Raw genomic sequence first — 57,671 nt, forward strand, 5'->3', positions numbered from 1 at the left:
CGGGGCAGCACGTTAAACGAGTACCAGTCATAAGGAGCCTGCAAAGGCTTGGCCACGCGGGAAAACTCCAGCACCAGCAACTTGCCGCCCGGACGCAGCACGCGTTTCATTTCGGCCAGCGCACGGTCTTTGTGGGTCATATTGCGCAAACCGAAGGCTACCGAGACGCGGTCAAAATAGCCGTCGGGAAAAGGCAGATGTTCAGCATCGCAAACCGCAACCGGGGTAATGATGCCCTTGTCCTGCAAACGATCACGCCCCACGCGCAGCATGGAACTGTTGATATCCGTGTGCCAGACCTCGCCATCGGCACCGGCCTGACGCGCAAAGGTCTTGGTCAGATCCCCTGTTCCCGCCGCAATATCCAGCACCTTCATTCCCGGTCGAACGGCTGCGCGTCCAATGGTGAAGGCTTTCCAGATACGGTGCAGGCCGCCCGACATCAGATCGTTCATAATGTCGTAGTTGTTAGCCACCGAATGAAAAACCTGGGCGACTTTGCCCGCTTTTTCGCTTTCGGCCACGGTTTGAAAGCCGAAGTGCGTATCGGCATTCTGGGCGGAGGGGTGAGAAGGACGCTGTTTTTCCATAATGGCATAATCGTAACGCAGATTTCCCGGTACAGAAACGAAAATCCCGCCCGCTGACAGCCACCCTTTCGCGCACATTCACAAACCTGAAACATTAACGCCATATGATGGCCGTATTACGTGCAGTCAGGAATTGAAGTGCCTCCCGTATTGCCCTTGAGCGGCCTGAGCCCTGCGGCAGGTTCCCGTGCTCAAGCCCGATACAGACAGGCCGCCGACCTGACCCCTCTTTTATTTTTTATCGGACCAGTCTGAAGCTAACAATGAGTACAAGCATATTAGTCGTGGAAGATGAGCCTGCGATCCAGGAGCTGATCTCTGTCAACCTGTCTTTTGCCGGCCATAAAGTGCTGCGCGCCTTTGATGCTGAGCAAGCCCAGATCCTCATCCGTGCCGAGCTGCCAGACTTGATCCTGGTGGACTGGATGTTGCCCGGCTCTTCGGGCATCAATCTGGCCCGCAAATTGCGTTCGGACGAACGCACGCGACACATTCCCGTCATCATGCTGACCGCCAAAGGCTCGGAGCAGGACAAGGTGGACGGCCTGGAGGCCGGTGCAGACGATTACATCACCAAGCCCTTCTCGCCCAAAGAGCTGATTGCCCGCATCAAGGCCGTGTTGCGCCGCCGCGCGCCTCAGTTGACCGACGATGTGATCTCCATTGGCAACCTGCAGTTGGACCCCAGCACACACCGCCTGTCCAGCCAAGGCATGGCCCTGACCATCGGACCGACTGAGTTTCGCCTGCTGCACTTTTTCATGACGCACACCGAGCGCGTTTTCACCCGCTCCCAGTTGCTGGATCAGGTGTGGGGCGACCATGTGTTTGTTGAGGAACGCACGGTAGACGTGCATATCCGCCGCCTGCGCAAGGCGCTCGAACCGAGCGGACACGACAAACATATTGAAACGATCCGTGGCTCAGGCTATCGTTTTGCCCTTTCCCCACTGGAAAAGGCGCCGACCGCCTGATCCCATGTTCAGCATATTTACGTCTATTGTTATCTGGGCCCTGTTGGGCAGCCTGATCGCCTGGTGGCTCGGTCCATTGATCGGTCTTGCCCTGTTTTGTGGAGGACTGCTCCTACTGCTGGTCATCAGCACCTTGCAGTTATCCCGCGTTGAACGCTGGACTCGCAACCTGAACGACCCGCCCCCTCCCGCAGTCGGCCCGTGGGATGCCATTCTGGCCCCCATTTACCGCCAGTTGCGCCGCGACCGCCAGGAAATTCAGGACCTGAATCGTTACGTAGACGGCATCATGATGGCAGCCGAGGCGCTGCCCGACGGCGCCATTACCCTGAACGGGGATATGGAACTGCAATGGTGCAACCAAACCGCCTGTGAGCACATCGGCCTGAATCTGGCCACAGACCGTCACCACAGCATCTTCAACATCCTGCGCGAGCCCGAGTTTTCCCGCTACGCCCGCCAACCCCAGTGGGATGGCCCCCTGATGCTGCATCTGAACAAAGATGGGCGGGAGCGCTCTTTGCTATTGCAATTGACGCCTTACGGTTTGGGCCAGTTCCTGATTGTGACTCGCGATGTCACCCAGGTTGAAATGCTTGAGACGACCCGCAAAGACTTTGTGGCCAATGTGTCCCATGAGCTGCGCACCCCCCTGACGGTATTGCTGGGTTTTCTGGAAACGCTGCAGGATATGCCGGCCGACAGCCTGCCTTTGGAACAGCGTCAGCGCTACGAGCAAATGATGCTGGAGCAAACGCGCCACATGCAGTCGATTGTGTCCGACCTGCTGACCTTGTCCACCCTGGAATCTTCCCCCACCGTCGAAGGTGACGTCGTACAGGTCAGCCAGTTGATTGAAAGCGCCTTGAAACAGGGCGAGGCCATTTCGGGCGGGCAGCACAGCTTTGTCACGGACATAGATGCCCGCATTGCCATTCAGGGCATGGAAACCGAGCTGAGCTCGGCCGTCTCCAATTTGATTACCAACGCGGTGCGCTATACCCCCAAGGATGGCACCATCACCGTACGCTGGTATTTGAATGACAATGGGGAAGCCTGCTACAGCGTTCAGGATACCGGTATCGGCATCGCCGCCCAGGATATTCCCCGCCTGACTGAACGTTTCTACCGTGTGGACAAGGGCCGCTCCCGTTCCACAGGCGGCACCGGGCTGGGCCTGGCGATCACCAAACACATTATCGTGCGACATAATGCCGATCTGCAGATTCAAAGCCGTCTGGGCGTAGGCAGCGTGTTTATGTTGCGTTTCCCCAAGAGCCGGGTCCGACTCCAGGACAGCTAGAACATACGGGGCCATATTGGCCCTACAATAAATGGCTCTGAAGACCACGTTGCCGGCCTTATGCCGCACAGGAGCCAAGCATGTCCCATACCAACGAGCTGCGCCCTTTCCACCTGGCTTTTCCGGTCCATGACCTGGCCGTTGCACGCCAGTTCTACGGACAGACCCTGGGCTGTCCCGAAGGCCGGTCCTCTGACCAGTGGATCGACTTCAATTTCTACGGCCACCAGATCGTGGCACACCTGGCCCCGTCGGAATGTGGCAGCAACGCCACCAGCGCGGTGGACGCTCATAATGTGCCCGTTCGACACTTTGGCGTCGTCCTGGACATGCCCACCTGGCAGGCCCTGGCAGACAAACTGGTCGCCGCCGGCACCCAGTTTGTCATCGAACCGTATATCCGCTTTAAAGGTGAACCCGGTGAACAGGCCACCATGTTCTTCATGGACCCATCGGGCAATGCCCTTGAGTTCAAAGCCTTCAACAATCTGGATTCGCTTTTCGCCAAATAAAGATGCATACCTCCTGGCAACTTAGCGAACAGGGCGACCGCTGTCTGCGCGTGCAGTTCAGCGGCGAGCTATCGTTGGACACGGGCCTGCGCTGTACCCGGGCTGCGCGTCTGCTGCGTGAGCAGGCACCGGCCTGCGTCCGTGATCTGGTCCCCAGCTTTACGGCGGTGGCCATCCACTTCTATCCCGATGGCAGCACGGACCAGCTCGCCCGTTTGCGCGACTATGTCCATCACGCACTGGTCGACCTGGATGCCGTGAGCGATCAGGTCGCCCCCGGCGCATTGGTGGATATTCCTGTTTGCTACGGCGGCCCCTTCGGCCCCGACCTGCCAATCCTTGCCGAGCAGTTGGGGCTGAGCCAGGAACACCTCATTGAGCTGCACGGCAGTCAGCCCCAACTGGTATTTATGGTGGGCTTCGCACCGGGGGCTCCCTATATGGGCATCTTGCCTGAACCGCTGAATGTACCGCGCCGTGCTACGCCGCGCACCGTGCTGCCCAAGGGCTCGGTGGCAATTGCCAACCGGCAGACCATTATTTACCCCAACGAGTCTCCCGGAGGCTGGCATTTGATCGGCCGCTCGCCGGTCAGCTTGTTCGATGCCCGGCGCTCTCCCGCGGCCTTGCTTGCCCCCGGCGACCAGGTGCGCTTTGTGCCATTGCCTCACGAACAATTTGATCTCTGGACTCCCGCATGACGGTACATATCCTCAAGCCGGGCATGCTAAGCAGCCTGCAGGACCGAGGCCGGTATGGACACCAGCATCTGGGCGTATCGCCCAGCGGCGCGATGGACGAGCGTGCTCACCGCCTGGCCCATTTGCTGGCAGGCAATACCCCCGAACAGGATCTGGCCAGTCTGGAAATGACGGTACAAGGCCCCAGCCTGCGCTTTGATGAACCCGCCTTGTTTGTCCTGACGGGCGCAGACCTGGATGCCACCCTGGATGGCCAGCCCGTCGCTGCGCTACGCCCGACGCTGGCGCGCGCCGGACAAACGCTAAGCCTGCCAGCCGCTAAACCCGGCCACGGTGCGCGTGCGTACCTGGCGGTGCATGGCGGATTTCAGGTCGAACCCATACTGGGCAGCCAAAGCACCCATATGCGCGTAGGCCTGGGTGGATTTGAGGGCCGCGCTTTGAAAAAAGGCGACCAGATTGCGCTGGCCCGGCCACTCCCCAAGGACGAAACGGTGCTCAGTCGTCTTCAAGCCGAGCTGGATGAATTGCGCATCTACCTGCCCGCCGCCCTGGCCCTGAGCCCACGGGAGCGCCTGCGCGTCATTCTGGATCAAGCGGATCTGTTTACCGACGAGTCGCTGGCCTTGTTTCAAAGCCAGCACTATCGCATCAGCCCCGCTTCAGAACGCATGGGCTACCGTCTGGAAGGTCAGCCCTTACGTCGTACGTCATCTGAAGAACTGCTGTCCGCCCCCACGTGTTTTGGCACCATTCAAGTGCCTAACGATGGACAGCCCATTGTGCTGATGGCCGACCGGCAAACTACAGGCGGCTATGCCCGCATCGCTCAAGTCGCCAGCGTAGACCTGGCCCAGATCGCCCAACGCGTACCCGGTCAGAGCCTGGGTTTCGAAGTGGTGACCGTGGAGCAGGCGCAGGCACTGGCGGCTCGTCAGGAGCAGGCCTTCACGCGCCTCAATGAAAGTCTGGAGTCGTTGCGGCAGGCCCTGAAACGCTGTCTGGCCTAGTTTCGCAAGAGGCCAACAACAAAGCCTCTGTCGCGGCTTGCTCTCCTTCGTTCTGCCCTCGGGACGCAAGACTATCCGGCAACCTGAGCCATTCTTTGCTGATGAGCCCTCAGGCAACAACATAAGGCGCCTTGCTGGATCGCGGCTCGGCCTGCCGCTATCGAACTCAAGCACAAAAAAACACCTCACTTGATAAAGTGAGGTGTTTTTATGCGGATGCTGCTGACCGCAAGCCCTAAGGCCTTCAAGTCCTCGCCCGTGTTACAGGAACAACTTGTAAGCGGGGTTGCCGGTCTCATCCCAATACGGGTAGCCAAGATTGCCCAAAAAGGCCTTGAACTCTTTCTTGTCCGAAGCAGGAACCTGGATACCGATCAAAATACGACCGTAATCGTCACCCTGGTTACGGTAATGAAACAGACTGATATTCCAGTCCTGATTCATGCTGGAGAGAAATTTACGCAACGCGCCGGGGCGCTCCGGAAACTCGAAACGCAACAAGACCTCGTCGGTCGCCTGACTGGATACACCACCTACCATATGTCGCAGATGGGTTTTAGCCAGTTCGTTACCGGTCAGGTTCAAGGTACCAAAGCCTTTTTTTACAAATCGCTCTTCCAGCTTCTCGATTTCTGCTTCCGAAGAAATCGACATCCCCACAAAAACGTGTGCCTTTTCAGGATCGGACATGCGGTAGTTGAACTCGGTGACCGAACGGGTCCCCAAGGCGTCGCACAGGCGGCGAAAGCTGCCTTTGGCCTCGGGAATCGTCAAGGCAAACAGTGCTTCACGAGCCTGACCTACGTCGGCGCGGTCGGCAACCATGCGCATGCGGTCAAAGTTCATGTTCGCGCCCGAGGTCACCGCAATCAGGGTCTTGTTTTTAAGCTTGTGCTGGGCTGCGTAACGCTTGGCACCGGCCAAGGCCAGGGCACCGGCAGGCTCAAGCACACTGCGGGAGTCCTGAAATACATCTTTGATCGCCGCACAAATCGCGTCCGTATCCACGACGACAAAATCATCCACGTACTGACGCACCAGACGGAACGTTTCCGAACCGACCTGTTTGACCGCAGTACCATCCGAAAACAGGCCCACATCGGCCAGGTTCACGCGGCGACCCGCCTTGATGCTGCGCACCATGGCACAAGAATCTTCGGTCTGAACGCCAATGACCTTGATTTCAGGGCGCAAGGCCTTGATGTAGGTAGCAACACCAGCCGCCAGCCCACCCCCGCCAATCGCCACAAACACCGCCTCAATCGGGCCTGAATGCTGCTGCAGTATTTCCATGGCCACCGTGCCCTGCCCGGCGATCACATCGGGATCGTCGAACGGGTGTACAAAGGTCAAACCTTCGCTTTTTTGCAGCTCCAGAGCATGCTGATAGGAGTCGGAATAGCTCTCGCCCTCCAGCACCACTTCTCCACCCAGGTTGCGCACGCCATCAATCTTTACTTGCGGGGTGGTGGTGGGCATCACGATGACGGCACGGCAGCCGAGCTTGCGCGCTGCCATGGCCACCCCTTGGGCATGGTTGCCTGCCGACGCGGCCAATACGCCCCGCTTCAATTCTGCGGCCGACAAATTGGCCATCTTGTTATAGGCACCGCGCAGCTTGAAGCTAAAAACAGGCTGATAGTCTTCGCGCTTGAGCAGCACCGTGTTACTAATTCGTGCCGATACCTGAGGAGCGGGTTCAAGTGGTGTTTCGATGGCTACATCGTACACTTTCGAGGTCAGAATGCGCTTTAGGTAATCGTTCGACATGACTCAGCTTTACTTAACAACCGGTTTTGCCACCAAGGCCAGCCGCAGGCCCCTGCCTGAGACCGCTCACCGGGAAAGAAAAACAGAATACCATAGGCGCAAGCCCTCACTGGCGTCCATTATTTCCTCTCTTACCCACCCACTTTACTTATGCAAGCCTGGACTTCTGATCTCATTGCTTGGCTCTTGAACACCTTGTCTTTACCGGAAGTGGGCCTCAGTGCCATTTTCATCGTCAGTCTGGTCTCGGCGACCCTGCTTCCCCTGGGTTCCGAACCGGCTGTCTTCGCGTATATCAATCTGGCTCCCGATATGTTCTGGCCCGCGGTGCTGGTGGCAACAGTCGGCAATACGGCGGGGGGCGCCATCAGCTATGCCACGGGCCTGGCGGCCGAAAAAGCCTATGAGGCCTGGCGCGAGAAACATCCCCAAAGCACGGATGAGGACGAGACCAAGCCCAGAAACAAGGCCGCTGGCCGCTGGCATGAGCTGGGGCAGCGCTGGCTGATCCGCATGGGCCCGCCCGCCCTGCTGTTGTCCTGGCTACCCGTCGTGGGCGATCCCTTGTGCGCGGTAGCCGGCTGGCTGCGTCTGCCTTTTTGGCCCAGCGTGTTTTACATGGCGGTGGGCAAACTGGGGCGCTATATCACCATGACTGCCGGTTTGCTGTGGATTTTCCCCAAGCTGGGTTGGTAAATTGCTGCAAACTCGCCGCAAACCTCTCATTAACCCTGTTTCCCGCCGGTAGTAAGGGGGCAGCCCGGCGACGATTCGTATACACTTGTCTTTTGCCTATCTGCTCCTCGTTGAGCCGCCCTTTGACGGGCCTTGCCAATTATCGCCATGAACGCCCCCATTGCAAGCAAGCACCTGGCTGCCCAGGCACGCAACAACGACACGCCGCGCCTGCGTGAAATCCCCTACAACTACACCTCGTACTCAGACCGGGAAATTGTCCTGCGACTGCTGGGTGAGGAAGCCTGGGAAAAGCTGTCCGAGCTTCGCTCCGAACGCCGCACCGGCCGCTCCGCCCGCATGCTGTTTGAAGTCCTGGGTGATATCTGGGTCGTCAAGCGCAACCCCTATTTGCAGGACGATCTGCTGGACAATCCCAAGCGCCAGCATCAACTGATCGAAGCCCTGAATCATCGTCTGAACGAGATCGATCAGCGTCGTGACAGTGCCGTGCCCGATCGCGATGCAAAGGTTTTGCGCCTGTTGCACGCCGCCCGGGGTGCCGTCGCTGCGTTCGAGCAGGAATTTACCGATACCCGCGAACTGCGCCAGAAGATCGTGCGTTCACTCTCGCGTCTGACCGCCAAGGACAACATCAAGTTTGATGGCCTGTCGCGTGTCTCGCACGTCACTGACGCGACCGACTGGCGTGTGGAGTACCCGTTTGTCGTGCTCACGCCCGATCACGAAAACGAAATGGCCGCCCTGGTTCGCGCCTGTATTGAACTGAAGCTGACCATCATCCCGCGCGGAGGTGGTACCGGGTATACCGGTGGCGCCATTCCACTGAGCTGGCGCTCGGTTGTGATCAACACCGAAAAGCTGGACACCATTGGCAAGCCTGAACAAATCACGCTGCCTGGCATGTCCGAACCGGTCACCACGATTCTGACCGGCGCCGGCGTGGTTACCCGCCGTGTCGCCGATGCGGCCGAAGCCGCAGGTACCGTCTTCGCGGTCGATCCCACCTCTGCCGATGCCTCCTGTGTCGGCGGCAATATCGCCATGAACGCGGGTGGTAAAAAAGCCGTACTGTGGGGCACCGCGCTGGACAACCTGGCCTGGTGGCGCATGGTCGATGCCCAGGGCAACTGGCTGGAAGTGACCCGTCTTGAGCACAATATGGGCAAGATCCACGACGTGGAAATGGCCCACTTTGAAGTCAAATGGTTTGATGGCCGTTACGCCCCCGGCGCCCAACTGCTGCGCAGCGAAACCTTGCACATTGAAGGCCGCCGTTTCCGCAAGGAAGGCCTGGGCAAGGACGTAACCGACAAATTCCTGGCCGGTTTGCCAGGTATCCAGAAAGAAGGCTGTGATGGCCTGATCACACAGGCGCGCTGGGTACTGCACCGCATGCCGGCGCATACTCGCACCGTCTGTATGGAGTTTTTCGGCCAGGCGAAACAGGCCGTGCCCTCCATTGTGGAAGTCATTGACTACCTGAATGGCGAAGGCAAGCGTATCGGCGCCATTCTGGCCGGTCTGGAGCACTTGGACGAACGCTATCTGCGCGCTGTGGGCTATGCCACCAAGAGCAAGCGCGATGGCCTGCCCAAGATGGTTCTGATTGGCGACATCGTGGGCGATGACCCCGATGCTGTGGCAACGGCCGCCTCGGAAGTCGTGCGTCTGGCCAATGGCCGCTCCGGTGAGGGTTTTGTGGCGGTCAGTGCCGAAGCACGCAAGAAGTTCTGGGCCGACCGTGCCCGTACTGCTGCCATTGCCCGCCACACCAACGCCTTCAAAATCAACGAAGACGTGGTGATCCCCCTACGCCGCATGGGCGAGTACACCGAAGAAATTGAACGCATCAATATCGAGCTGTCCACGGACAACAAGCTGCGTCTTACCCGTGAGCTGGAAGATTTCCTGCAAGGCGATCTGCCCGTTGGCAAGATCGAGGACCACAACGATGCCGAGCACACCCGCGAAGAAATTCTGAACGAGCGTCGTCACGACGCCCTTCAGGTGGTACGCAGCGTGCGCCAGCGCTGGCAGTGGTTGCAGGACAACCTGGACAAGCCCCTGAAAGACGCGCGGGCCGAGCTGGCCGAGATTGGCGTGCCGCTGGACAGCGCCGCCATCGACGCCCGTTTGCAGGCCGACCCGGACACCTCGATCTTCCAGCTATTACAAGACCACACCATCCGCACATCCTGGAAGAGCGAGATTCGCGAGAATCTGGAACACATTTTCCCAGGCGCCGACTGTGCTGCGGTGCTGGCCGAACTGCAGGCCATTCACGACCGCGTGCTCAAAAGCCGTGTATTTGTCGCCCTGCACATGCACGCTGGCGACGGAAACGTACACACCAACATCCCCGTGAACTCAGATGACTACGGCATGCTGCAGCAAGCCAATGTCACCGTCGCCCGCATCATGCAAATTGCACGCGGTCTGGACGGCGTGATTTCCGGTGAGCACGGTATTGGCCTGACCAAGTACGAGTTCCTGACTCAAGAAGAGCTGGAACCTTTCCAGAACTACAAGCGCGAAGTGGACCCGAACAACCACTTCAACGCTGGCAAGCTGATGCCCGGTGCGGACTTGAGCCGCGCCTGGACCCCCAGCTTCAACCTGCTGGGCCACGAATCGCTGATCATGCAACGCAGCGAGATTGGCTCCATCTCCCACGCCATCAAGGATTGCTTGCGTTGCGGCAAGTGCAAACCGGTCTGTGCCACCCATGTGCCACGCGCCAACCTGCTGTACTCGCCCCGCAACAAGATTCTGGCCACCTCTTTGTTGATCGAAGCCTTCCTGTACGAAGAGCAGACACGCCGCGGGATCAGCCTGAAGCACTGGGAAGAGTTTGAAGACGTGGGCGACCACTGCACCTTGTGCCACAAGTGCTACAACCCCTGTCCGGTCGATATCGACTTTGGCGATGTGTCCATGGAAATGCGTTCCTTGCTGAACCGCATGGGCAAGAAGTCTTTTAATCCGGGCTCGGCCGCGGCCATGTTCTTTCTGAACGCCAAAGATCCGCGCGTCATCAAAGCGACGCGTACCGCCATGATCGAGGTGGGCTACAAGGCGCAGCGTGCTGCTCACAATCTGCTGGCGGCGCCGGCACGCAAACAGGTCAGTGCGCCGCCTGCCACGATTGGCAAGGCACCGATTCGCGAGCAGATCATTCACTTTGTCAACCGCAAGATGCCCGGTGGCCTGCCCAAACAGACTGCCCGTAAACTGCTGGACATCGAGAACTCGGACTATATCCCTATCATTCGCAATCCCGAAGCCACCTCGGTAGATTCGGAAGCCGTGTTCTATTTCCCCGGCTGTGGTTCGGAGCGCTTGTTCTCGCAAGTGGGTCTGGCAACCCAGGCCATGCTCTGGCATGTTGGCGTGCAGACTGTGCTGCCCCCAGGCTATCTGTGCTGTGGCTACCCGCAGCGTGGCAGCGGCCAAAGCGACAAAGCCGAGAAGATGATCACCGACAACCGTGTGTTGTTCCATCGCATGGCCACCACCCTGAACTACCTGGACATCAAAACCGTGGTGGTGAGCTGTGGGACCTGTTACGACCAGTTGGCAGGCTACGAGTTCGACAAGATTTTCCCCGGTTGCCGTCTGATCGATATTCACGAGTTTCTGCTGGAAAAAGGACTGAAACTGGAAGATGTGCAAGGCGTACGCTATATGTACCATGACCCTTGTCACAGTCCCATGAAGCTGCAGGACCCCATGAAAACGGTCAAATCCCTGGTGGGCGATAGCACCATCAAGGCAGACCGCTGCTGTGGCGAGTCCGGCACGCTGGCGGTGTCACGCCCAGACATCTCCACGCAGATCCGTTTCCGCAAACACGAAGAGCTGCAGAAGAACCAGGATGCTGTTCGCGCCGATGGTTTCCAGGGCGAAGTCAAAGTGCTGACTTCCTGTCCTTCCTGTCTGCAAGGCTTGTCCCGTTACGAGGACGAAACCAAGATGGATGCGGATTACATCGTGGTGGAAATGGCCAAGCACATGCTGGGTGAGAACTGGATGGCGGACTACGTCCGCCGTGCCAACGACGGTGGTATCGAGCGCGTGCTGGTGTAAGCCTCGCGCCTCACATTCCGCAAACAGGCCGGCTTTATGTCGGCCTGTTTTGTAAATGCCATATCGGTATTGTTTAGCACTGGGCAGCCCCCCAGGTAAAAGCGTTCCTCGGTGGGCAGCTACACGAAGAAGCGGCATGGGGCTTTCTTGATCGCTGAGCCATTAGCAAGATAAAGGTGCCCGGCAACGGATAACGCGACAACGGTGCCATGAGGAGGCTTTTCTGTCGAGCCACTCAAGCTAATATCCCCTTCGCAGCACCTCCCGCACAAGACGCTGTATGGACGCTTTTTCAGAATAGGTGTTTTTATGTCTATGGATGATCCATTGTTGCTCAGCCTCCAACGCCTACTGCGCAGCGAACGGACTGCTTCGCTGGGCACGCTCAGCAACCAGGGTTTGCCGGTGGTTTCCCGCGTTCCCTTTGCGATCTGCCCCGAGCAAGCCAACATCATCATTCACATCAGTGAAATGGCGGCCCACACCCGTTATCTCATGCAACGTCCCGACGCCAGTCTGATGGTCAGCCAAAGCGAACATGGACAGGATGCCGTCCATGACCTGCCACGCGTCACCTTTCAGGTGCTGGCCCGCCAACTCGAACGAGGTCAGGCCGATTTTGATCAGGCCCGGAAAGCCTATATAAGACGCTTCCCCGATATGGAGTTTCTCTGTCATTTCACGGACTTTCACTTCTTTGCTTTGGATCTGGTACGCGTGCGCCATATTGCAGGCTTTGCTGCCGCACGTACGTTGAAGCCTGAACCGGTACGTGCCCTGTTGGCAGAATCATCAACAGGTTAGGACTGACGCCTCCTTGAATCAATACGCACTACCGCTCTACTCCATTGCCTGTGCCTTGACCGCTTACTGCGGTTTTCCACCGCAAATTCAGTCTAGTGGGTTTCGGGTAAAAGGCCGATTTGTTGTCACTTTGCTGCCGCTACCGCAATAAAATCCGGAGCCGCTGTTTCTCCCGGCAGTTGAGTAGTCTCTCGATTAAACGCCTCTCCTCCTACGGAAAGCCCCTGCGCACCCGTCTGCCCAAAAGAAAAAGTTGTCACGTTTTTGTCGCTCTCAAACGCTAGGCATGACAAAACGTAAATTCAGTCGCTATAAGATTCAACGGCCATGACGTTAAATGTACTGCAGGAAACCGATCGGTACCGATGCACGACGACTTGCCGCCCCGTCTAAGACCCCCTGGAGAGAAAGAGATGTCGAACAAGACACGCAGCACCTATGTTCTGGTGCAGATGGCGATGCTGACCCTGGCTTTGCCCGGCATTGCGTATGCTGAGCCTGACAGCACACTGGAACAATGGCGCAGCAAAGAATATAAGCGCCAGCCTGGTCTAGATATGGTCAATGCCGCCAAAGCCTACTCACTGGGTTTTACCGGCAAAGGCGTCACAGTCGGCTATCTGGACTCTGGCATTGAGGCCAAGCACCCTGAGTTTGCAGGGGCCATTGCAGGCGGCTTTGACTTCAACACGAATACCGCCTACGCCAACGGCCAAGGCATAGACTCCGACCCACCGTCAGGTCACGGCAGCCACGTTGCAGGCATTATCGGCGCACGTCGTGACGGCGTTGGCATGCATGGTGTCGCGTTCAACAGTCAGCTTTTTGCCGTCGCTTACGACGGCACGGATGAGGACGACGACATGCTTGGCAATGATCCATATGAACCCGACCCGCGTGAAGCGGCCGCCGCCTTTGATCGCGTCGCCTCGCAAGGCTGGAACTATTTGGCACAGTTCAAGCTGCCTATCATCAACAGCAGCTTGGGAGTCAATGGCTGCAATGATGTCAGTTCCCCACCCCCCTGCAATGTCGTGGATTATGGCTCCCCCGAAGGTGTACTGGATTGGCAGCCGCTGGCGATCAACGCATTTCACAACAGCGTAGCAGCAGGCTCTCTCATGGTATTTGCTACCGGTAACGAATCTCAGGACCACCCTGACCTGCTGGCTGGCTCCCCCTATTGGTTCCCCGAGCTGAAAGACAACTGGCTGGCTGTAACGGCCCTGGCTGAGGATGGCTCCCTGGCTTCCTACGCCAATAAATGCGGAGTTGCTGCCGAGTGGTGTCTGGCCGCCCCGGGGGGTGACGATAAGCCCGGCATCAATTCGGTCAATTCCTCGGGTGGCTATATCGCTTTTAGCGGCACCTCCATGGCCGCCCCGCATGTCGCGGGTGGAGCGGCTTTGGTCAAGGAGGCCTTCCCCTATTTCACCGCTTATCATTTGCAGCAAACCCTGCTGACTACCGCCACCGACATGGGCGACCCCAGCACGTACGGCTGGGGCCTGATGAATGTAGGCAAGGCCGTGCAAGGGCCCGCGCAATTTACCCGCCTGTTTGACGTCGATACGCTGGGCTATCACTCCACCTTCGCCAATGACATCAGCGGCACGGGTGGACTGCACAAGCGCGGCGCCGGCTCACTGGAGCTGAGCGGCAACAACAGCTACACCGGCGATACCACCGTCAGCGGTGGTCGTCTGGCCGTCAATGGCACGCTGGCTTCTGCTGTGATCGTTGAGCGTGAGGGAACGCTGGGGGGGGCCGGTACGGTCGCACAGGTCGATAACTACGGCACCTTGGCCCCCGGTAATTCTGTAGGCACCTTGACCGTCAGCGGCGACTATACCGCCCATGCCGGTTCGGTGCATGAACTGGAAGTCGGCACCGCAGGCGCAACAGATCGTCTGGTGGTTGGCGGTGCTGCCCATATCGACGGCACCCTGAAGCTGGCCGGCGGCCCTTTCCGTCAAAACGTCGCCTATTCTTTCATGGAGGCAGCCCAGGGCGTGACCGGGAAATACAGCCACATTACATACGACATGGCATTCCTGTCACCCACGCTGCTCTACGGCCCCGGCCTGTCCTTGATGATCCAGCGCAATGACACCCCCTTTGCAGCATTTGCCCATACCCGCAACCAGAAAGCCGTGGCCAACGCTCTGGATACCGGCTCGGACCAGCCACCAGCCGCGATGGCTGAACTGTATGACACGGTGCTCAATGCCCAGTCCAGCCAGGTCGCAGGCTATATGGAACAACTGCAAGGCCAGATCCATGCGGGCACCACCTCGGCACTGCTCAGCAATGGCGATCTATTGCCCCGTACCTTGGGCAAACAAGCCTCGGGCGCCCGTCATGCCACAGGACAAGACACCGTGCTGTGGGCGGACGTGATCCATCAACAACGCGATCTGGACGGCAACGAGGACAGCCAGGATGTACGCCACAAAGTCGGCGGCCTGTTCCTGGGTGGCGATACCTCCATCGGCGAACAAGGCTGGCGCATGGGTGCGTCTTTGGGCTATCTGGAAAACCGCATCAAACTGGATGATCGCCGTCAGAGCTCGCGCAGCAACAGCTACAGCGCCGCCCTGTACGGGACGCAGGCGTGGGAAATGGGCTCAGGCAGCTTGAACCTGCTGGCCGGCGCTGCCTACACCCGTCACCGTCTGGACAGCGAACGCTCGATCTTCGTTCATCAGAACGAGACGCTGAAAGCCGACTACAAGGCCCACAGCGTCCAGGCCTTTGCCCAATTGGCTTACCGCATGCCGGTGAGCCCCCGCTCCAGCGTGGAGCCTTATGCCAGCGTCAATTGGCACCAACTGCGTCACGGCTCCTTTAGCGAATCAGGCGGCCAGGCCGCATTGCGAGGTGACTCCCAACGTCAGAGCCTGAGCACGGTCACGCTGGGGCTGCGAGGCACCACGGAGCTGGACCTGTCCAAAACCACGGTGGCTCTGAGCGCCGGTTTGGGCTGGCGTCACGCCCTGGGTGATACCACCCCTGAACCTGAACTGGCCTTTGCGGCCCTGCCCGGCAGCAACTTTCGCGTAAGCGGTGCGCCTATCGCCAAGAACGCCGCCGTTGCCGAATTGGGTGCCGAACTGAAAGCCGGCAAAAACACCTCTTTTGGCTTGAACTATCAGGGGCAGTTTGGCCGCAACCAGGATCATGCCGGTTCACTGTTCATGAAACTGCGCTTCTGATTGAAACCCTCAAGGCGGGCTTGGCATTTAGCCAAACCCGCTGCGAGCTTACAGGCGACCAACAAAAATCCCTGCGATACGCATGCATGGCATGGGTCCCCACAAGAACACGATCTCGACAATACTGCAGTCCCTAACAGCCGGATTAAACGGCTATGCCGTTAAATGAAAGATGCCTTGAGGACCTCCACGGCAGGTTTTCACAACGAGTGGCCACCCTCCTTAGCAAATCCAAGTAGATAAGACATGTCGAACAAGAAACGCAACACCTCTATGCTGGTGCAGTTGGCTTTGTTAAGCCTGACTTTACCTGGTATCGTCCACGCCGATTCTGAGAGCTCGCTGGAGCAATGGCGCACCAAAGAATATAAGCGTCAACCCGGCCTGGACATGATCAATGCCGCCAAAGCCTATTCGCTCGGCTTTACGGGCCAGGGCGTCACGATCGGTTATCTGGACTCGGGCATTCAGGCAGATCACCCGGAGTTTGCCGGCGCTATTGCAGGAGGCTTTGACTTTACCAGCAACAGCCTCTACGCCAATGGCCAAGGAGTCGATACTCAGCCTCCTGCCGGGCACGGGAGCCATGTTGCCGGAATCATGGGTGCGAGACGTGATGGAGCAGGCATGCACGGGGTCGCTTTCAATAGCCAGCTTTTTGTCGCTGCTTACGGCATGGTTGCTGACGATGATGATGATGATGGTGATGATGATGATGATGACAATGACGGCACTGCACCGACTCCAGACGATATAAGGGCCTTTCAAGATCGAATGCTCTCTAATGGCTGGAACTATCTCGCCCAATTCAAGCTACCCATTATCAATAGCAGTCTAGGGCTCAATGACTGCTCAAGGTCCTATAACCCGCCCTGCCATATTGTGGACTATGGCTCAGCGCAAAGCGCCCTAGAGGCCCACCCTCTGATCATTGAGTCCTTCAAGAACAGTGCGCAGGCCGGCTCCCTGATGGTGTTTGCTACCGGCAATGAATCTCAAGACCACCCCGATTTTCTGGCCGGTTCTCCCTATTGGTTCCCCGAGCTGAAAGACAACTGGCTGGCCGTGACGGCAGTAGGGGAGGACGGTTCATTGGCCGTCTACGCCAATAAATGTGGGGTTGCCGCCGAGTGGTGTTTGACCGCGCCAGGGGGGCAGTGGGATCCTGGCATCAACGCCGTCAACTCGGACGGCGGCTATACCTATAAAAGCGGCACCTCCATGGCATCACCACATGTGGCCGGAGCAGCAGCATTAGTCAAGGAGGCCTTCCCCTATTTCACCGCTTATCATCTGCAGCAAACCCTGCTGACTACCGCCACCGATATGGGCGACCCCAGCACGTACGGCTGGGGCCTGATGAATGTAGGCAAGGCCGTGCAAGGGCCCGCGCAATTTACCCGCCTGTTTGACGTCGATACGCTGGGCTATCACTCCACCTTCGCCAATGACATCAAGGGCACAGGCGGCTTGCACAAGCGCGGCGCCGGCTCTTTGGAGCTGACGGGCAATAACAGCTATACCGGCGACACCACCGTCAGCGGTGGTCGTCTGGCCGTCAATGGCACGCTGGCTTCTGCTGTGATCGTTGAGCGTGAGGGAACGCTGGGGGGGGCCGGTACGGTCGCACAAGTCGATAACTACGGCACCTTGGCCCCCGGTAATTCTGTAGGCACCTTGACCGTCAGCGGCGACTATACCGCCCATGCCGGTTCGGTGCATGAACTGGAGGTTGGCCCTGCTGGTGCAAACGATCGTCTGGTCGTCGGGGGGGCCGCCCATATCGACGGCACCCTGAAGCTGGCCGGCGGCCCTTTCCGTCAAAACGTCGCCTATTCCTTCGTGGAGGCAGCCCAGGGCGTGACCGGGAAATACAGCCACATTACGTACGACATGGCATTCCTGTCACCCACGCTGCTCTACGGCCCCGGCCTGTCCTTGATGATCCAGCGCAATGACACCCCCTTTGCAGCATTTGCCCATACCCGCAACCAGAAAGCCGTGGCCAACGCTCTGGATACCGGCTCGGACCAGCCACCAGCCGCGATGGCTGAACTGTATGACACGGTGCTCAATGCCCAGTCCAGCCAGGTCGCAGGCTATATGGAACAACTGCAAGGCCAGATCCATGCGGGCACCACCTCGGCACTGCTCAGCAATGGCGATCTATTGCCCCGTACCTTGGGCAAACAAGCCTCGGGCGCCCGTCATGCCACAGGACAAGACACCGTGCTGTGGGCGGACGTGATCCATCAACAACGCGATCTGGACGGCAACGAGGACAGCCAGGATGTACGCCACAAAGTCGGCGGCCTGTTCCTGGGTGGCGATACCTCCATCGGCGAACAAGGCTGGCGCATGGGTGCGTCTTTGGGCTATCTGGAAAACCGCATCAAACTGGATGATCGCCGTCAGAGCTCGCGCAGCAACAGCTACAGCGCCGCCCTGTACGGTACGCAGGCCTGGGAAATGGGCTCAGGCAGCTTGAACTTGCTGGCCGGTGCCGCCTACACCCGTCACCGCCTGGACAGCGAACGCTCGATCTTCGTTCATCAGAACGAGACGCTGAAAGCCGACTACAAGGCCCACAGCGTCCAGGCCTTTGCCCAATTGGCTTACCGCATGCCGGTGAGCCCCCGCTCCAGCGTGGAGCCTTATGCCAGCGTCAATTGGCACCAATTGCGTCACGGCTCCTTTAGCGAATCAGGCGGTCAGGCCGCATTGCGAGGTGACTCCCAACGTCAGAGCCTGAGCACGGTCACACTGGGGCTGCGGGGCACCACGGAGCTGGACCTGTCCAAAACCACGGTGGCCCTGAGCGCCGGTTTGGGCTGGCGTCACGCCCTGGGTGACACTAACCCCGAACGTGAACTGGCCTTTGCGGCCCTGCCCGGCAGCAACTTTCGCGTAAGCGGTGCACCCATCGCCAAGAACGCCGCCGTTGCCGAATTGGGTGCCGAACTGAAAGCCGGCAAAAACACCTCTTTTGGCTTGAACTATCAGGGGCAGTTTGGCCGCAACCAGGATCACGCCGGTTCGCTGTTCATGAAGCTGCGCTTCTGATTTACAACCCCAGGGCGGACTTGGCGTTTTGCCAAACCCGCTGCAAACCTGACAGGCGGCCAACAAAAATCCCTGCGATGCGCGTGCATGGCAGGGATTTTTCTGGACCACATAAGCGGTGATCGATCGGCCTATAAGGATCAGCGATCCGATTCCTTAAAGCTGCAGACGGTATACACCGACAGGCCGGAGTCTGTTACCGCTTTGGAGCCGCCCAGCTCGGGCAGATCAATAATAGCCGCGGCTTCCACCACATTGGCCCCCAAACGCTGCAACAAACGTGCAGCCGCCAGCAAGGTCCCGCCGGTCGCAATCAAATCATCAATCAGCAGTACGCGCTGACCAGGACGCACGGAGTCAGTGTGCATCTCCACACTGGCATTGCCATACTCCAGGGAATATTCTTCCGCCACCGTATTGAAAGGCAGTTTGCCTTTCTTGCGTACCGGTACAAAACCCAGATTCAGCTCATACGCCAGCACCGAGCCGACGATAAAACCGCGAGCATCCACACCCGCCACCAGATCCAGTTTTTGTCCCATGTAACGGTAGACAAACAGGTCAATCAGTACCCGAAAAGAGCGCGGGTCTTGCAACACCGGGGTGATATCGCGGAACGTCACCCCTGGCTTGGGCCAATCCGGCACATTGCGAATGATTTGACGGATGTACTGGGTGGGATCTATTTGCATGTCAAAGCTTCTACAACAAAAAATCCGGGCGCAAAGGGCGCACTTGGATACGTTGCAAGTGTACACAATTGGGCAGCAGCAACAAGGGCTCATCCCGCTTGTGCCCGCACGTTGTACTAATACGACGCGATTGAGTGGAAACTCCCGCAGACTTGACCGGGAAGGTCTTTTAGTTTGGCTCCGCAGCAGTTGCACAGGAGCCCGCGACGCGCTGCAAGCGCCCTGCCTCGAACTGATAAACACAATCAACCAACGGCAGCAAACGCGTGTCGTGAGTCGCCATAATCACGGTTTTGCCCCGAGCGGCCGTCAGGATATCTTGCATCAGGGCCTGACTGGTCGGGCCGTCCAGACTCGCCGTGGGCTCATCCAGGAACCAGATATGGGCCGGCGACAACAAAACACGGGCCAGACATAAACGGCGCTGCTGCCCCAACGACAGTTGCTGCCCCCCCTCACCCAGCCAAGTGTCCAAGCCTTGTGGCAAGTCACGCACGACTGAATCCAGCTGGGCATCGTGCAGTACCTGCCACAGGCGCTGCTCGCAGGCCCCCGGATCGGCCAGCAGCAGATTATCGCGTACAGAACCCAGAAACAGCGGCGAGTCCTGCGCCAGCAAGGCGCAATGATCAAACCAACTGGCACGGCTCCAGTGTGGAGCCGGCTCGGCCTGAATAAGGTATTGCGGACCAGGCACCGGCAACAAGCGCATCAATACGCTTAGCAAGGTTGATTTGCCCGAACCGCTAGGGCCAAAAATCGCAATATGCTCGCCGGGCGGAACGTGCAGCGACAAGTGCTCCAGTACCGGCTGCGAACCATAAGCGAAACTCAGATCGGAAACGTCCAAGGAAGCGGGCCCATCCAGAACAATGGCCTGACCTTGCTCCTGCTGTGCTTCAAGCGGTTCATCTAAAATTCCCAACAAGCGTGTACTGGCCGCCTGAACTTCACCCAAGCGTGACGCTCCTCGCATCATGGGAGCCATAATCTCGAACAAACCCAACAAAGCAAGAACCAAACCGACCCATAAGGGCCCGCTCATGGCTTGTACATTCACCTGCTGCGCACCCACCAGCAAGCAGATCAACAGGGCTACGCCCATAAGAAGCTGTTGGAAAAACTGACCGGCAATGCCCCAGCCGTTGCTGCGCAACCGGGCTTGACTGAGCGCTTGGGCCAGCTTATCCACTTGTTTCTGAACAGCATCAGCAGCCGCAAACACCTGAATGTCGGCGTAAGCTCGTATCGCTTGATGCACCAGAACACGCTGGCGATTTTCCAGCTGATGGACCTGCTCGGCAGCACGGCTGGCACCCCGGGCGCAAAGGTAGGGAATCAGGCAGGCTGCCACCAGCAGGCAGGCCAGAATCAGCCAGGCCCACCAGGACAACCAGGTTTGCAAAACGGCACTGAACACCAGTCCGGCAAACACGGCAGTGGTCAAAGGCACCAGAATCAACAAGAGCACTAGATCAAGAACGGCGACATCCGAGGTCAGACTGGACGCCAGCTCGCCATCACGAAACTGCGCCAGACGGGACTGACTAAAGCGACTCAAACGCCCAAAAACCAGAGTCCGGATGCGAACCTGCAAATCCAAGGTCAAAGCATGGCCGACCACACGCTCCAGATAACGGGAAGCGATACGCCAAAATGACAAACCACGGATCATGGCGGAGGGGCCGAACAGATTAAAGACGATCCCCAAGGTCGCCAGAAAGGCGCTGCTCAGGAACCAGCCTGCGACCCCGAGCAGGCTGACGCCGGCTGCCACCGTACTGATCGCCAGAAGTACCGTGAACATAACCGCTCCACGGCGTGCGCGCAAACTGGCACCTAAAAGGCGAAACCACGCTTTCATGCCGTCAACACTCCTTGGGCAATCTGCAAGCGGTTGGAACACATAGCCGCCAATTCCTGATCATGCGTGGCCACAACCAGACAGCGGCCCTGACAAAAGCGCAGAACATTGCGCATAACGCGATCTCGTGTGGCTGCATCCAGGCGGGAACTGGGCTCATCCAGCAACACAACATGCGGGTCCGTCAAGAACAGACGCGCCAAGGCCAGACGCTGTATCTGACCGCCGGAAAGCCCAAACCCCCCTTCACCCAGCTCAGTCTGCAGGCCGGCTGGCAGGGCTCGCACGAAATCGGCTGCACAGGCTTGTTCCAGGGCTTGCCACAGTTGCTCCTCATTGGCCTGCGGTGCTGCCAGACGCAAGCCGTCGGCAATCGTGCCCATCGCTAAAAAAGCCTGCTGTGAAATCAGTACCACCCCGTCATGACGAGTCAGCAAGCGTCCGGCAGTATCGCTGTTGCGCAGCAAAATCTCGCCCTGAGACAGGGGACGCAATCCAATCAGACTCTCCAGCAAGCTGGTCTTGCCCGAACCACTGGCTCCCAGAACCGCGTAAGACTGGTCTATGTACAGCTGCAGTCCGGGCACCTCAAGCAAGGTTCCACACCCACCCAACTGAGGCAAATGGACCTGACGCAGGACAAGAACCGGTAAATTGGGAAATACCGTTTGCACGTCCAGGCTGGAAGGCGCGGGAGGGATCAGATCCTGACCCAGGCTGGCCCATAATCGATCGATTTCCACAGCGGCCGCACGAGCCGCCGCGCGGTCATGGTAATTGGCCGCCAACTGGCGCAGGGGTTGATACGCCTCAGGTGCCAGGAGCAAACAGAACAAGCCTTGTTGCAAGCTGATGCCCGAGAAGGATTCCCCCAAGTAACCCAGATACCCCAGGCCAATATAGACAGCAATACCTGCTACGCCCAGGGCCGCAAAAAACTCCAGCACAGCCGACGATAAAAACGCGATGCGCAGCACTTTCATGGTGCGTGTGCGCAACTCCTGACTGGCCAATTCCACACGCTGCAACTCGTCCTGCCCCCGGCCCATCAGACTCAGGGTAAAAATGCCACGCAGACGATCGGCAAAAAACCCCGACAGACGCAGCGTTGTTTGTTGTTGTTCACGGCTGGCCGCTTCCGCCCCCCAGCCCACCAAGGCCATGAACAGAGGAATCAGAGGCGTGCTCAACAAAAGAATCAAGGAGACAACGCCATCCACCGGCAAGACCGCCAGCACCAGCGCCAAGGGCACCAGGGCCGCCGCAGCCATGCAAGGGATGTAGCGCGTCACAAAGCCATCCAGCGCTTCAATTTGTGTAATCAGGCTGCTGGAAAGCTCGCCGCTACTGCTGGCTCGTAAGCGCGGCACGGTACTGCGAAACAGTCGGGCAAACAAGTCTGAACGCACGCCCTGCTTGAGCTGTTCGGAGACCTTCTGCGCACGACGCTCGCCAATAGCGGCAATGGCGGCTCGCAGCAGCAAGAGCGCGGCCACCATAAGGATAGAGAACAACTGCTCTGTCCAGGGCAGCCCGTCGACCACAATGGCCTGCACAATCTGTGCCAGCAACCAGGCCTGGGGGATCAGCAAGGCGCCGGCCAGCACCGGCGCCAACATGGAAACCCGCAAAGCCGTGCGGGCGCGGCTGGAAAACTGCCCCAGCCACTGCTGCGCGTTTGGACTTTGCGGGGTCAATCAGGCCTCGATATCTGCATTGGCCTGGGAGGCGGCTGCATTTTGCAACGCAGTGTTCTCACGCAGTTCGAACCACATCGCATTCAAGATGGAGAATGCGCAGGCCAGACCCAAACCTAGAACCCAAGAGAAGTACCACATAGGTGTTGGCCTCCTTAGTAAGAATGAGAAGAATCTTTCATGCTGGCAACCGATACCTTGCCACGCATGACGCTGTACACCCACGAGGTATAGAGCACGATGATGGGCAGAAACACCAGCGTGACCAGCAGCATGATCCACAGGGTCAGGTGACTGGCCGAGGCATCAAACAAGGTCAAACTGGAGCCGGGATTCAAGGACGATGGCAGCAGGAAAGGGAACACGGCAAAACCAAAGGTCAGAATGATGCCGGCCAGTGCCAGGGACGAGAACAGCAGGGCCAGCAAGCCACGACCACGTCCCGCCAGCAAAGCCCCGAGCAACAGGCCTGCAAAACCGATAATCGGTGCCGCCCACAAAGCGGGCCAGGTTCGGTAGTTGGCTAACCATCCGCCTTCGACCATCTCGACTGTCTTGCCAATCGGGTTGGACATGGCATGGGCCACTTCCGGCCAAGGCATGCTGTAGCCATTCATGGCAGTGATCCACCAGCCACCGGCAGCAAACGCCACGATGGCCAGCAATCCCAACGGCATGGCCCAGGCACGAGCACGTCGAGCGACCTGATCGCTGCCTTTCCAGGCCACCACGACCGCGCCCTGAAAGGCCAGCATCAGGATGCTGAGCAATCCACACAGGATGGCAAAGGGCTGGAACAGACCAAAAAAGTTACCTTGATACAGGGGACGCAGCGTGGTTTCGTCAAAGCCAAACGGCACACCCAGCATGACATTGCCAATCGCGACTCCGAACACCAGGGCACAAACCACACCGGAGGCGGTCCAGATCGCATCCCAGTTACGACGCCAGCGCGTAGAACTGAGCTTGCTGCGGTACTTGATGGCAACCGGGCGCACTATCAGGGCCACCAGCAGCAGCATCATGGCCAGATAAAAACCCGAGAATGCCATCGCATACAGCAAAGGCCAGGCGGCAAAAGCCACCCCGCCGGCCACAATCAGCCAGACCTGGTTACCTTCCCAGACCGGGCCAATCACGTTGTAGAGCGTACGCCGCTCGTCATCACTGCGCGCCACCAGCGGCAGCACCATGGCCACCCCCAGATCAGCCCCGTCCATGATGGCGAAAGCAGCCAACAAAACGCCCAGCAACAACCACCAGATGATGCGCAAGGTGTCGTAATCGAGAAGAATCAGGCTATCCATAATGGTTTCCCCTCCTTAACCGCGCAGCAACGGCGCGTTGCGCGAACCATAAGACAAGGCGGACGGTGCAGCGGTCTCGCCCCCCTCGTCCGGGCCTTTGCGTATTGAGTGCAGCATGACCTTGATGCCAATCACCGCCAGGGTGGAGTAGAGCAGCAAAAAGATGCTCATACTGATCATCAGGTCTACAAAGGACAGGCCCGAAGCTGCATAGTAGGTAGGCAGAACGCCTTCAATCGCCCAGGGCTGTCGTCCAAACTCGGCCACAAACCATCCACACTCGATGGCAATCCAAGGCAGAGGGATACTCCAGACAGCCGCCTTGAGCAGGCGTGGGTGGCGTTGCAGGCGGTCACGCGATGCCAGCACAAAGGCCACAATGAAGAACAGGATGAAGTACAGCCCCAGACCCACCATCACACGGAAGCTCCAGAACAAGGGAGCGACCTGTGGCACCGTATCCCAGGCAGCCTGAGCAATCGTGTCGGTGTCTGCCTTGGTGATGTCATCCGTGTAGCGCTTGAGCAGCAGCGCATAGCCCAGATCCTTCCAGTTATTATCAAAGACCCGGCGGGCTTCAATATTGCTGGCATCGGCGCGAACCAGCTGAAGGGCCTCGTAAGCGCGCAAGCCATTGGCAATACGGATCTTGGCATGCTCTACCAGCTCATTGATGCCCAGCATGGGCGTACTGACCGAGCGTGTCCCGATCAGGCCCATCACCCAGGGAATTTCCACGGCGAAGCGGTTTTCACGGGCCTCCTGATCGGGCCAGGCAATCAGATTGAAACTGGCAGGCGCTTCCTCGGTCTCCCACATGGATTCCATGGCTGCAATTTTCATTTGCTGATGTTCGGTCGTCAGATAACCGCTTTCGTCACCCAGGACCACGACAGACAAGGAAGCGGCCAAGCCAAAACTGGCGGCTACGGTCATCGAACGCTTGGCCAGGTCGATATGACGCCCGCGCAGCAAGTACCAGGCACTGATGCCCATCACGAACATGGCCCCCAGCACATAACCGGCACTGACGGTATGCACGACTTTGGCCTGCGCGACAGGGTTGAGAATGACCTGGGCAAAGTCAGTCATTTCCATACGCATGGTATGGGGATTGAAGATGGCGCCTACCGGATTCTGCATCCAGCCGTTGGCGACCAGAATCCATAGGGCCGACAGGTTGGTGCCAATGGCGACCAACCAGGTGACGATCAAATGCCCCAGCTTGGAGAGACGATCCCAACCAAAAAAGAACAGGCCGACAAAAGTGGCTTCCAGGAAAAAAGCCATCAAACCTTCAATGGCAAGCGGAGCGCCAAAAATATCGCCCACATAATGACTGTAATAAGCCCAGTTCATGCCGAACTGAAACTCCATCACAATCCCGGTGGCCACACCCAAGGCAAAGTTAATGCCAAAGAGCACTCCCCAGAACTTGGTCATGCGGCGCCAGATGGCCTTGCCCGTCATGACATACACGCTTTCCATGATGGCCAGCAAAAAAGACAGGCCTAGCGTCAAGGGCACAAATAAAAAGTGAAACATCGCGGTGGAAGCAAATTGCAACCGCGACAAGGTAACGACATCCAGATCAATCATGACGACCCCCAGTTTGATCAGCTTTGCGAATCCTTCCGGCGAAACCCAGCACCTTCTGAACTTTGCTACCTAAGCGCATCAGATTTTGCAGGGTTTCGGGCGGCAAGTGATGAACTTCGTCAAACCACCCACAAGCCAACTCAATCAACTCCAGCATTTCGTTAATGCGCTGCTGCCCGTATGCTTCTTCATCATTGACGGGCGCTTCCATAAGGATACTGCGCAACAAGGTTAATGTGGGGTCAATCTCGCGCTTGCGCTTTTCCTCCACCAAGGTACGAAAAATATCCCAGACATCCTTGGGGGATTCGAAATATTCGCGTCGCTCGCCGATCTTGTGCGTCATATTGACCAGACGCCAAGACTGCAGCTCGCGCAAGCTCATGCTGACATTGGAACGGGAGATGCCCAGCGTTTCGGCAATCTCGTCGGCGTGGAGGGGTTCGGGTGTAATGAACAAGAGCGCATAAATCTGGCCTACCGTTCGGTTGACCCCCCAGCGCCCGCCCATTTCCCCAAAGTGCAGAATAAAACGTTCTGCCTGTGGTCCTAGATTCATGGCTTCCTGAATTTTCAGTAATTACTGAAATTACAAAACAAGACGTATCTTAACCCTAAACTATTACGCCCGCCACTGGTCCAAACGCTTCTGATCGTACAATGTGCCTCCTGCGAATCAGCATGCCAAGCGCACACTTCACGTTTACAATTCCGCCATGAATACACCGGCACATTTCGATCCCGAACACATTCTGTCCTCGGCACGACGCACCTTCGCCATTGAAGTAGAGGCGTTGCAGGCGCTGGGTCAGCGCCTGGACCAGAACTTTGTCCAAGCCACCCAGTTGCTCGTGCACTGTCAGGGCCGGGTAGTGGTGACCGGCATCGGCAAGTCTGGCCACGTTGCGCGCAAAATCGCCGCGACACTGGCGTCGACTGGCACGCCGGCTTTTTTCATGCACGCCGCCGAGGCCCTGCATGGCGATCTGGGCATGATTACCAAGCAGGATGTGGTCATTGCCATTTCCTATTCGGGTCAGGCCCAGGAGCTGGTCACGGTGCTGACCGTCCTGCGGCGCATGGGTGCCAAGCTGATTGCCATCACAGGGCACGCCCAGTCCGAACTGGCTCAGAACGCCGATTTGCACCTGGATGCCCATGTCGAGCATGAGGCTTGCCCCCTCAACCTGGCCCCTACGGCCAGCACCACCGCCGCCCTGGTCCTGGGTGATGCGCTGGCCGTCGCCTGTCTGGAGGCCCGAGGCTTTAGCCGTGAGGATTTTGCCCGCTCTCACCCAGGTGGAGCGCTGGGCCGACAACTCCTGACGTTTGTGCGCGACATCATGCGCAGCGGCGAGCAGTTACCCGTCGTTTCCCCCGACACCCTGGTCCCTGATGCCCTGATCGAAATGTCCAGCAAGGGAATGGGCATGACGATCGTCACCGATCCCCAGGGCCGGCCGGTGGGCCTGTTCACCGACGGGGACCTGCGCCGCCTGATTGCGCGCGCAGGCGACATACGAAATCTGCCCGTGTCCGAAGGCATGTCGCGTGAACCGCGCAGCATTGCCGCCGAGGCGTTGGCCATTGAAGCGGCCGAGCAAATGGATGCCCTGCGCATCAGCCAAATGCTGGTATTGGACGCAAACGGGCTACTATTGGGAGCTCTGCACATGCACGACCTGTTGGCTGCAAAGGTAATCTGATCATGATGAACACGCCCACTGCCCCGCTTCACCCCGCTGAAGCCCAAATTCTGGCCAAGCTGCCCGAACTCGTTCGAAACCAGTTGCGCCAGTTGCGCATGATGGTCTTTGACGTGGATGGCGTATTGACCGACGGACGCCTGTGGTACAGCGCGAACGGCGAGGAATTCAAAAGCTTTCACGCGCTCGATGGCCATGGTTTGCGCATGCTCGGCGAGAGTGGCATCGGCGTGGCTCTGATTACGGGGCGTGAAAGCGGTATCGTGTCACGTCGTGCTGCCGAACTGGGCATTCCCTTCGTCCACCAGGGCGTACGCGACAAAATTGCCGTGCTGACGCAGCTGGCACAGGAAAATGGTCTGTCCCTGAGCGAGCTGGGATATATGGGCGACGATCTGATCGATTTGCCTGCCATGCAGCGCGTGGGGTTCTCCGCCAGCGTTCCTGAAGCGCCCTTCTATATCAGCCAGATCGCCAGCTGGGTGGCCACACAGCCTGCCGGCCACGGCGCAGTACGTGAGTGCTGTGATGCCATCCTGGCCTCCCAGGGACGCCTTGCCGCTTTTATCACCGGGGGCCCCTTGAAGACCACGGGAGTCATTCAGTAATCATGCGCGACCGTCTACCTACCTTCATTTCCCTGTTGCTGCTGGCTTTGCTGGTACTGGCAACGCTGTGGGCGGTCGATTACACGCAACGCTCGGTCGCGATTGATCCCCCTCGCCGTGTTACCCACGAGCCCGACTCCTGGGCGCGCAATTTCACCATGATCAGCTCCGATGAAACGGGCATGGCAATCAGCCGCCTGGACGGAGAAATTGCCTATCACTACCCCGATGACGACTCACACGACATCACCTCCCCGCGGGCCGTCAGCAACCGGCCCGACTCGCCCCTGACGATTGCCACCTCGGACACCGCCCATATGAATGCAGGCGGTGACGTCATCACCATGAAGGGCAATGCCCATATCCACCGACAGGCCACGCCCGAGGAAGAGGCAATGGACGTGCGCAGCGAAGTGCTGATCATCCTGCCCGAGGAAGACGTGGTGTACACCAACGAACCGGCATTGGTCGTGAACGGCCAGTCCACCATGCGCGGCACCGGAATGCGTTACGACAATCGCGTTCGCCAATTGAACGTCATGTCGGAATCCGACGTTAAAATCTCGGGCCAGCAAACACAAAAAGCGCGTTCCTCCAATAGCTCTAAGGATTCCCCTCCATGACTACGCCTGACAGCGCCCGCCTGGGCCACAAGCCCATGCTCTCCTTTGGCCTCGTGCGCGGTGCCCTGGCCCTGTGCCTGAGCACAAGCGCTCTGGCCATGCTGCCTGCGGCCCCCGCCCTGGCCCAGGCAGCGGCCTCGGCGGCTGCCGAACCGGACACCTCTGTATTGTCCGATACCTTGACCTACGACGATATTGCCAAGCAAACGGTTTACAAAGGCAACATCATCCTGACGCGCGGCGCCATGACCTTGATGGCCGACCAGCTCGCAATCGAACAGGATGCGGAAGGCTTCCAGCATGGAACGGCCACCGTCAGTGAACGCCCCCGTGTCACGATTCGACAAGAAGACCCGGCCAAATTTGAGCTGATCACGGCCGAAGGCGTTCGGGCCATCTACAACGGCAAGACCGAAGAGGTCGAGCTCATTGGCAAGGCGGTGGTCAATCGTTATATTTGCGGCAAACTGCAAGACTCCATTCAGGGGCAACGCGTGATCTACCGGCAAAAAGACGGCACGTACCAAGCGTTCGGGGGAGCCGACTCCGCCACACGAGACGGTCGCGTACGCTCTGTGGCGCGCCCCCGCGCCAATGCCGATGCAGCCCTGGCCGAATGCCAACGCAAGTCTTCCTCCCGCAAATAGACCGGACACCCCTGAACCATGGTTGCTCCTAACAACCCGTCTACCCCCACCCGCGCCAGCCACTCGACCAAAGGCAGCCTGATTGCACAAGGCCTGCGCAAAACCTACGGCAAACGCACCGTTGTGCAGGACGTTTCCCTGAATGTGGAAAGCGGTGAGGTGGTAGGCCTGCTCGGCCCGAACGGAGCTGGCAAAACCACCAGCTTCTATATGATCGTAGGCATTGTGCCTGCCGATGCTGGCCGCATCGAAATTGACGGCACGCCCATTACCGCCATGCCCATGCACAAGCGCGCACGGCTGGGCCTGTCGTATCTGCCGCAGGATGCGTCTGTCTTTCGACGTCTGACCGTAGAGGAAAACATCCGCGCCGTACTCGAACTGCAACTGGACGAGAACGGCCGCCACATCAGCAAGCAAGACATCAACGAGCGCCTGGAAACCCTGATTAACGAGCTGCAGATCGGGCATATCCGGCAAAACACCGCCCTTTCCCTGTCAGGCGGCGAGCGGCGACGCGTGGAAATTGCCCGTGCGCTGGCCAGCAACCCGCGATTTATTCTGCTGGACGAGCCCTTTGCCGGGGTGGACCCGATTGCCGTGATCGAGATTCAACGCATTGTGCAATTTCTCAAGGGGCGCAACATCGGCGTGCTGATTACCGACCATAACGTGCGCGAGACACTGGGCATTTGCGACCGGGCCTACATCATCAGTGAGGGCACCGTTCTGACCAGCGGGCATCCGTCCGAAATCATCGACAATGAAGCTGTGCGCAAGGTTTATCTGGGATCGAACTTCCGGATGTAAGCCAATTTCAAGCCTGGTAACCGGACCGGGCGGGGCCAAGGGTTTTCCTGCACATCACAGATTGATTCAGGTCATGTTATCTGACCCACATATAGGTATACTGGGATATCCAAGATCAGTAGTAAGGAGGCTAAAGACGACGATATCCCCCCTCTAGAACAAGTTGTTTGACTACTACGGAGAGCCTATATGAGCCTTAACATCACTGGCCGTAATCTTGACATAACTCCTGCCATTCGCGACTACGTCAAAAGCAAAATTGGTCGAATTGAAAAGCACTTCGACAATGTGGTTGACTCGCAGGTTATGCTTTCCATTGAACGTCTGAAGCACACTGCCGAAGTGACCGTCCGTGTCCCCGGCAAAGATATTCATTGCGCATCTTCAGACGAGAACTTGTATGCCGCGATTGATCTGCTGGCCGATAAGATTGACCGACAGATCCTGAAATACAAGGAAAAGGCAAACAGCCATGCGCATGAGCCCGCCAAGCGGCTCGAAGTTCCGGCTGCCTGATCACGCCGAACTGGTACAGCAGGCATAGCCCTGCCAACAAACCCCGTACTTTTCATAAGTTCGGGGTTTTGTGTTTCAGGGCGTATCTGTCCGCCTGTTGTTAGCCATCCAAAAAATGTTTAGCTAAAAAACATTCCCCCCTATAATGGCCGTCATGAATCTCTTGTCGCGTATATTGCCTTTGTCCAACGTGGTTCTAGATCTTGCTGTCACCAGCAAGAAGCGCGCTTTTGAACAAGCCGGACTAATATTCGAGAACCATCACGGCATTGCCCGGACAGCCGTTTTCCATAGCCTGATCGCTCGCGAGCGCCTGGGCTCCACCGCTCTTGGTCACGACGTTGCTGTGCCGCACGGTCGGATCAAGGACCTCAAGGAGCCTTGTGCCGTTTTCATGCGTCTGGCCGAGCCGGTGCGTTTCGATCCCAGCGATGGCCGTACCGCCAGCCTGCTGTTCTTTCTGCTGGTTCCCGAGACGGCCACTCAAATCCACCTGGACTTGCTGGCCGAGATCGCCCGCCTGATGGCCGATCAGGATATCCGTCAGGCACTGGCACAGGAAACGGACCCGGTTCAAATACACCAGCTCCTGACCCAGACCCCCGATCTCAACGCGGAACATTCCGATGCTGACAGTTCAAGAACTGGTCAATGATAATCACGACAAGCTCGAGGTAAGCTGGGCAGCCGGAAAACATGCTGCCCTGCGCCCCATCCCCGACCTTGGTGCTTCTGCCGCGGATCTGGTCGGCCATCTGAACCTGATCCATCCGGGCCGCATTCAGGTTTTCGGCCCCGAAGAGCTCTCTTTCTACAGTCGCTTTGACGTCAAGCGTCGCCTGCATCACCTGGATGATCTCAGGCAAGGCGGAGTTCCCGCCCTGTTCATCGCCAATGACGCCGTCGCTCCCGACGACCTGATCCAGTTTTGCGAAGAACAAGGCGTACCCCTGCTCTACACGCCTATTGATGCCGCCCAGCTCATTGATCTGCTGCGCATTTATCTGGGCAGACGTCTGGCCCCGAAAACCACCATGCACGGTGTCTTTATGGATGTGCTGGGTTTGGGGGTACTGATTACCGGCGAGTCGGGACTGGGAAAAAGCGAACTGGCGCTGGAATTGATCTCGCGTGGTCACGGTCTGGTGGCAGACGATGCGGTCGAACTGTCCCGCACCGCCCCCAACATGATTGACGGTCAGTGCCCACCCCTACTGCAAAATCTGCTTGAGGTACGGGGCCTGGGTCTGCTGGACATACGCACCATTTTCGGCGAAACCTCCGTTCGTCGTAGAATGAAGCTTAAACTAATCGTGCACCTGGTCCGTTCCAACCCCGACAGTTTCGAGCGTCTGCCCACCCAGGACCAGACGCAGGAAGTGCTGGGGGTCGACATCAAACGTGTCATGCTCCAGGTGGCCGCAGGCCGAAACCTTGCGGTGCTGGTGGAAGCGGCGGTGCGCAATACCATCCTCGCTTTCCGCGGCATTGACACCATGGGCGATTTCATCGAACGCCAGGCACTGGCTATCATGAATAGCCGCGAAGACTAGGCACCCCAGGGCCATTCGCACTCAGCGTGCCCTGAGGGCTTTGTCCTGTTTCACCTAACCGCCGCCCGCCTGCCGGGCAGCGACTCGGAGCCTTTTGCCACAATGCTGAAAGTTGTATTGATTACCGGCATATCCGGTTCGGGAAAATCAGTTGCCTTGCGTCTGCTGGAAGATACCGGCTATCTCTGCATAGACAACCTGCCTCCCCGATTTCTGGCCGAATTTGTTCAGCGTTCTGCTGAACAGGGGCTGGAGCGACTGGCCGTCGCCATTGACGTGCGCGGCGCCGGTGATCTGGACATCCTGCCTGGAGTCATCAGCAAGCTGAACGAAGAAGGCTATGCCCTGCGCGTACTGTTTCTCAATGCCAGCGATCACACTCTGATGCAGCGTTACTCGGAATCGCGTCGCCGTCACCCGCTGACAGACCGCCTCCGTCAGGACGGCCGCTCCCCCTCGCTGCAGGAATGCATCGAAGCAGAGCGGGAAATGACCGCTCCTTTGCGCGAACTGGGCCACATTATCGACACCACGGACCTGACACCCGGCCAGCTGCGCGCCTGGATTCGCGATCTGGTGCAGGCCGATCGGGCCAGCGTGGTGCTGACCTTTGAGTCCTTTGCCTACAAACGTGGCGTGCCCGGCGATGCCGATCTGGTATTTGACGTGCGCTGTCTACCCAACCCGCACTACGACCCCGAACTGCGTCCCATGACAGGCCGGGACGAGCCAGTGGCCAAATGGCTGGCCCAGTTCGGCTCCGTGGAAACCATGATCGATGACATCGCGGGTTTCGTGCGGCGCTGGCTACCTTTATATATGCAGGACACTCGCAATTATCTGACTGTAGCCATTGGTTGCACGGGCGGTCAGCATCGCTCTGTCTATGTAGCGGAACAACTGGCACTGCGTTTTGCCGATTATGCGCCCTTGCTGGTACGCCATCGCAACCAACCGCCTATCAATCCCGTCCCATGAGTCATTCCCTTTTTTACAAATTAGGCGCCGTGCTGAGCATACTGGTCTTGCTGGCCGGGTGCTCATCCAGCCCCAAGCGCGCCAAACCCAAAGCCAAACCGGGGGCCACCGTTTCAGCGCCGCGAGGCGGAGGTTATTACAAAGACGATGGCCCCCACTCTCGCATACCGGCCAATCTGCACGCCACTCCCAACGCCACCCCTCGCATAGAACCGATCGCCCGCAGCAATACCCGTCCCTATACCGTGCTCGGCAAAAGCTTTGTTCCTCATACTTCCCACAAAGTCTTTACCCAGACCGGCACCGCTTCCTGGTATGGACGCAAGTTTCACGGCAAGAAAACCGCTAATGGCGAAACCTACGATATGTATGCCATGACGGCGGCCCATCCCACCTTGCCTATTCCGAGCTATGCGCGTGTGACCCGGCCCAAGACAGGCAAATCTGTCATTGTGCGCATCAACGATCGCGGCCCCTTTCACAGCTCACGCATCATCGATTTATCCTACGTCGCGGCAGCCAAGCTGGACTTGATTGCGCCCGGCAGCGGCACTGTCCTGGTGGAAGCGATTACCGAGGAAGAAATACGTAATGGCAGCTTTGAGCAGGGCGACATTGAGCTGGCCCAGGCCGAGGCTGAAACACCCCTCGACACACTGGCCATCGCCGAACCCCAATCCAGCCTGACCATCACGGAAACGCTGGAGCCTACGCCCGATGCCTTGTCTGCCCTGCCGCAAGAAGAGCTGACGATAGAGCTGGATGATTCCCCCAGCTGGAGCAGCGATGCCAACGATCAGCAGTTGATTGTGCAGGCGACGACAACAAACACCAGCAAGCCGCAGGCTCCTTCGGGTCAAAGCCGGGTTTACCTCCAGTTCGGCGCATTCTCTGCAAGAGAGAATGCCGCCGCCCTGGCGCAACAGCTCAATCGCCAGATAGCGCAGGTGGAATACCGCGATGCCCAGGTTCAGACCCACAACGATCTGTACCGCGTACAGATCGGGCCCTACCCCAATCGCACCGAAGCGATTAACGCGGCCTACCGCATCAAGCAAAAAACCGGTCTGAGCCCCTCTGTCGCTGTGCGCTAAGGTATTGGGAGAAGCAATCCGACCGGCTCCAGCTCACTAGCCTTGGGGCGCGTTTGCCAAGCCCCAGGCATAGAGTACATCGCGGGAAATCCCGGTTGCCTGACTGGCAATGCGGGCGGCGTCCCGCAATGAAACCTGCTCCAGCAGGGCCTTCATCCACCGCTGCGTAGTTGCATCCAGAACGGGCGCATCCTCATCAGGCTCTCGCGGGGCCTCATGCAAAATCAGCACAAACTCCCCTTGCTCCCGGTGACTGTCCTCATCCAGCCAGGCCAGAGCCTGCCCCAGGGGCACGGTGTGAATCTGCTCGAAACGTTTACTCAGTTCACGCGCAAAAGTCAGCTCCCGCATTGGGCCGCATACCTCTTGCATATCGCGCACGGCGGCACGCAGGCGGTGGGGCGACTCGAACATCAACACCGGCATGCCCAGGCTGGACCAATGCTGCAGCCACTTGCGACGCGCCACCGTCTTGGGCGGCATAAAGCCGGCAAACGCAAATGCAGGGTTCTCGTCGCTCGTGGCGCCACTACCCATCAAGGCGGCAATAACGGCCGAGGCTCCGGGCAAAGGCACGACCTGAAACCCGGCTTGCCGCACTGAGCGCACCACACGCGCACCCGGGTCACTGACAGCAGGTGCCCCCGCATCCGACACCAAGGCCACTCGCTGCCCTTGCTCCAGACGCTGAATAATGGCCTGAGCCGCCTGCGCCTCGTTGTGACGATGAGCCGCCATCAGCGGCGTTTGTATGCCCCAGGCCTGTAAAAAAGGGCGCGTTGCCCGTGTGTCCTCGGCCGCAATAATGTCACACAGCTCCAGCGCCTGCCAGCCGCGCAGGCTAAGGTCTCCCATATTGCCAATGGGCGTGGCCACCACATACAGACAAGAGGATGGCCAGACCTGGCCCTGTACCTTGTCCATCATGCCTTGCCAGACTGCCGCGTTCACTGTCCGGTTTTCGGTATCGCTCATGCTCGATCCTGCTTATTCATCATCGTGTATCCCTATGAACCTCTTTGACTACGCCCGCCAGGCTCAAAATCGGCAACTGCGACGCAAACCGCAGCGTCGCCCAGCAAGCAGAAAGGCCGAGCCCAGGCGCTCTCCCAGTCAGACAAGCGGCGATCAGGCCGAACAGCGCGCCTGCGAACATGTCCTCGCTCATGGAGCCCGCGTTCTGGCCCGCCAATTACGTACTCGCTTTGGGGAAATTGACCTGGTCCTGTGCCATCAAGAGCAACTTGTGTTTCTGGAAGTGCACCAGCGCAATCACAAGACCTACGGAGGGGCGCTTGCCAGTGTAAACCGGGATAAGCAACGGCGCTTGATCCTGGCCGCCCAACACTGGCTGCCAATCCTGAGCCAACGCTATTTTCATGGCCGGCTGCCAGCCTGCCGTTTTGACGTGATCGCGATTGAAGGCGATACCCTGACCTGGGTCCAGCAGGCCTTCGAACAAACTTGAGCCCGTTCCAACCAGGCCTGACTAGCTGGGAATTTTTCGGCAAGGACACTGTCCTATAGAAAAAATCGGGCACCTGCCCCTATCTCAATCCGGATACAGCATCTGGTTTCAATACCGTGGCGTTTTTTTCAACATGACACGTTCTGCCTGCCCCACAGGGAAATTCTCCGTGCGATAATGCGCGCTATGGACCTTATCGCCTTAATGACTTCGCATTTCGACGATTCCGTCGATACCCTCAAAGCCAGCACCCGCGAACTGGCCGAACCTTTGGCCGCCGCTGTCGAGCTATTGTTTGCCACCCTGGCTAACGACGGCAAGATTCTGGCTTGCGGAAACGGCGGATCAGCAGCCGACGCCCAGCACTTTATTGCAGAGCTGGTGGGCCGTTTTGAGCGCGACCGCCTGCCTTTGGCCGGCATTGCGTTGAACACCGATACCTCGATCATGACGGCGGTGGGCAACGATTACGGCTTTGACAGTATTTTTGAACGCCAGGTCAGTGCCTTGGGCCAGACTGGCGACATTCTGGTGGCCATCTCCACCAGCGGCAACTCGCCTAATGTCATCCGCGCCATCGAGGCCGCCCGCGAGCGCGATATGGTCATCATTGCCCTGACAGGCAAAGGCGGCGGAAAAATCGCCGAGCTGCTCTCGGACACAGACATTCATCTTTGCGTACCGCACGATCGAACCATGCGTATTCAGGAAGTACACATTGTTCTGTTGCATGCCATGTGCGATGGCATTGATGCCCTGCTGCTGGGAGATCCCCTATGAAACACCGTTTGATTCTGGCCGCCCTGCTGGCCAGCACCACACTGACCGGCTGCGGGCTACTGGTGGTCGGCGGCGCTGCCGCCACGACCGCTGTCGTAGCTACCGACCGTCGCACCACAGGCGAACAGGTCGAGGACAAAACCATTGTCATGAAAGCCGGCGCGGAAACACGTCGCCTGCTGGAGAACAAGGAAGGTCGCATCAACACCACCTCCTACGCCGGGCTTGCCCTGCTGACGGGGGATGTGCCCACCCAGGCTGACAAGGAAGAGGCGGGACGTCTGGTCTCCAAAGTCGACAAAGTCACTCGCGTGGTCAATGAATTGCGCGTGGGCGAGCCCACCCCGTTGAGTGTGCGTTCGAACGACTCCTGGATTACCACCCGGGTCAGCACCGCCTTGCTGAACGCCAAGGACGTGCCTAGCCGCACGATCTCCACCACAACCGAGCGTGGCGTAGTCTACCTGCTGGGCCGTGTCACTCACGAAGAGGGCGAACGCGCCGCGATTGCCGCCTCCAGCGTGCCCGGCGTGAACAAAGTGGTCAAGCTCTTTGAGTACGTCAGCGCCGAAAGCCTGGCACAACCTTTTAGCACCAACAATCAGCCAAGCACTGCCCCCGCTGGCACAGCGGCTCCGGCAGCACAGCCTGCTCCCGCCTCTTCTGTAGAAGTGATGCCTGTCCAATGAAAAAAGTAGTCATCATTGCCTTTGTCGTTGCCATCGCTGTAGGTCTGGGCGTATGGACCATGTCCGGCAGCGCCAAGGCCAGCGCCCCGGACGTCGCCTTCACCGACCTCAATGGCAAACGCTTTGAGACCAAAGATCTGCAAGGCAAAGTAGTCCTGGTGAAGTTCTGGGCCACGGACTGCACCACCTGCGTTGCGCAAATGCCTGACAACATTGAGAACTTCAATGCCTTGTCCAGCAAGGGATTTGATATCGTGGCCGTCGCCATGAAGCACGACCCCATCAATTACGTGCGTAATTTCACCCAGTCCCGCCAACTGCCGTTCACGGTTGTCCATGACGACAAGGGCGATATCGCCAAGGCCTTTGGGGACGTCCGTCTGACGCCCACTGCCTTTTTACTCGACAAACAGGGTCACATCATCAAGCGCTACCTGGGCAACTACGACAAGCAGGAGTTCATTGCTACTGTCGAAAAAGCCCTGGCCAGCAGCTAAGCTCCTGTTTTTGCCCCAGCCACATAACCCCGGGTACCAGCAGTGGACCCGGGTTTTCTTCAAGTGAGCGCATCAATGAGCACCACAGATCCGCAGAATTATTCCTCGACCGTCAAAGCAGAAGTTTTGTCCGAGGCCCTGCCCTATATTCGTCGCTTCCACGGCAAAACCGTTGTCATCAAGTACGGTGGCAATGCCATGACCGAAGAAGCTTTGCAGCGCAGCTTTGCCCATGATGTGGTCTTGCTCAAGCTGGTTGGCCTCAAGCCCGTTGTGGTGCACGGTGGCGGCCCCCAAATCAACGACGCCCTCAAGCGCGTGGGTAAGGAAGGCACTTTTATCCAGGGCATGCGCGTGACCGACGCTGAAACCATGGAAGTGGTGGAGTGGGTTCTGGGTGGTCAGGTACAGCAAGACATCGTCATGATGATCAATGAAGCCGGCGGCAAGGCCGTCGGTCTGACAGGTAAGGACGGTGGCATGATTCGTGTCACCAAAAAAATGCTGCCTGACGCCGAGCACCCCGGCCAACTGCTCGATATCGGTTTTGTGGGCGATATCGAAAGCATTCAGCCCGAGGTGGTCAAAGCCTTGCAAGATGACCAGTTCATCCCCGTGATCTCCTCGATTGGATACGGCGAGGACGGTCAGGCTTACAACATCAATGCCGACGTGGTGGCCGGCAAGATGGCCGAGGTGCTCAGTGCGGAGAAACTGGTCATGCTGACCAACACCCCCGGCGTGCTGAACAAGGAAGGCCAGTTGTTGCGCCGCCTGTCGGCTCAAACGATTGACGAGCTCTTTGCCGACGGCACAATCTCCGGTGGCATGCTGCCCAAGATTTCCTCGGCTCTGGATGCCGCCCGCAACGGGGTCAATTCCGTCCATGTCATCGACGGACGTGTTCCCCATTGCCTGCTGCTGGAAATCCTGACTGACCGTGGTGTTGGCACCATGATCAGCTCGCATTAATCCGTGCGCGCTCCAATCCGTGCCCATGCCTGGGCACGGCCTTTGTCTGCCTGCCAGCCCGATGAGACCATCTGGCTGTTTGACCTGGATAACACCCTGCACAATGCCTCTCAAGGCATTTTTCAGGCTATTGACGGGCGCATGCGCATCGGCGTGGCGCAAACCCTGGGTGTAGACATGGACGAGGCCGACCGGCTGCGTCTGGAATACTGGCAACGCTATGGCGCAACCATGATTGGCCTGCATCGCCATCACGGCGCCGACCCGGCGGCCTTCCTCAAGCACGCGCACGATTTTGATGTGCCTTCCCTGATCAGTGCCGAGCCGGGCCTTGCCTACCAGCTGCGCCGCCTACCGGGCTATAAGCTGTTGTTGACCAACGCGCCCCAGGACTACGCACATCGTGTTCTGAAGGCACTGAATTTGCTACCGGTTTTTGATGGCCTGTGGGCTATTGAGCACATGCAACTGCAAGGTCGCTATCGCCCCAAGCCCTCGCAGGCGCTGATGAAGCAGGCCTTGGCCATGCTCAAGGCGCAGGCTCGCGACATTGTGCTGGTGGAAGATACCTTGCGCAATCTGAAAAGCGCCCGACAGCTGGGGATGCAAACCATCCACATCTATAACGCGGGCACTCCCTTTAGCGCCATGTATCATGGCCGCAGCCCTTATGTCGATCACCGCATCAACCGCATCGCCCAACTGGTCAAGAACTGGCCACGCCTCTAAGGGCCTTACCATCCCTGTCACGATAGCGAGCCAATTCCCTTTTTCAGTGATGTGTCGTCAAGAGCGGCCATTTTTCTGCTCTTGACTCACCGACAGAAACAGCGGTCAGAAAAAAATCAAACCTGATGGCGCTGTTCCACCGCTCGGGTACCGCATACCGGGCAGGCCGGATCTTTGCGAAAACGCACCGTATGCCAATTCATGTTGAAGGCATCCACGCTTAACAAGCGGCCGACCAAGGGCTCTCCGAAGCCGCCTAACAGCTTCAAGGCCTCGACTGCTTGCGCACTACCCACCATACCCAGCAAAGGCGACAGAACGCCTGTGGTAGCGCAGCGCAATTCCTCAACATCATCGGCTTCGGGGAACAGGCAGTGGTAGCAAGGGGCGTCGGGCTGACGCAGGTCATAGGTGCTGACCTGCCCCGAAAAACGAATCGCCGCACCGGACACCAATGGTTTACGCAGGGCCACGCAGGCGCGGTTAATGGCGTGGCGGGTCGCAAAGTTGTCGCAGCAATCCAGCACCAAATCGACTTGCCGAACCCAATGCATCAAGCCCGCTTCGTCCAGACGCTGAACGACAGGAGTGACCTTGACTTCAGGATTGAGCTGCTCAATGTGCAGCTTGGCAGACTCGACCTTGTCCCAGCCCAGACGATCAGTGGTGTGAGCAATCTGGCGTTGCAGATTACTCAATTCCACTTGATCATCGTCGACCAGAATGATGGAGCCCACCCCCGAAGCCGCCAGATACGCCACCACCGGGGAGCCCAGGCCTCCGGCTCCAACTACCAGGATGCGGGAGGCCAGCACCCGCTCCTGCGCTTCCACCCCGAACTCGTCGAGCAGAATATGCCGCGCATAGCGCAGTAATTGCTGATCTTCCACGTCAAGAGCCTGTGTTTACGGAGTTACCGGCTCGAGCCCTTTCGGGGTGATTCGGAACCGCTCAACGCTGGGTTGCTGATTCAGGGGACTTTTTTTTTCAGTCGATTCGGACGCCACGTCCTTCTCGCGCTGGGCAGCAGCCTGCTTGGCGGCAGCAACTTTGGCCGGATCATTTTTCATGACCGGACGTCCCGCCAAATGGTTCAGCGCCTGCTGCAACTGATAATCGTCGTCACCACCAAACTCGAACATCTTGAATTCGGGGCTCATACCCAGATCAGGCTGTTCTTCTTCGGTGCTTTCATCCACTTTACTGTTGAGCAAATGGCGTTTGAGATCCACCTCACGAGGCAGACGGAACAAATTACCTTGTGCGGTATCGTCCACCACCACATCTGGCTGAACGCCCGTCACCTGAATCGACGTGCCGTTAGGCGTGTAATACAAAGCGGTGGTCAGCTTCAGCCCTGAGTCCTCGGACAGCGGCACCACGCTCTGCACCGAGCCCTTGCCGAAGGTGCGATTACCAATAATGGTGGCCCGCTTGTGATCCTGCAAAGCACCAGCCACAATTTCCGAGGCCGAGGCCGAGCCCACATTCACCAGCACAACGATAGGCACGGTCTTGAGCCAGTCCAGCTTTTTCAGGACGTCCGCATCCGTGTCGAGCTCGCCCAGCACGGACTGCATGGACTTGACGTAATACTCGCGATTGGACGAGGGGATACGGCCTTTGGTCGATACCACCAGGTCGCCCGAATCCAGAAAGGCGGACGAGACGCCAATAGCGCTTTCCAGCAAGCCACCAGGATCGTTGCGCAGGTCAATGACCAAACCTTTCGGTGCACCAGGGCCTTTGTAGACTTCGGACAATTGCTTGATCAGATCAGCCGCCGTGCGTTCCTGGAACTGGGCAATGCGCACGTAGGCCACATCGTCAGCCAGCATCTTGGAGCGCACGCTGCGCACCTTGATGACATCGCGCACCAGATTGAATTCCAGCGGCTTGTCCCGGCCAGCACGACGAATCGTCAGTTTGATCGATGTATTGGGCTCGCCACGCATTTGCTTGACTGCATCATTCAGGCTCAAATCCTTGGTCGGTTTGCCATTGATGTGCGTGATGATGTCGCCAGCCAGAATGCCGGCACGGGCAGCCGGTGTGTCTTCAATCGGCGAGATGACTTTGGGCATCCCGTCCTCGCTACCGATTTCTATGCCCAGACCGCCAAACCCGCCCTGGGTCATGGCTTCCATTTCCTTGAACGCATCCGCATCCAGATAGGCCGAGTGCGGGTCCAGATCGGTAAATAGCCCCTTGATCGCATTATTGACCAGGGTCTGATCCGTCAAAGGTTCCACATACGTGTTCTTGATGGCAGCGAACACATTGGCGAACTGTTGCAGTTCGCGCAAAGGCAATGGCTCGCCGCGTTGAGCGACCGCAGTAATGCCAAGGCTGATCAAAATACCGCCCACAGCACCTGCTGCCACTAGTCCAATGCTGCCAATCCTTCGAGTGCTCATGCACATTCCCATTATTTTCAGATTCAAGACGGGGCCACCTCCCGGAGCTGACCCGACCATGCATTATAAGAGTAGCGTAAAGCGCCGACCAGCGTGAACTGGGCTTGAGTCGCTACCCTGCGCTACAAATGCGAGCAAAAGTAAACGGCGGCCCAAAAAAACTCAGGGCCCCAGCCAAACCTGCGGATTAATGGGCTTGCCCTGATGGCGCAACTCAAAATACAGGCCCGGCTCAACCTGCCCGCCAGTCGCCCCCACCCGCGCAACAGCGTCTCCGCGCCCCACGACATCACCGACCTGCTTGAGCGTACTCTGGTTATAAGCGTAAACGCTCAGGTAGTCGCGCCCATGATCAATAATCAGCAAATTACCAAACCCGGTCATCCAACTGGCAAAGACCACCCGACCGGGGGCCACCGCACGGACCGTAGTGCCGGCTGACGCCCGCAACACAATACCACGCCAAATACCGCCGTCAGGCCGCTCGGCACCGAACTTGCCTTGCACTTGTCCCCGCACGGGATAGGGCAAGCCCCGCTTCAAGCCCTGAAATCCACCTTCGGGCTCCAAGGCAGGCGCGGCAGACTGCTCCACAGGCTCTTCCTCCACCTGCACCTCCCGCACCTTGGGAGCAACAGGCTTGCCAATCGGCTCGCTAGGCTCGGATGAGGCCTCCAGACTATCAGACAGCAACCGCTCGTTTGTCGTCGGTGGCGTGTAGGTCAAGGGCGGACGCGGAATGGCTTGTGCCGGCTCTGCTGGCGCCGGTTTGCTGGGCGGCAGGGCTGGCGGCAATGGTGGCTGAGTAGCGCGGGCGCGCTCCAACAGCTCCCGCTCGCGTTCCAGACGCGCCTGCTCACGGGCGGCCTGCTCCTGCTCGGCCTTGCGACGCAATTCCTGCTGGCGAAGCTGCTCGGCCTTGCGCGCCTCCTCGGCACGACGAGCGGCCTCCCGGCGACGTTGCTCTTCAGCACGGCGGGCTAGCTCGGCCTGGCGGGCAATCTCGGTTTCCAGCCCAGAGATCAAGTCTCCCAGGCGCTTGTCATTGCTTTGCAAATTGGCTGCCTGGCCACGCTGGCGCTCGAGCTCCGCGCTGATGTCCGCCACCACCTTGGCCCGCTTTTCTTTCTGTTCCTGCAAGGCCACTTTCTGGGCAGCCGCCTCAGCAGCCAGTTGCTCCTGTTCTTTTTCACGCGCGGCAAGCTGAGCCTGCAGGCGATCCAGTCGCTCTACAGTACGACGCACCTGATGCACCTGCTCGGTCTGTTGACGCGACACATAGCCCAAGTAATACAACTCGCGGTTGATGGCGTTGGGGTCATCGCCGGACAAGAGGGCGGCCCAGGGAGAGACGCCATTGGCGTACTGCGCGCGCAACTGCTCGGCCAGTTCCTGCTGACGCTGCGCTTTAAGCGCCTGTTGTTCGCGAATCTGCTTGCCTAGGGTGCCCAGTTGCTCGTGCAACTGCTCTTGCCGCTGTTCGATCTGGGCCAGCGTGCGATCGATATCGGAGATCGCCTGCTCGGATTCACGCAAGGCATTGGCCGCATCACGACGAGAGCTTTCACTGCTGTCAATGCTCTTGCGTAAGGATTCGATTTTCTGGCGCAGCTCTGCCTGCTGCTTTTGAGCCTGGGCCTGGCGCGCGGCCAGATCCGGGTCCACAGCCAGTACCGGAAAGGTCCAGGCTGCCAGCAACAGGCAAACGCTGTAGCGCCACATTGTTTACTGCGCCTTGCCCTGATTGGCGACCGCTTGCATCTGGGCCGCAATCGCTTCCTGGTCGCCCAGGTAGTAATGGCGGATAGGACGCAGGTTCTCATCCAGCTCGTATACCAGTGGCTGACCGGTCGGAATGTTCAGGTGAACAATATCCTCATCGGAGATGCCGTCCAGATGCTTGATCAAAGCGCGCAGGCTGTTGCCATGAGCGGTTACCAGAACACGGCGTCCGGAACGGATGGCCGGCGCAATGGACTCGTCCCAGAACGGCACGACACGGGCCACGGTGTCTTGCAAACATTCGGTGCGCGGCAATTCATCGGCCGGCACACGGGCGTAACGAGCATCAAAGCGTGGGTTGCGTGGATCATCCTCGGCAACGGGATCAGGAGCGATTGCATAGGCACGACGCCAGATCAGAACTTGATCCTCTCCGTACTTTTGTGCGGTTTCGGCTTTATTTAAGCCTTGTAAAGCACCATAATGGCGTTCGTTCAAACGCCAGCTCAAACCGATAGGAGTGTGCATGGCGTCCATCGAATCCAGGGCGATCCAAAGGGTACGGATAGCGCGCTTGAGGACCGAGGCAAAAGCCAGGTCGAACTCAAAGCCGTTTTCTTTGAGCAGATCACCGGCCTGCTTTGCCTGTTGGCGCCCGGTTTCGGTAAGATCGACATCGGTCCAGCCAGTAAACCGGTTCTCCAGGTTCCACTGGCTTTCGCCGTGCCGCATCAATACAAGTTTATACATGGTAAAAACAGCCTCGAGGTTGAAAAATTGGCGCCACTCTATAATCGTGTGATCCGACCTTTTTTTCTTGCTTTTCTTGGTAATCAACAGGATTTAACGTGGACTTCATCTTAAGTCAGAACAATCTTCTAATTTTAGCAATTGCGGTGCTTGCCGGCATTATGCTGTTAATACCCAGCTTTTTCAAAGGCCGTGCCGGGCGCGCAGTTTCAAGCTCTGAAGCGGTACAGATGGTAAACCAGAAAGACGCTATTTTGATTGATCTACGTAGCGCCGATCAGTTCAAGACCGCGGCAATTGCGCAATCGCGCAACATCCCGGCTGCCGACCTTGACGCCAAGGCCAACAGCCTGCCCAAAGACAAACCTGTCATCCTGGTGTGTGAAACTGGCCGTAGCGCCCAACGCAGCGTTGCGGTTCTGCGCAAACATGGCATTGAGCAGGCCTACACACTGGAAGGCGGTATCCAGGGCTGGATGCAGGCCAGTCTGCCCGTCAAAAAATCGTAAGCTCTCCTTCTACGAGGCTCTCATGGCAAAAGTCACGATGTACTCCACAATGGTGTGCCCTTATTGTGTGCGCGCTGAAATGCTGCTCAAACAACGCGGCGTCACCGAAATCAATAAAATCCTGATTGATCGCGAACCGGAACAGCGCGCCCTGATGATGGAGCGTACCGGTCGACGTACGGTTCCCCAAATCTACATTGGCGACACCCATGTAGGTGGCTACGATGATCTGGCCGCTTTGGACCGTGAAGGTGGTCTGCTGCCTTTGCTGGCTGCCTGATTTTTTTTCTAACCATTTTTTTATCCCATAGGATCACCCATGGCCGACCAGAACAACACAGCCGCTGAACAAGAAGCTCAACAACCCAGCTTCAGCCTGCAGCGCACCTACATCAAAGACCTGTCCATCGAAATGCCCAATGCCCCCCAGATCTTTCTGGAGCAAGAGGCCCCTTCCGTGGAGGTGTCCATCAATGTGGGCGGCCAGCGCCTGGCTGACACGGTTTACGAAAGCACCGTGACCGCCACAGTGACCACACGCATTGGCGACAAGGTCATGTACTTGGTGGAAGCCACCCAGGCCGGTATTTTTGAAGCTGCCAACATTCCTGAAGAGCAGCTCGAGCCCTTGCTGGGCATTGTGTGCCCCACCATGCTGTACCCATACTTGCGCGCTGCCGTGGCCGACGCCATCAACCGTACGTCCCTGCCTGCCCTGCATCTGACGGAAGTGAACTTCCAGTCCCTGTACGAGCAGCGCCTGGCTCAGCAACAGGGCGCAGCCCAAACTGACGGCCAGCCTTTGCAGGCCTGATGATGTCAAACGCGCACACTCCTGTTCGTGTCGCAGTCCTGGGCGCAGGCAGTTGGGGCACGGCGCTGGCCGCCCTGGCCAGCCTCCAGGCTCCCACGATGGTGTGGGCGCGCAAATCATCCACAGCTCATGCCATCGGGCAGGATCATCGCAATCACGCCTACCTGCCCGATGTCCTGCTCCCCGAATCGCTACAAGCCAGCGACAATCTGAAGCACGTCATGGATTTCGCACTGGCCGACGATACCGGGCCCGCCCTCATCATTCTGGGTGTGCCTGTTCGTGGTCTGGCACAGACCTGTGTGGACCTGGCGCAGCACTTGCCCGCCACACGCCGTCATCCTGTCCTGTTGGTCTGGACCTGCAAAGGCTTTCATCAGGAAAGCGGTTTACTACCCCATCAGATTGTGCGCGAAAGCCTGCCTGAGCGCCCCTGGTTAGGCCGGGCCGTATTGTCTGGTCCCTCTTTCGCGCTGGAAGTGGCCAAAGGCCTGCCTGTCGCCCTGACCCTGGCCTGCCAACCCGCCTCCATGGCGGACATCGCCCTGGCCGCTCTGCATGGCAAGCAAGCCCGCCTCTACACCAGCACCGACATGATCGGTGTGGAAGTCGGTGGCGCTGTCAAAAACATCATGGCAATTGCCTGCGGCATTGCCGACGCACTGGGCCTGGGCCACAACGCCCGTGCCGCCCTGATTACCCGAGGCCTGGCTGAAATGCAGCGTCTGGGTGTCGCTCTGGGCGGTCACGCAGAAACCTTCTTCGGACTGGCCGGTCTGGGAGATCTGGTCCTGACCGCGACCGGCGAGCTCTCCCGCAACCGGCAAGTTGGCCTGGCGCTGGGCGCCGGAGAAAGCCTGGACAGCATCTTGGCCACCGGCATTACGGCCGAGGGGGTACGCTGCGCCCGCGCGGTTCTGGAGATGGGCAAGGCGCACCACATTGAACTCCCCATTACCGCCGCGGTCTGCCAGATTCTATTTGAACAGCTCTCCCCGCGTGAAGCCGTCCACGCCTTGCTCACTCGCGAGGCCAAGCAGGAAGGCCATTAACCCCGCTTGCCATCTGGTCTGGCCTCTCCTTGTCAGGCCGGCGGTCAACCGTCTTTTTATTCAACATCAAAACAATGTCATTGCTTGCTCGTTCTCGTGATCTTCTGCTCCGCTCCGTGCTGGGGCTGGCCTGCACCGGTTTGCTGGCGCAGGCTGCTCAGGCCCAGTCCAGCTGGCCTGAACGTCCCATTCAGATGGTGGTGCCCTTCCCGGCAGGCTCCTCGCCTGACGCGCTGGCTCGTGCCATTTCCGAACCCCTTTCCCAGGCCCTGGGGCAGACCATCATTGTGGACAATCGCCCGGGTGCAGGCGGCAATATCGGCACCCGCTTTGTTGCTCATGCCAAGCCCGACGGCTACACCCTGCTGCTGACCATTAACGGCCCCATGGTGACGGCTCCCACCCTTTACAAGACCTCGCTGGGCTACGACCCGCTGAACGATCTGCAGCCTGTCTCCATGATTGGCACCAGCCCCAACGTTCTGGTCGTACCGGCTGACTCACCCGCCAATACAGTAGAGGAGTTCATTGCCCTGGCCAAATCCCGCCCCGGTGAATTGAACTACGGCTCTGTCGGCCCCGGCAGCTCGGCCCACCTGGCGATGGCCATGCTCGAGCATGCCGTCGACATCAAGCTGGAGCAAATCCCCTACTCCGGTTTTCCACAAATTCTGACGGCCATTATTGGCGGAGACATTGACGCCGCCTTCATGGTTCCAGGCATTGCCATGCCGCAGGTTGAGGCTGGTAAAGTCAAGGCATTGGCCGTGACGTCCCTGCAGCCCAGCGAATTGCTGCCGGACTTAACCACCATGGCACAAGCCGGTCTGGAAAACTTCGAGGCAATCTCCTGGGATGCTTTCTTTGTCCCCCACAACACCTCGGAGGATGTCGTCAAACGTCTGAACCAGGAAATCACCACCATCTTGCAACGCGACGATATCAAGGCCAAGCTCAAGGCCTTTTACTTTTCGTCCGAACCCTCCACCCCCCAAGCGCTGACGGACAAGATCGTGGCCGACAAAGCTCGTTGGGATGAGGTGATCGAACGCCTGAATCTGTCGCTGGAATAAAAGCCTCGACTCATTCCTCTGCAAATGGCCCTGCGAACCTCTTGGTTGCAGGGCCATCTTTCTGTGGATTCGACCACCATCACGCACAGTCCGTCCAAGCTCAACGGACTGTGCCGCCTCACTGCCAGCCCCATGTCATGGCGAAGCAGACCAGCCCCCCTTTACACCCCGCCCTCATAGCCTGCCTGCCGCCAGGCCTCAAACACACAGACCGCCACCGCATTGGACAGGTTCAAACTACGCTGCCCAGCCAGCATGGGCAAACGAATCCGCTGCTCCTGAGGAAACAATGCAAGCTGTTCGGCCGACAAACCTGCAGTTTCACGACCAAACACAAACACATCACCCGGCTTGAAGCTTTGCTCCGCCAGCAAATGGCTGCCGCGCGTCGTCAGAGCAAAAGCCCGATCGGCCGCGGTGCCGGTGGCGCGCAACGCCTCTTCAAGGCTGTCATGCACCTTGACCTGGGCCCATTCGTGATAGTCCAAGCCGGCACGGCGCAGCTTGCTGTCCTCAAGCTCAAAGCCCAAAGGCCGTACCAGATGCAGGACACAGCCTGTATTGGCCGCCAGACGAATGACATTGCCCGTATTGGGAGGAATCTCGGGCGAAACCAGGACGATATGAAACATGAAGAACCCAAAAAAACACAGAAAAGCCGCCAGCTGGCGACGCAACAGAAAAGACTAGAACCTCGTTGACTTCCAGGGCGCCCGAGCCGCGACCAAGGCATACACCGGGCCGGCGCCGGCCACACGACAGGCACGCGCCAGTGCATCCAGCGTGGCCCCCGTCGTCAACACATCATCGATGAGCAGCACGGCACGCCCGTCAAGCGGCTCCAGCACCTGAAAAACACCCCGCATGGCTTGCCTGCGAGCCTGACGCCCCAGAAACTTCTGGGCCACGTCCTGACGTGGCGACAATGCGACGACATGCAGACATGCCGCTAAACCCAAACGACGCGCTACGCGCTGAGCCAGCACGGCTGCCGGGTTAAAACCCCGACGGCGCAAGGCGTCGCGTTGTGAGGGAACCGCTATGACCCGACACCCATCATCCAGTGCTGGCCCGTAACGGCGCCATTGCTGCAACATCAATTCCGCCAGCACCGCTGCCACCTCCAGCCGACGGGAAATTTTAAACGCATGAATCAACATATCGCCAGGATGTTCATAGTCAAACCCGGCCACGGTGGCTTGCAAGGAAAATTGCCCCGCTCCGCAATCCGGGCAGGCCAGCAAGGCCAGGGGCGGCAAGGCCAGCGCACACCGTGGGCATCGCAAGTCATGAACCGGCCTGAGCAGGGCATGACGACACCAGGGACACAGCGCCCCGCTTGGTGAACGCAAGCCACACAACATGCAGGGGCGGGCCGGCAGGGGAAGCCCTACAAGACGATGGAGCGACTCGCGCCCGAACTGGGGATGCGCCATAATAGATCATTACCTTTCAGAGCCAGGCTGATCCGATCACAGCACAAGCTCCTGATCCACGCCAGCAACGTCCGCGCAATTATGTCCCAGTTACCTTCTTTGCCTATCAACTCCGCCCACGTCGAGCAGCAATTCAATCGCCGCGCTCCCCTGGATCACGCTCAGTTTCTCTACGGTGAAGTCGCCCAGCGGATGTTGTCCCGGCTGGCCTTGGTACGGTTACAGCCCACGCATATTCTGGATGCAGGCTGTGGCGCCAGCCACGCGCTCGAACCGTTACGCTCACGCTATCCGGACATGAAATACACCGGTCTGGATCGCAGCGCGAAGTTGCTGGACGTGGCTCGCGAGCGTTACCAGTCCAAACCCAGCCTTTGGCAGAAACTGCGCAATCAGCCTACCCCGGCTGCCAGCTGGATTCAGGCTGATATGGCCGATACCGGCCTACCGGCTGAAAGCCAGGAACTGATCTGGTCGAATATGGCCCTGCACTGGCACCCCGAGCCCCATCGGGTACTGGCCGAATGGAATCGTCTGCTCAAACCTGAAACGCTGGTGATGTTCTCCTGCCTGGGGCCCGGTTCTTTTGCCGAACTGCGCAGCGCCATGGAGCAGGCAGACCTGGGCACCAGAACGCTGGAATTCGTGGACATGCACGACTTTGGTGATCTGCTGCTGGAAAGCGGCTTTGCCGATCCTGTCATGGATCAGGAACTCGTCACCCTTACGTACCGCAGCGCCGAGAAACTGCTGGATGATCTGCGCCTGCTGGGCGGCAACCCGCACCCTCAGCGCAAGGCTAGCCTGAGCACCTTGCCCTGGCGTCAGCGTCTGCTCAATGCGCTGGAAAAGCAGCGCCACATGGACGGAACCCTGCACCTGAGCCTGGAAATAGCGTACGGACATGCCTGGCGTGCCCGCAGTCGCCGCAGCACTCATGGAGAGGTGAGCGTACCCATCTCCACCATCAGCCGCCGTCCCAAGCCTCAGGAATAGGCGGCACCCCCAAGCCCGTTCCAAGGATGGGCAAGCAGATGGGCCCTCTCTGACAAAAAAATGGTTTAGGGGTACACTTTTGCGGTTAGCCAAGCTGGCTAACAATGTTCTCAGGGCGGGGTGCAAGTCCCCACCGGCGGTAATGGCACAGCCTAGCCCGCGAGCGCCTGACCTTGTATCAGGGACAGCAGACCCGGTGTGATTCCGGGGCCGACGGTATAGTCCGGATAAAGAGAGAACGGGATATCTTCACCCCTGTACAGGAGCCATCCTGTTGGGGGCTTGAGCTGTCCTGCTTCCTGCATGCCCTGTTTTTGTTGTCATAAAACAGGAAACCAACATGAACAGCATTACCCCAGCCAATCGTCTGGCCCCTCGCATCGCTTTTATTCAAGCTTGCTGGCACAAGGACATTGTGGATCAGGCCCGCCAGGGCTTTATCGACGAAGTCACCTCCTTGGGCCATGACAGCAGCCTGATCGACTTCTTTGAAGTAGGCGGTGCTTTTGAAATCCCGCTACATGCACAGCGTCTGGCCCAATCGGGACAATACGCGGCGATTGTAGCGGCGGGCCTGGTCGTAGATGGTGGCATCTATCGCCACGACTTTGTGGCCACCGCAGTCATTCAGGGCTTGATGCAAGTGCAGCTCAGCACTAATGTGCCTGTGTTTTCAGTCGTGCTGACTCCGCACCACTTCCATGATGGCAAGGAGCACCACGATTACTTCCATCGTCACTTTGTGATCAAGGGCCAGGAAGCGGCCCGCACGTGTCTGGATACCGTCGCCAAGTTGCAGTCCCTGCCTGTGGCACAGGTCGCCGCGCTCTAAACGACAAGGCGGCCTGTCAGGCCGCCCCACCATCCCCCCCCGGCCCGCTGCTCCTGGCAGCGTCGGGACAGACTCAAACCCTGTCGACCCCTATTGGGGCACGGCCCGTCTCAAGACTGGTTACGCTTGCGCGACGAGTCGATACCCAGCTGTTTGAGTTTGCGGTACAAGTGGGTTCGCTCCAGACCGGTACGCTCGGACACGCGAGTCATGCTGTGATTTTCACGGCGCAGATGATATTCAAAATAAATGCGCTCGAACTCGTCACGCGCTTCACGCAAGGGCAAATCCAGGGAAATGCTGCCCAACTGGGACTCATCCTGCTCGACCTCGGGTACGGTCATGGCAGGGGCCATGCCAGGCGCCATCGGCGCTGCCTCAGGACGACGCTCCCCACCCTGCACCACCGGACGAGCTGCCGCTGCCAATGTCTTGGGCGCAACGGTACGCTCCAGACCGGAAGCAACGGTCTTGAGCAAACGCTGCATGGTGATTGGCTTTTCCAGGAAATCCACTGCACCGATACGGGTGGCTTCCACCGCCGTATCCACCGTGGCGTGGCCGCTCATCATGACCACCGGCATATCCAGCAAGCCTTGGGAAGCCCACTCTTTGAGCAGACTGACACCGTCTGTGTCTGGCATCCAGATATCCAGCAAGACCAGATCGGGGCGGCCCCGCAAGCGTGCCTCGCGAGCCTGGGCGGCATTCTCTGCCAATTGCACGGTATGTCCTTCGTCGTAAAGAATTTCCGACAAAAGTTCCCGAATGCCGATTTCGTCATCAACTACCAGAATTCTGGCCATAAAACGTCACCTACGTGATTTTTACGCATTATCGTTTGCTCGCCGCCCAGAGTCCAGACGAATATGCTGGCCAGCAAGCCGGGTAAAGAGGATGGAAATGCGAGCCCCCCCCTCACGGCGATTGGAAACATCGATTCTGCCGCCGTGCTCCTCGATGATTTTCTTAACTATAGCAAGTCCCAGACCCGTGCCGGTGGGCTTGGTGGTTACGTATGGTTCAAAAACACGCACCAGCATCTGCGGATCAAAACCGGGCCCGTTATCTGAGACCACAAAACTGACCGTCGTAGCCGAGTCGGAACCTTCTACGCCTGCAATCATGGTTTTAACAAATACATGCGCCTGGTCAAGTGATTGATCCTGGGCAGCGGCTTCCCGAGCATTGGCCAGCAGATTATGAATAACCTGACGCAACTGTGTGGGGTCCCCCAGGACCATCGGCAAATCCGGGTCCAGTTCCACGTCAATCGCCACACTGTAACCGTCGTCCCGAACCATGCCTTCTTCCGGGTCCCAACCATATAAAGTCAGCACTTCGGTAATCAGCTCGTTCAGATTCAAAGCCTGCATCTGAGTGGCGGGCTTGCGGGCATACTCACGAAAATCCTCCACCATCTTTTTCAGGGAGGCAACCTGGTTGACGATGGTATTGGTGTAGCGCAGCAGCATGGCCGCATGCACCTCGTCCAGTTGCGATTCCAGCTTCATGGCCAGACGTTCGGCAGACAGCTGAATAGGCGTTAAGGGGTTTTTGATCTCGTGCGCCAGGCGTCGGGCCACTTCGCTCCAGGCCACCAGACGGCTGGCAGAAATCACGTCAGTAATGTCATCAAACACCACCAGATAACCCGTGGGCTGGCCGTCGACCCGCAGCAAGGTGCCCCGAGCCAAAACGGTGACGATAGTATCACGCGCCTCATTGCCTTCTTTCATGTCCAGCTCAAACTGCTGCTGCCAATAAGGATGATCGGACCCCATGGCCTGATGCGTGGAAAACGCTTCGCGTATGACGGATGCAAACGTCAGCGCTCCGTCCAAGGTCTCCAGCGGGCGACCTTTTATGGAGCGCAAATCCACTTGCAGGATTCGTTGCGCCCCTTGGTTGAACATGGTCACGCGAAACATTTCGTCAAAGGCCAACACCCCGCTGGACAGATTGCTGAGCACTGACTCCAGATACATATTGGAGCGCTCCAGCTGCAAGCGATTTTTCTCGACCATGCGGCGCGCCTCATCCAGTTGCCGGGTCATGGCATTGAACGAGCGGGTCAACTGGCCGACCTCGTCCTTGGCGGGCGGTTCAGGCAAGGCCCGGTAATCCCCCACCCCTACCGCCTGCGTCCCGGCAGCCAGCGTCAGCAATGGGCGCGTCAGACGGCGAGACAGGGCCAGGGCCGCAGCCACAGCGGTAAATACCGCCAGAATCAAGGCCAGTGTCAAGGTGATGCCGTAGAGCTTGCGCAAGCCCTGACGGGACAAAGCCAGCTCCTGATAATCCCGAAACCCCTGCTGGACCTGGTTGGCATTACGGGCGATCTTGTCGGGCACAGGCTGGATCACCTGCAGCCAACGCGAGTCCGCCGTACCGCTCAGGCTTGCTGTAAAACGGTTGGGATCGGCCAGCGGCAGCACCGCCCGCAAACGCAAGCCGGTCGACTCTGCCGGCCCCCCCCCCTCGTCCAGGCCATTGTCATGCACCGGGGCATCATCATCCACTTCAGCCGCCGCGTAACGACCCGAAATACGCAACTGATTCATCACGCTGGAAGGGGGCATGTCCGGTAGCAAGGTGTCATACCGTGAGGACGAAAAGGCAATCAAGCGGCCATTGCCAGAAAACACCATGGCTTCGGTCACACCGCTGTTTTCCCGCAATGAGATCAGCAGACTGCTGTACTGGGCGCTATCGGCTTTGTTCAGCGCCGCCACCATTTCCTGGGCGCGGCCTTCCAGCTCGCTGAGCTGCGAATCCAGAGCCGCCCGCCCCAGACTCAGCCCTGACTCCAAGGCCGAATCCACTCGTACGTTGAACCAGGACTCGATCGAGCGCGACATGAACTGCACCGAGAGCAGATAGATCAGCGCACCCGGAATAATCCCGATCAGTGTGAAATAAAAAGCAAAGCGCGCCGTCATGCGGGCCCCAAACTGGCGCCTGCGTATTTGCCTGAACAGGCGAATCGTCAGCATCAGCACCCAGGAAATCAGGGTGGCCGCCAGCACGCCGTTGAGCACCAGCAACAGATCATATTGCTGTGCGTAGCGCGAGGCGTTGCCTGTTGACCAGACCAGCAGCGTAAACAGCGCCAACGCGCTGACTCCCGCTCCAAACAGAGCGGTACGCAAGATCCAGCGGATCAAGGTTGGGGCTCGTCGACGGAGACGGAAAAGGAAAAGGTTTTCCATGGGGTGGCCAATGTCCAGGCAGAACTATTGATGGCATCCACTTGAAAGGGGCGAGCCAGCAAGGAGGTATCCAGGCGCAGACGCACACGACCCTGGTATTCCTGGTCGCGGTCCAGATCCGCCACATAGGCAACTGCCCAGCCACGGATATGGCGCAGCATGGCCAGTGCATCATTCATGGAGGATTCGGGCAAAGACAGGTCCCCGGTTCCCACACGCCACTGTCGGGTTAACGCGTTATACACAACCCGCCAGGTTTGTTGTTCTTTAACAACATTTTTATCAAACCAATACCAACGGGGCTGAGCCAACTCCACTTCAACCGTGAAATACAGCGGCACCCCTTTCTCGGCAGCCGTCCGCAACTCCGGACTGAGTTCGAACTCGATATCCGCGTCGATATACAGCTTTTCGTCCCGAATATGGGGCTCGACCTTGACGACCCGCTCTCCCGACGTGGCAACCGGCACAATCGTATTGGCCGAGCTGAGCGCGCAGTTGAAAATCAGCAGAAAAGACAGGAAAACGCGCCACATCGTGATTAACCGCAAAAAGGACAAAGTCAGAGCCCTAATTGTGACAAGTCAAACCGGGCGCGTAAATAAGGCATAGAAAAAACCGTCGCCATCTGCCAGAGATCGTCCTGCAACGCCGGGCAAAATCTGGCCAGGAGAGTCCAAAAGCTGCGCCTCGGGATGACGGGCCAAAAACGCCTCGACCTGTTGCTGACCTTCGGCCGGAAAAATCGAGCAGGTCGAATACAACAAATGTCCACCTGCTCGCAACGTGGACCACAAGGCATCCAGTATAGAGCTTTGCAGACGGGCGGTATCGGCAATGTCCGACTCGCGGCGCAACCAGCGAATATCCGGGTGACGACGCACAATGCCCGATGCCGTACAAGGTACATCGGCCAAAATCGCATCAAAGGGCTGACCATCCCACCATTGGGCCGGACGCGCCGCATCACCCCGTTTCAATTGAACCTTGTCGCTGGCCAAACCCAGACGACGCAGGTTATGCCCCACTCGCTCCAGCCGCTCGCCGTCCGAGTCCAGGGCCAACAAGGAAACATCGGCCTGCTCCAGCAAATGCGCCGTCTTGCCACCCGGAGCCGCGCAGGCATCCAGCACCCGCATGCCATCCTTGACCGGCAAGAGCAAACCGGCCTGCTGGGCGGACCAGTCCTGCACCGACCACCAGCCCAGATCAAAACCGGGAATCGCCTGAACCGGCATGGCCTTATCCAAAGTCACCGCGCCAACTCCAGGACTGCTCGACGCAATCCCGGCTTCAGTTAGCACCGCCTGCAAACGCTCTACCGAACAACGGCGCTGATTAACACGCAGCGTCAATGGACCGGGGCGGTTGGCCGCTTGCAGCAAGGCTTCCCAATCACGCGGATACGCGCGACGCAATTCCTTGACCCACCAGCCGGGGTGATTCCAGCGTGCCTCGGGACGGCTCTCGACCTGAGACAAGATCATCTTGCGCTCGCGCGTGAAGCGGCGCAGCACGCCATTGACCAAACCCTTGGACAGACGCAGCGCAGCCTGACTGTCTGCCGCTCGCACCGCCTGATCCACCACGGTATGGACGGCATACACTGGCACATCCGGGCGATCCTCAAACGCCTGGGCATCCTCCTGCACCCGCATGGCCGTATCCAGCAAGGCCAGCGACACCATCAGCAGGGCATCCAGCCAGCTATTGCTGGGCTGGCGCGGCACCAGCGTGATACGAATCTGACGAGCGTGGCCCAAACGGCGCAGGACATGAAAGCTGACAGACTGCACGGCCGCACGCGCCGCGGCGGGCGTCGCGGCCAGGCTTTCAGTCAGGGATTTGCCGGCCAGCACGCCTTCAATATTGCGCGCGCTCAGCAGCATGACTTCGGACAGGGGCAAGGAGGGGGAAAGATGGGTGTCGGACACAGAACAACCGCTAGAAAAGAAAAATATGACTGCGACTGTAGCACTATTTACCGCATAAACCGGGCTCAAACACACAAGATCCGCACGCATCGGGGCACGGGACGGTAAAATCAAGCCTATTTCCCAATTTCGAGCCCTCAAGCTCCAGAAGGACCCTCTATGAGCGCCCCCAAAGTCGGATTCGTGAGCCTGGGTTGTCCCAAGGCCCTGGTCGATTCTGAACGTATTCTTACTCAACTGCGCACCGATGGCTATCAGATCACCCCCAGCTACGACAATGCTGACGTGGTGGTGGTCAATACCTGTGGCTTTATCGACAGCGCCAAGGCCGAATCGCTGGAAGCGATCGGCGAGGCACTGGCGGAGAACGGCCGCGTCATCGTCACCGGCTGCATGGGTGTGGACGAAGGACTGATTCGCGAGGTCCATCCCTCCGTGCTATCAGTCAGCGGCCCCCAGCAGTATGAGCAGGTATTGCGCGCCGTGCGTGAGGCCGCCCCGCCTTCGCTGGATCACAATCCTTATATTGATCTGGTGCCTCCGCAGGGCATCAAGCTGACCCCACGTCATTACGCCTATCTGAAAATTTCCGAAGGCTGCAACCACAGTTGCAGCTTCTGTATTATCCCTTCCATGCGTGGCAAGCTCGTCAGCCGCCCGGTAGGCGAGGTACTGGGCGAGGCCGAGCGTCTGGTCAAAGCCGGCGTCAAAGAACTGCTGGTCATCTCCCAAGATACCAGCGCCTACGGGGTGGATATCCGCCAGCGTACCGGCTTTTGGAATGGCCGCCCGGTCAAGAGCAGCATGGTGGAACTAAGCGCTGCCCTGTCCGAGCTGGGCGCCTGGGTGCGTCTGCACTACGTCTATCCCTATCCACACGTAGACAACATCATTCCCCTGATGGCCGAAGGCAAGGTGCTGCCCTACCTGGACATCCCTTTCCAGCACGCCAGCCCCTCGGTGCTGCGCGCGATGAAACGCCCTGCATTTGAGGACCGCACCCTCTCGCGTATCAAGCAGTGGCGCCAGGACTGCCCGGATCTGACCATACGCTCGACCTTCATCGTTGGTTTCCCCGGCGAAACAGAGGACGACTTCCAGTACATGCTGGACTGGATGAGCGAGGCGCAACTGGATCGCGTGGGCTGTTTCCAGTATTCGCCCGTCGAAGGCGCACCGGCCAACAAACTCGATGGCATCGTCCCTGACGAGGTCAAACAAGAGCGCTGGGAACGCTTCATGGAACATCAGCAAGCCATCTCCACCGCTCGCCTGGCTGCCAAGGTAGGCCGCGAGATGGATGTACTGATCGATGAGATCGACGAGGACGGCGACGCCGTAGGCCGCTCCAGCGCCGACGCCCCCGAG

Annotated in this window: 54 protein-coding genes and 1 riboswitch (2 of these 55 only partly in view); of the genes, 34 read left to right on the forward strand and 20 right to left on the reverse strand. The window is 58.5% G+C overall.

All coding sequences use genetic code 11. The features are described 5' to 3' along the window. On the reverse strand, positions 1-590 hold the 5' portion of the coding sequence (gene ubiE / locus RSQ48_RS15025) for a bifunctional demethylmenaquinone methyltransferase/2-methoxy-6-polyprenyl-1,4-benzoquinol methylase UbiE (RefSeq protein WP_039943448.1). 181 nt of this gene lie to the left of the window's left edge; only the first 590 of its 771 coding nucleotides appear in the window; it begins with the start codon at positions 588-590; its stop codon lies off the left edge, out of view. 263 nt (positions 591-853) lie between these two features. Here ubiE and phoB point away from each other — a divergent pair, with 263 nt between their 5' ends. From phoB to RSQ48_RS15050, 5 genes are all read left to right on the forward strand, one after another. Beyond that, entirely contained in the window at positions 854-1,564 is a 711-nt protein-coding gene (gene phoB / locus RSQ48_RS15030) for a phosphate regulon transcriptional regulator PhoB (protein ID WP_035270329.1), read from the forward strand. 4 nt (positions 1,565-1,568) lie between these two features. Next, positions 1,569-2,867, forward strand: a complete 1,299-nt coding sequence (phoR, locus tag RSQ48_RS15035; RefSeq protein WP_240209293.1) for a phosphate regulon sensor histidine kinase PhoR — start codon at positions 1,569-1,571, stop codon at positions 2,865-2,867. An 80-nt stretch (positions 2,868-2,947) separates the two neighbouring features. After that, entirely contained in the window at positions 2,948-3,379 is a 432-nt protein-coding gene (locus RSQ48_RS15040) for a VOC family protein (protein WP_003802094.1), read from the forward strand. A gap of 2 nt (positions 3,380-3,381) precedes the next feature. Beyond that, entirely contained in the window at positions 3,382-4,080 is a 699-nt protein-coding gene (gene pxpB / locus RSQ48_RS15045) for a 5-oxoprolinase subunit PxpB (RefSeq protein WP_003802096.1), read from the forward strand. Next, positions 4,077-5,090, forward strand: coding sequence for a biotin-dependent carboxyltransferase family protein (locus tag RSQ48_RS15050; protein ID WP_240209294.1), 1,014 nt, complete (start codon positions 4,077-4,079; stop codon positions 5,088-5,090). Before pxpB ends, RSQ48_RS15050 begins: the two co-directional genes overlap by 4 nt. Positions 5,091-5,351: 261 nt before the next feature. Here RSQ48_RS15050 and ilvA read toward each other — a convergent pair whose 3' ends face one another. Further along, complete coding sequence (ilvA, locus tag RSQ48_RS15055; protein ID WP_003802099.1) at positions 5,352-6,860, reverse strand: threonine ammonia-lyase, biosynthetic; 1,509 nt, start codon at positions 6,858-6,860, stop codon at positions 5,352-5,354. Between the two features lie 150 nt (positions 6,861-7,010). Between ilvA and RSQ48_RS15060 the strand changes: the two genes are divergently transcribed. The 5 genes from RSQ48_RS15060 (at position 7,011) to RSQ48_RS15080 (ending at position 18,727) form a co-directional block, all read left to right on the forward strand. Continuing rightward, the gene (locus RSQ48_RS15060) at positions 7,011-7,556 is read left to right on the forward strand and encodes a YqaA family protein (protein WP_003802101.1); all 546 of its coding nucleotides are present in this window, start codon (positions 7,011-7,013) and stop codon (positions 7,554-7,556) included. Positions 7,557-7,703: 147 nt separating this feature from the next. Continuing rightward, complete coding sequence (locus RSQ48_RS15065; RefSeq protein WP_219235172.1) at positions 7,704-11,645, forward strand: DUF3683 domain-containing protein; 3,942 nt, start codon at positions 7,704-7,706, stop codon at positions 11,643-11,645. 309 nt (positions 11,646-11,954) lie between these two features. Further along, positions 11,955-12,449 (forward strand): HugZ family protein, encoded by a 495-nt coding sequence (locus RSQ48_RS15070; protein WP_240209295.1) that lies wholly within the window; start codon positions 11,955-11,957, stop codon positions 12,447-12,449. 413 nt (positions 12,450-12,862) lie between these two features. After that, positions 12,863-15,664: an autotransporter domain-containing protein gene (locus RSQ48_RS15075; protein ID WP_415301944.1), complete on the forward strand. Its 2,802-nt coding sequence runs from the start codon at positions 12,863-12,865 to the stop codon at positions 15,662-15,664. A 246-nt stretch (positions 15,665-15,910) separates the two neighbouring features. Next, on the forward strand, positions 15,911-18,727 hold the full coding sequence (locus tag RSQ48_RS15080) for an autotransporter domain-containing protein (RefSeq protein ID WP_415301945.1): 2,817 nt from the start codon (positions 15,911-15,913) through the stop codon (positions 18,725-18,727). A 140-nt stretch (positions 18,728-18,867) separates the two neighbouring features. Here RSQ48_RS15080 and RSQ48_RS15085 read toward each other — a convergent pair whose 3' ends face one another. The 7 genes from RSQ48_RS15085 to RSQ48_RS15115 all read right to left on the reverse strand — a co-directional run bounded on the left by RSQ48_RS15085 (position 18,868) and on the right by RSQ48_RS15115 (position 26,445). After that, positions 18,868-19,419, reverse strand: a complete 552-nt coding sequence (locus RSQ48_RS15085; RefSeq protein WP_003802109.1) for an adenine phosphoribosyltransferase — start codon at positions 19,417-19,419, stop codon at positions 18,868-18,870. A gap of 169 nt (positions 19,420-19,588) precedes the next feature. Next, complete coding sequence (gene cydC, locus RSQ48_RS15090; protein ID WP_415301946.1) at positions 19,589-21,283, reverse strand: thiol reductant ABC exporter subunit CydC; 1,695 nt, start codon at positions 21,281-21,283, stop codon at positions 19,589-19,591. Further along, positions 21,280-22,980 carry a thiol reductant ABC exporter subunit CydD gene (gene cydD / locus RSQ48_RS15095; RefSeq protein ID WP_415301947.1) on the reverse strand — a complete coding sequence of 567 codons (1,701 nt, stop codon included), beginning with the start codon at positions 22,978-22,980 and terminating at the stop codon, positions 21,280-21,282. The genes cydC and cydD overlap by 4 nt, the downstream gene beginning before the upstream one ends. Then, positions 22,981-23,121 (reverse strand): cytochrome bd-I oxidase subunit CydX, encoded by a 141-nt coding sequence (gene cydX, locus RSQ48_RS15100; protein ID WP_003802112.1) that lies wholly within the window; start codon positions 23,119-23,121, stop codon positions 22,981-22,983. It lies immediately after the preceding gene. A gap of 14 nt (positions 23,122-23,135) precedes the next feature. Further along, positions 23,136-24,287 (reverse strand): cytochrome d ubiquinol oxidase subunit II, encoded by a 1,152-nt coding sequence (gene cydB, locus RSQ48_RS15105; protein ID WP_003802113.1) that lies wholly within the window; start codon positions 24,285-24,287, stop codon positions 23,136-23,138. A 15-nt stretch (positions 24,288-24,302) separates the two neighbouring features. Further along, positions 24,303-25,886, reverse strand: a complete 1,584-nt coding sequence (locus RSQ48_RS15110; RefSeq protein WP_003802114.1) for a cytochrome ubiquinol oxidase subunit I — start codon at positions 25,884-25,886, stop codon at positions 24,303-24,305. Then, positions 25,879-26,445: a GbsR/MarR family transcriptional regulator gene (locus RSQ48_RS15115; protein ID WP_415301948.1), complete on the reverse strand. Its 567-nt coding sequence runs from the start codon at positions 26,443-26,445 to the stop codon at positions 25,879-25,881. Before RSQ48_RS15115 ends, RSQ48_RS15110 begins: the two co-directional genes overlap by 8 nt. A 157-nt stretch (positions 26,446-26,602) precedes the next feature. On the opposite strand from RSQ48_RS15115, the gene RSQ48_RS15120 reads away from it, so the two are divergent. From RSQ48_RS15120 to RSQ48_RS15165, 10 genes are all read left to right on the forward strand, one after another. Beyond that, a complete protein-coding gene (locus tag RSQ48_RS15120) occupies positions 26,603-27,592 on the forward strand; it encodes a KpsF/GutQ family sugar-phosphate isomerase (RefSeq protein ID WP_003802116.1) in 990 nt (329 codons plus the stop codon). A gap of 2 nt (positions 27,593-27,594) precedes the next feature. Then, positions 27,595-28,200, forward strand: coding sequence for a KdsC family phosphatase (locus RSQ48_RS15125; RefSeq protein WP_003802117.1), 606 nt, complete (start codon positions 27,595-27,597; stop codon positions 28,198-28,200). A 2-nt stretch (positions 28,201-28,202) separates the two neighbouring features. Further along, positions 28,203-28,823 carry an LPS export ABC transporter periplasmic protein LptC gene (gene lptC / locus RSQ48_RS15130; RefSeq protein ID WP_003802118.1) on the forward strand — a complete coding sequence of 207 codons (621 nt, stop codon included), beginning with the start codon at positions 28,203-28,205 and terminating at the stop codon, positions 28,821-28,823. Further along, positions 28,820-29,470, forward strand: coding sequence for a lipopolysaccharide transport periplasmic protein LptA (lptA, locus tag RSQ48_RS15135; protein WP_003802119.1), 651 nt, complete (start codon positions 28,820-28,822; stop codon positions 29,468-29,470). The genes lptC and lptA overlap by 4 nt, the downstream gene beginning before the upstream one ends. Before the next feature lie 18 nt (positions 29,471-29,488). After that, on the forward strand, positions 29,489-30,280 hold the full coding sequence (gene lptB / locus RSQ48_RS15140) for an LPS export ABC transporter ATP-binding protein (RefSeq protein ID WP_003802120.1): 792 nt from the start codon (positions 29,489-29,491) through the stop codon (positions 30,278-30,280). Between the two features lie 189 nt (positions 30,281-30,469). After that, entirely contained in the window at positions 30,470-30,796 is a 327-nt protein-coding gene (gene hpf / locus RSQ48_RS15145) for a ribosome hibernation-promoting factor, HPF/YfiA family (RefSeq protein WP_003802121.1), read from the forward strand. A 154-nt stretch (positions 30,797-30,950) separates the two neighbouring features. Beyond that, positions 30,951-31,451: a PTS sugar transporter subunit IIA gene (locus tag RSQ48_RS15150; RefSeq protein ID WP_059318337.1), complete on the forward strand. Its 501-nt coding sequence runs from the start codon at positions 30,951-30,953 to the stop codon at positions 31,449-31,451. After that, positions 31,423-32,349, forward strand: coding sequence for an HPr(Ser) kinase/phosphatase (gene hprK / locus RSQ48_RS15155; RefSeq protein WP_003802126.1), 927 nt, complete (start codon positions 31,423-31,425; stop codon positions 32,347-32,349). Before RSQ48_RS15150 ends, hprK begins: the two co-directional genes overlap by 29 nt. A gap of 102 nt (positions 32,350-32,451) precedes the next feature. Beyond that, positions 32,452-33,327, forward strand: coding sequence for an RNase adapter RapZ (gene rapZ, locus RSQ48_RS15160; RefSeq protein WP_003802127.1), 876 nt, complete (start codon positions 32,452-32,454; stop codon positions 33,325-33,327). Further along, on the forward strand, positions 33,324-34,421 hold the full coding sequence (locus tag RSQ48_RS15165) for a septal ring lytic transglycosylase RlpA family protein (RefSeq protein ID WP_415301949.1): 1,098 nt from the start codon (positions 33,324-33,326) through the stop codon (positions 34,419-34,421). Before rapZ ends, RSQ48_RS15165 begins: the two co-directional genes overlap by 4 nt. A gap of 36 nt (positions 34,422-34,457) precedes the next feature. On the opposite strand, the gene rsmI is transcribed toward RSQ48_RS15165, so the two are convergent. Next, complete coding sequence (rsmI, locus tag RSQ48_RS15170; protein WP_415301950.1) at positions 34,458-35,396, reverse strand: 16S rRNA (cytidine(1402)-2'-O)-methyltransferase; 939 nt, start codon at positions 35,394-35,396, stop codon at positions 34,458-34,460. 34 nt (positions 35,397-35,430) lie between these two features. On the opposite strand from rsmI, the gene RSQ48_RS15175 reads away from it, so the two are divergent. From RSQ48_RS15175 to RSQ48_RS15200, 6 genes are all read left to right on the forward strand, one after another. Further along, positions 35,431-35,889 (forward strand): YraN family protein, encoded by a 459-nt coding sequence (locus tag RSQ48_RS15175; RefSeq protein WP_415301951.1) that lies wholly within the window; start codon positions 35,431-35,433, stop codon positions 35,887-35,889. Between the two features lie 186 nt (positions 35,890-36,075). Beyond that, positions 36,076-36,669 (forward strand): phosphoheptose isomerase, encoded by a 594-nt coding sequence (locus RSQ48_RS15180; RefSeq protein ID WP_003802136.1) that lies wholly within the window; start codon positions 36,076-36,078, stop codon positions 36,667-36,669. Further along, positions 36,666-37,358, forward strand: coding sequence for a BON domain-containing protein (locus tag RSQ48_RS15185; RefSeq protein WP_003802139.1), 693 nt, complete (start codon positions 36,666-36,668; stop codon positions 37,356-37,358). Before RSQ48_RS15180 ends, RSQ48_RS15185 begins: the two co-directional genes overlap by 4 nt. After that, positions 37,355-37,855, forward strand: a complete 501-nt coding sequence (locus RSQ48_RS15190; protein ID WP_415301952.1) for a peroxiredoxin family protein — start codon at positions 37,355-37,357, stop codon at positions 37,853-37,855. Before RSQ48_RS15185 ends, RSQ48_RS15190 begins: the two co-directional genes overlap by 4 nt. A gap of 75 nt (positions 37,856-37,930) precedes the next feature. Further along, positions 37,931-38,827, forward strand: a complete 897-nt coding sequence (gene argB, locus RSQ48_RS15195; RefSeq protein WP_003802143.1) for an acetylglutamate kinase — start codon at positions 37,931-37,933, stop codon at positions 38,825-38,827. 3 nt (positions 38,828-38,830) lie between these two features. Continuing rightward, entirely contained in the window at positions 38,831-39,556 is a 726-nt protein-coding gene (locus RSQ48_RS15200) for a pyrimidine 5'-nucleotidase (RefSeq protein ID WP_003802144.1), read from the forward strand. 116 nt (positions 39,557-39,672) lie between these two features. On the opposite strand, the gene RSQ48_RS15205 is transcribed toward RSQ48_RS15200, so the two are convergent. The 4 genes from RSQ48_RS15205 to gpmA all read right to left on the reverse strand — a co-directional run bounded on the left by RSQ48_RS15205 (position 39,673) and on the right by gpmA (position 44,445). Beyond that, complete coding sequence (locus tag RSQ48_RS15205) at positions 39,673-40,446, reverse strand: HesA/MoeB/ThiF family protein (protein WP_415301953.1); 774 nt, start codon at positions 40,444-40,446, stop codon at positions 39,673-39,675. Positions 40,447-40,461: 15 nt separating this feature from the next. After that, positions 40,462-41,973 carry a S41 family peptidase gene (locus RSQ48_RS15210; RefSeq protein WP_039943413.1) on the reverse strand — a complete coding sequence of 504 codons (1,512 nt, stop codon included), beginning with the start codon at positions 41,971-41,973 and terminating at the stop codon, positions 40,462-40,464. A 162-nt stretch (positions 41,974-42,135) separates the two neighbouring features. Next, positions 42,136-43,695, reverse strand: a complete 1,560-nt coding sequence (locus RSQ48_RS15215) for a murein hydrolase activator EnvC family protein (protein WP_003802147.1) — start codon at positions 43,693-43,695, stop codon at positions 42,136-42,138. 3 nt (positions 43,696-43,698) lie between these two features. Beyond that, the gene (gene gpmA / locus RSQ48_RS15220; RefSeq protein ID WP_219235183.1) at positions 43,699-44,445 is read right to left on the reverse strand and encodes a 2,3-diphosphoglycerate-dependent phosphoglycerate mutase; all 747 of its coding nucleotides are present in this window, start codon (positions 44,443-44,445) and stop codon (positions 43,699-43,701) included. A 161-nt stretch (positions 44,446-44,606) separates the two neighbouring features. Here gpmA and RSQ48_RS15225 point away from each other — a divergent pair, with 161 nt between their 5' ends. The 5 genes from RSQ48_RS15225 to RSQ48_RS15245 all read left to right on the forward strand — a co-directional run bounded on the left by RSQ48_RS15225 (position 44,607) and on the right by RSQ48_RS15245 (position 47,893). Next, entirely contained in the window at positions 44,607-44,954 is a 348-nt protein-coding gene (locus RSQ48_RS15225; protein ID WP_237714429.1) for a rhodanese-like domain-containing protein, read from the forward strand. A 22-nt stretch (positions 44,955-44,976) separates the two neighbouring features. After that, the gene (gene grxC, locus RSQ48_RS15230) at positions 44,977-45,234 is read left to right on the forward strand and encodes a glutaredoxin 3 (protein ID WP_003802150.1); all 258 of its coding nucleotides are present in this window, start codon (positions 44,977-44,979) and stop codon (positions 45,232-45,234) included. 39 nt (positions 45,235-45,273) lie between these two features. Continuing rightward, positions 45,274-45,768 (forward strand): protein-export chaperone SecB, encoded by a 495-nt coding sequence (secB, locus tag RSQ48_RS15235; protein WP_003802152.1) that lies wholly within the window; start codon positions 45,274-45,276, stop codon positions 45,766-45,768. Next, a complete protein-coding gene (locus RSQ48_RS15240; protein WP_415301954.1) occupies positions 45,768-46,820 on the forward strand; it encodes an NAD(P)H-dependent glycerol-3-phosphate dehydrogenase in 1,053 nt (350 codons plus the stop codon). The genes secB and RSQ48_RS15240 overlap by 1 nt, the downstream gene beginning before the upstream one ends. 74 nt (positions 46,821-46,894) lie before the next feature. Continuing rightward, positions 46,895-47,893 carry a Bug family tripartite tricarboxylate transporter substrate binding protein gene (locus tag RSQ48_RS15245; RefSeq protein ID WP_003802156.1) on the forward strand — a complete coding sequence of 333 codons (999 nt, stop codon included), beginning with the start codon at positions 46,895-46,897 and terminating at the stop codon, positions 47,891-47,893. Between the two features lie 161 nt (positions 47,894-48,054). On the opposite strand, the gene RSQ48_RS15250 is transcribed toward RSQ48_RS15245, so the two are convergent. Together RSQ48_RS15250 and RSQ48_RS15255 are read right to left on the reverse strand one after the other, a co-directional pair. Continuing rightward, on the reverse strand, positions 48,055-48,525 hold the full coding sequence (locus tag RSQ48_RS15250; RefSeq protein WP_336579948.1) for a tRNA (cytidine(34)-2'-O)-methyltransferase: 471 nt from the start codon (positions 48,523-48,525) through the stop codon (positions 48,055-48,057). Positions 48,526-48,579: 54 nt separating this feature from the next. Next, positions 48,580-49,329, reverse strand: a complete 750-nt coding sequence (locus RSQ48_RS15255; RefSeq protein ID WP_230406213.1) for a ComF family protein — start codon at positions 49,327-49,329, stop codon at positions 48,580-48,582. 81 nt (positions 49,330-49,410) lie between these two features. Here RSQ48_RS15255 and RSQ48_RS15260 point away from each other — a divergent pair, with 81 nt between their 5' ends. Continuing rightward, the gene (locus RSQ48_RS15260) at positions 49,411-50,325 is read left to right on the forward strand and encodes a methyltransferase domain-containing protein (protein ID WP_059318214.1); all 915 of its coding nucleotides are present in this window, start codon (positions 49,411-49,413) and stop codon (positions 50,323-50,325) included. 102 nt (positions 50,326-50,427) lie between these two features. Further along, a riboswitch (FMN riboswitch) is annotated at positions 50,428-50,569 on the forward strand. A gap of 96 nt (positions 50,570-50,665) precedes the next feature. Next, positions 50,666-51,157: a 6,7-dimethyl-8-ribityllumazine synthase gene (locus tag RSQ48_RS15265; protein WP_003802166.1), complete on the forward strand. Its 492-nt coding sequence runs from the start codon at positions 50,666-50,668 to the stop codon at positions 51,155-51,157. Between the two features lie 110 nt (positions 51,158-51,267). Here RSQ48_RS15265 and RSQ48_RS15270 read toward each other — a convergent pair whose 3' ends face one another. Genes RSQ48_RS15270 through rsmB form a run of 4 tightly spaced genes read right to left on the reverse strand, consistent with a single transcriptional unit; the run spans position 51,268 to position 56,258 of the window. Further along, a complete protein-coding gene (locus RSQ48_RS15270; RefSeq protein ID WP_003802167.1) occupies positions 51,268-51,963 on the reverse strand; it encodes a response regulator in 696 nt (231 codons plus the stop codon). A 21-nt stretch (positions 51,964-51,984) separates the two neighbouring features. Next, positions 51,985-54,321, reverse strand: a complete 2,337-nt coding sequence (locus RSQ48_RS15275) for an ATP-binding protein (RefSeq protein WP_415302360.1) — start codon at positions 54,319-54,321, stop codon at positions 51,985-51,987. Beyond that, positions 54,321-54,905, reverse strand: coding sequence for a DUF4390 domain-containing protein (locus tag RSQ48_RS15280; RefSeq protein WP_003802169.1), 585 nt, complete (start codon positions 54,903-54,905; stop codon positions 54,321-54,323). Before RSQ48_RS15280 ends, RSQ48_RS15275 begins: the two co-directional genes overlap by 1 nt. Before the next feature lie 48 nt (positions 54,906-54,953). Next, the gene (gene rsmB, locus RSQ48_RS15285; protein ID WP_051010435.1) at positions 54,954-56,258 is read right to left on the reverse strand and encodes a 16S rRNA (cytosine(967)-C(5))-methyltransferase RsmB; all 1,305 of its coding nucleotides are present in this window, start codon (positions 56,256-56,258) and stop codon (positions 54,954-54,956) included. Between the two features lie 204 nt (positions 56,259-56,462). Between rsmB and rimO the strand changes: the two genes are divergently transcribed. Continuing rightward, positions 56,463-57,671, forward strand: the 5' portion of a protein-coding gene (gene rimO / locus RSQ48_RS15290) for a 30S ribosomal protein S12 methylthiotransferase RimO (protein ID WP_415301955.1). The gene runs 111 nt beyond the window's last position; the window shows 1,209 of its 1,320 coding nt (coding positions 1-1,209); it begins with the start codon at positions 56,463-56,465; its stop codon lies beyond the right edge, outside the window.

Origin of the sequence: Alcaligenes sp. SJTW-7, assembly GCF_047716895.1 — a bacterium.
Lineage (GTDB): Bacteria > Pseudomonadota > Gammaproteobacteria > Burkholderiales > Burkholderiaceae_B > Alcaligenes > Alcaligenes ammonioxydans.

Coding starts and splice junctions, on each gene's coding strand:
- hpf (WP_003802121.1), top strand. CDS start 30,470: ATGAGCCTTAACATCACTGGCCGTAATCTTGACATAACTCCTGCCATT.
- pxpB (WP_003802096.1), top strand. CDS start 3,382: ATGCATACCTCCTGGCAACTTAGCGAACAGGGCGACCGCTGTCTGCGC.
- RSQ48_RS15065 (WP_219235172.1), top strand. CDS start 7,704: ATGAACGCCCCCATTGCAAGCAAGCACCTGGCTGCCCAGGCACGCAAC.
- RSQ48_RS15075 (WP_415301944.1), top strand. CDS start 12,863: ATGTCGAACAAGACACGCAGCACCTATGTTCTGGTGCAGATGGCGATG.
- RSQ48_RS15225 (WP_237714429.1), top strand. CDS start 44,607: ATGCTGTTAATACCCAGCTTTTTCAAAGGCCGTGCCGGGCGCGCAGTT.
- RSQ48_RS15115 (WP_415301948.1), bottom strand. CDS start 26,445: ATGAATCTAGGACCACAGGCAGAACGTTTTATTCTGCACTTTGGGGAA.
- RSQ48_RS15040 (WP_003802094.1), top strand. CDS start 2,948: ATGTCCCATACCAACGAGCTGCGCCCTTTCCACCTGGCTTTTCCGGTC.
- RSQ48_RS15050 (WP_240209294.1), top strand. CDS start 4,077: ATGACGGTACATATCCTCAAGCCGGGCATGCTAAGCAGCCTGCAGGAC.
- RSQ48_RS15180 (WP_003802136.1), top strand. CDS start 36,076: ATGGACCTTATCGCCTTAATGACTTCGCATTTCGACGATTCCGTCGAT.
- secB (WP_003802152.1), top strand. CDS start 45,274: ATGGCCGACCAGAACAACACAGCCGCTGAACAAGAAGCTCAACAACCC.
- lptA (WP_003802119.1), top strand. CDS start 28,820: ATGACTACGCCTGACAGCGCCCGCCTGGGCCACAAGCCCATGCTCTCC.
- RSQ48_RS15255 (WP_230406213.1), bottom strand. CDS start 49,329: ATGGCGCATCCCCAGTTCGGGCGCGAGTCGCTCCATCGTCTTGTAGGG.
- RSQ48_RS15150 (WP_059318337.1), top strand. CDS start 30,951: ATGAATCTCTTGTCGCGTATATTGCCTTTGTCCAACGTGGTTCTAGAT.
- ilvA (WP_003802099.1), bottom strand. CDS start 6,860: ATGTCGAACGATTACCTAAAGCGCATTCTGACCTCGAAAGTGTACGAT.
- cydC (WP_415301946.1), bottom strand. CDS start 21,283: ATGAAAGCGTGGTTTCGCCTTTTAGGTGCCAGTTTGCGCGCACGCCGT.
- RSQ48_RS15165 (WP_415301949.1), top strand. CDS start 33,324: ATGAGTCATTCCCTTTTTTACAAATTAGGCGCCGTGCTGAGCATACTG.
- RSQ48_RS15270 (WP_003802167.1), bottom strand. CDS start 51,963: ATGGCCAGAATTCTGGTAGTTGATGACGAAATCGGCATTCGGGAACTT.
- rsmB (WP_051010435.1), bottom strand. CDS start 56,258: ATGCTGCTGAGCGCGCGCAATATTGAAGGCGTGCTGGCCGGCAAATCC.
- gpmA (WP_219235183.1), bottom strand. CDS start 44,445: ATGTATAAACTTGTATTGATGCGGCACGGCGAAAGCCAGTGGAACCTG.
- RSQ48_RS15175 (WP_415301951.1), top strand. CDS start 35,431: ATGAACCTCTTTGACTACGCCCGCCAGGCTCAAAATCGGCAACTGCGA.
- RSQ48_RS15125 (WP_003802117.1), top strand. CDS start 27,595: ATGATGAACACGCCCACTGCCCCGCTTCACCCCGCTGAAGCCCAAATT.
- RSQ48_RS15265 (WP_003802166.1), top strand. CDS start 50,666: ATGAACAGCATTACCCCAGCCAATCGTCTGGCCCCTCGCATCGCTTTT.
- cydX (WP_003802112.1), bottom strand. CDS start 23,121: ATGTGGTACTTCTCTTGGGTTCTAGGTTTGGGTCTGGCCTGCGCATTC.
- RSQ48_RS15110 (WP_003802114.1), bottom strand. CDS start 25,886: ATGATTGATCTGGATGTCGTTACCTTGTCGCGGTTGCAATTTGCTTCC.
- argB (WP_003802143.1), top strand. CDS start 37,931: ATGAGCACCACAGATCCGCAGAATTATTCCTCGACCGTCAAAGCAGAA.
- RSQ48_RS15185 (WP_003802139.1), top strand. CDS start 36,666: ATGAAACACCGTTTGATTCTGGCCGCCCTGCTGGCCAGCACCACACTG.
- RSQ48_RS15215 (WP_003802147.1), bottom strand. CDS start 43,695: ATGTGGCGCTACAGCGTTTGCCTGTTGCTGGCAGCCTGGACCTTTCCG.
- lptC (WP_003802118.1), top strand. CDS start 28,203: ATGCGCGACCGTCTACCTACCTTCATTTCCCTGTTGCTGCTGGCTTTG.
- rsmI (WP_415301950.1), bottom strand. CDS start 35,396: ATGAGCGATACCGAAAACCGGACAGTGAACGCGGCAGTCTGGCAAGGC.
- RSQ48_RS15260 (WP_059318214.1), top strand. CDS start 49,411: ATGTCCCAGTTACCTTCTTTGCCTATCAACTCCGCCCACGTCGAGCAG.
- RSQ48_RS15070 (WP_240209295.1), top strand. CDS start 11,955: ATGTCTATGGATGATCCATTGTTGCTCAGCCTCCAACGCCTACTGCGC.
- RSQ48_RS15060 (WP_003802101.1), top strand. CDS start 7,011: ATGCAAGCCTGGACTTCTGATCTCATTGCTTGGCTCTTGAACACCTTG.
- RSQ48_RS15190 (WP_415301952.1), top strand. CDS start 37,355: ATGAAAAAAGTAGTCATCATTGCCTTTGTCGTTGCCATCGCTGTAGGT.
- RSQ48_RS15250 (WP_336579948.1), bottom strand. CDS start 48,525: ATGTTTCATATCGTCCTGGTTTCGCCCGAGATTCCTCCCAATACGGGC.
- RSQ48_RS15240 (WP_415301954.1), top strand. CDS start 45,768: ATGATGTCAAACGCGCACACTCCTGTTCGTGTCGCAGTCCTGGGCGCA.
- cydB (WP_003802113.1), bottom strand. CDS start 24,287: ATGGATAGCCTGATTCTTCTCGATTACGACACCTTGCGCATCATCTGG.
- grxC (WP_003802150.1), top strand. CDS start 44,977: ATGGCAAAAGTCACGATGTACTCCACAATGGTGTGCCCTTATTGTGTG.
- RSQ48_RS15120 (WP_003802116.1), top strand. CDS start 26,603: ATGAATACACCGGCACATTTCGATCCCGAACACATTCTGTCCTCGGCA.
- phoB (WP_035270329.1), top strand. CDS start 854: ATGAGTACAAGCATATTAGTCGTGGAAGATGAGCCTGCGATCCAGGAG.
- RSQ48_RS15280 (WP_003802169.1), bottom strand. CDS start 54,905: ATGTGGCGCGTTTTCCTGTCTTTTCTGCTGATTTTCAACTGCGCGCTC.
- lptB (WP_003802120.1), top strand. CDS start 29,489: ATGGTTGCTCCTAACAACCCGTCTACCCCCACCCGCGCCAGCCACTCG.
- RSQ48_RS15210 (WP_039943413.1), bottom strand. CDS start 41,973: ATGAGCACTCGAAGGATTGGCAGCATTGGACTAGTGGCAGCAGGTGCT.
- RSQ48_RS15245 (WP_003802156.1), top strand. CDS start 46,895: ATGTCATTGCTTGCTCGTTCTCGTGATCTTCTGCTCCGCTCCGTGCTG.
- hprK (WP_003802126.1), top strand. CDS start 31,423: ATGCTGACAGTTCAAGAACTGGTCAATGATAATCACGACAAGCTCGAG.
- phoR (WP_240209293.1), top strand. CDS start 1,569: ATGTTCAGCATATTTACGTCTATTGTTATCTGGGCCCTGTTGGGCAGC.
- RSQ48_RS15080 (WP_415301945.1), top strand. CDS start 15,911: ATGTCGAACAAGAAACGCAACACCTCTATGCTGGTGCAGTTGGCTTTG.
- rapZ (WP_003802127.1), top strand. CDS start 32,452: ATGCTGAAAGTTGTATTGATTACCGGCATATCCGGTTCGGGAAAATCA.
- RSQ48_RS15085 (WP_003802109.1), bottom strand. CDS start 19,419: ATGCAAATAGATCCCACCCAGTACATCCGTCAAATCATTCGCAATGTG.